This is a genomic window from Campylobacter sp. CNRCH_2014_0184h (assembly GCF_025772985.1).
Classification (GTDB): Bacteria; Campylobacterota; Campylobacteria; order Campylobacterales; family Campylobacteraceae; genus Campylobacter_D.
This window is the reverse complement of record NZ_JAKMTB010000006.1, coordinates 1-57,671: the sequence shown is the minus strand read 5'-3', so window position 1 is coordinate 57,671 and position 57,671 is coordinate 1. Positions and strand designations below refer to the sequence as shown.

Here is a 57,671-nt window from a genome sequence, read left to right as displayed (position 1 = left end):
AGTGTTTTAGTACAAAAATATCAAGATAATTTAAAAGGTATGTTAGATGAAAATGGCTTTACAAAGCAAGAATTTACTTTAAATGACTTTTTAAAAAATACCCCATATAATTTAGAAGCTAGCATAAGGGCTAGGGTTTTTGAAAAAGGCTCAAGATCGGTTGAAGCGCTTGTAAATTCACAAGTAATATTGCATGAGTATTTTGTAGGTATTAAGCGTTTAAAAAATCACTATTTAAGCTCGGGTTCTATTATCAATTTTGAAGCCATTGTGAGTGATTTAGATGAGAATTTGATAGCAAATAGGGAGATTAAATATACTATTTATGCAAATGATTATTCTTGGTGGTGGGATTATGATAATTATGATGATTTTTTAAAATCACTCAAAAAAGATAAAAACACACAAATCATTACTCAAGGAAGTATTTTAAGTAAGGATAAACCGGTTAAAATAGAATTTGATCCAAAAGAATATCATGGTGAAATGTTCATAGAGCTTGAAGATGTACAAAGTAAAACAAGCACAGGAGAGTTTTTTTATATTAGTAGTTTTGGTGCGCCAAGTAATGCTGATATAGTGAGTTCTTTAAAAATAAAAAGTGATAAAAAAGAATACAAGCCAAATGAAATAGCTTTTATAGAATTTGAAAGTGTTAAGGGTGCAAAAGCCATTGTTACTTTAAATGATAATGCAAAGGTTTTAAAACGCTTTGTGATAGATACGCATGAAGATATTACAAAGGTTGAAATTCCTATTCTTAAAGAATATATGCCAAATGTTTATGTGAGCGTGATTTTACTTCAAGATTATGATCAATACACTAACGATAGAGCCTTAAGACTTTTTGGTGTGGTGCCTTTAAATGTAGTAGATGAGCAAAGTAAAATCGAGCTTGATTTAAAAGTACCGGATAAAATCATGCCAAAACAAGATTTTGAAGTAGAAATTCAAAGTAAAAACAAGCAAAGTTATACTTATACTGTAGCTATTGTAGATGAGGGCTTGCTTGATGTGAATGCTTTTAAAACCCCAGATATTTGGGAATATTTTTATCAAAAAATTCGCTTTAATATGAGCATATATGATACCTATGATAAAATCATTGCTAAAAATATTTCTAATGCTTCTAAGGTATTAACTACGGGCGGTGATGTTTTCTTAGAAAGTAGAGCAAATAAAAGCAAAAATGATGAAAAAGCAAGACGCTTTAAACCTGTTGTATTGTTTCAAGAGCCAGTACAAAGTGATGAAAATGGTTATGCAAAATTAAAATTTAATATGCCATCATACTTAGGTTCGGTTAGAGTTATGGTAGTGGCAAACAACTTAGCAGGTTTTGGTAGTGCTTCTAAAGATATCCAAGTTAGCGCACCTGCTGTAATGCTTGAAACTTTGCCAAGGGCTTTAAGGCTTGATGATGAGTTTAAGCTTTTGGTGCAAGTATTTAAAGTAGATGATGATGTAAAAAATGCAAAACTTAAACTAAAAACAAAAAATTCACTCATAAATTTTGAAAACGATGAAATTTTAATTGACTTTGGTAATGAAAAAAGCAAAGATATTTATGTTAATGCAAAAGTAAATTCAAACAAGCTTGGAGTAGAAGAAATAGAGTTAAGTTTAAATGCAAAAGATTACACCTATACTCAAAATACTCAAATTGACATAAAAGCGCTAAATACCATTACTTATGAGGGTAAATCTTTTAAAATTCCTGCAAATACCTCTATGGAGTTTAAAATCACACAAGATTATATTAATCCAGTGGCGTTTTTAAGTGTGAGTTCTAAGCCTATTTTAAATATAAATCATAGATTAAAATACTTGCAAAATTATCCTTATGGATGTATAGAGCAAAGCACTTCAGCAGTTTTACCACAACTTTTTTTACAAAAACTTGATCAAGGAGCAAATGAGCAAAAAAATATTAACAATATCAATGCATTGTTAAGTAAATACGCAAATTTCCAAACTGCTAATGGTGGCTTTGCTTATTGGCAAGGACTTAAAGATTCTGATGCTTGGGGAAGTAATTATGCGGGTATGTTTATGATTTTGGCTAAAGAAAGAGGCTATTATGTGAGTGAGGGAATGTTTAAAGCATGGCTTGATTATCAAAAACGTTATGTTTTAAAAACTCAAATAAATAAAGAAATTAGAATAAATTCTTTATATCTTTTAGCTTTAGCTAAAGAGCCAAATTTAAGCATAATGAATGCCATTTATGAAGATAGTACTTATTTGCAAAGCCTAAATAATGTAAGTCTTTGGCAACTTAGTGCAGCTTATAAATTAGCAGGTTTTGATGAGGTAGCTTTAAATATAGCTAAAAATTTAAGCACAAAGCCTGATGAAAAAGCTAATTATACTCACACCTATGGATCTTTTCTAAGAGATGAAGCTATTATTGCAAATGCGTATAAAATAATCTATGGTAAAGATAATGATGAATTATTAGATGATATTAAAAAAACTTTAGAAAGCCAAGCTTGGCTTAGTACTCAAAGCACAGGTTATGCTTTATATGCTTTGGCAAATAGTTTTAGTGATGAAAACTCTAAAACTATCAATGCAAGAGTAAAAATTAATGGTGAGGATAAAAAGCTCAATACGAGTTTTTCTAAATTTGAGTTTAATCAAGGCAGCGCTTTGATAGAAGCTAAAGAAGATACTTATGTACATTTTGGAGTAGAGGGTATTAAAAAAGGTATTGCCGAGCCTTTTGCGCAGCGTATGTATATAGAAAGAAGTTTTTATGATGAAAATGGAAATGAAATAGATGAAAGTGCTATAAAAAGTTCTCAAATTTTTTATATGAAATTAAAAATATCAAATAAAAATTATCCAGGCGCTTCTAATATAGTTTTAACTCAAATTTTACCAAGTGGATGGGAGATAGTGCATGATCTTTTAGATGATGAAACTCCTGATTTTGTGAAAAATTCTTATTATGATTTTGTCGATATAAGAGATGATAAAATCATGTATTTCTTTCCTTTGTATTCTGATGAATCAAGAGAATTTTTTGTGAAATTAAGTGCTGTTACTCCGGGTGTTTATACTTTGAGTGGAGCTTATGCTGAAGCAATGTATGATAATGCTTATAAAGCTTTAAGTGAGAGTAAAAGAGTCAAAGTAGTGCAGTGAAAATCAAAATAAGCCTTGCAATATGCTTTTTAAGCCTATGTTTTTACATAGGCTTAGTTTATTTTAGTTTTGATAGCAAGGATTTATTTAAAGGCACTTATAGCAAGGTTTTACTTGATAAAAACAAAGAAATTCTTAGTGTATTTTTAGATGCTAATGAACAATGGCACTTAGAGAGTGATTTTATACCACAAAAATTAAAAAGTGCAGTTATTTTATATGAAGATAAAAATTTTTATTCTCATTATGGAGTAGATTTTTTAGCACTTATAAGAGCTTTTAAAAATAATCTTTTTTCAAGTAAAAGAAGTGGTGCAAGTACAATTTCTATGCAAACAATCAAACTTCTAGAGCAAAATAAACGTACATATTTTAATAAATTTAACGAAATCATCAAAGCTTTTGCTTTAGAAAGTGCTTATGAAAAAGATGAAATTCTAAAGCTTTATTTAAACAATGCCCCTTATGGAGGAAATTTAGTAGGTGTTGCAAGTGCGGGTTTGTTTTATTTTGAAAAAGATTTAAAAGATCTTACTTGGAGTGAAGCAGCCTTGCTTTCTGTGCTTCCTAATAATCCAGGTTTGATTAATCTTGAAAAAAACAAAGATAAGCTTTTAAAAAAACGCAATGTTTTGCTTGATAGGCTTTTTGAAAAGGGATATTTTTCTAAAGATATTTTAACTCTTGCAAAGGCTGAAAAACTTCCTAGTTTTAAAACAAGGAAAAACTTGGCTCCACATTTAGCGCGTAGACTTTTAACTGATAAAGAAAAAATTGTTTCTAGTATAGATAAAAAAATTCAAATCAAATTTGAAGAAAAAGCTAAGGAATATTCTTATAAATTAGAGCAAAAGGGTATAAAAAATTTAGCCATATTATTAGCAGATACCAAAACAAATAAAGTTTTAGCTTATGTAGGATCTAATGATTTTTATGATTTTGCAAGTTTTGGTCAAGTTGATGGGGTTATTGCAAAGCGTAGTGTGGGTTCAACCTTAAAACCTTTGCTTTTTGCTTTTGCTATAGATGAGGGGTTTATAGTGCCTGAATCTTTAATGCTTGATGTGCCTACATATTTTTCTAATTTTGCTCCGCAAAATGCAAATAAAAAATATCATGGCCTTATTAGCGCAAAAGAATCTTTGCAAAAATCACTTAATATCCCTTTTGTAAGCTTGCTTGCAGAATATGGGTATGAGAAGTTTTTTTATAAACTCAAAGATATTTTAGATTTTGAAGATGAAAATTTTAAAAAATACGGACTTTCTTTGATTTTAGGTACAAAAGAATTGAGTTTAGAAGATATGGTAAAAATTTATCTAGGGCTTGGAAATTATGGAAATTTTAAAGAGCTTTTGTATGAAGAAAATACATTTACTAAAAAAGATAAAAAACTTATTAGTGATGGAGCAAGCTTTTTAACCTTACAAACCTTAAAGGATTTAGATAGAGCAGGTTTAAGACAATATGATTTTAATACTATCATCTCTTGGAAAACAGGTACAAGTTATGGTAGAAAAGATGCCTGGGCTATAGGAACTTCTCCAAAATACACTTTAGGAGTATGGGTTGGAAATTTTAATGGCGAAGCAAATGCAAATTTATATGGTGTGAGTATAGCAGGAGAATTGTTTTTTGAGCTTTTAGCTTTACTTGAGGGAGTTAATTTAGAATTTGAAAAATCTAGTGATTTGGTTACTATAAAGATAGAAAATCAAACAGGGTATAGATATGATTATAAATTTGATTTTAAAGAGGTACTTTACCCACAAAGTGCAAATGTTTTAAGGACTTCGCCATTTTTAAAAGAAGTTTTTATGTATAAAAACAAAGAAGTTGATTCTTTAGATGAAAATTTCATCCATGCAAAGAAAAAGATTATATTAAATTTACCTTCTAATGCACAAGCGTTTTTTGCAAAAGAAAGGCAAAATTTGCAAAATTATAATCAAAATTTAAAAATTATTTATCCATTAAATAATCTTAATATCATTTTACCAAAAGATTTAAAAGGTTCACAAAAATTATTAATAAAGCTTACAAATCCTAGAAAAGAAAAGCTTTTTTGGTATTTAAATCAAGAGCTAATTTTCGAAGGTAAGGAAGAATCTTTGGCCTTAAATTTAAAAAAAGGTAAATATACTCTTAATATTATTAGCGAAAATGGACAAAGTGATTTTGTAACTTTTAATATATTTTAAATATAAATAGTAAAAAATACTAACTAAAAATCCATTACCCCCCCCCCTATTTTATAGTATTTTAAGCGATAAAAAATAAAAGTAATTATAATTCTTATAAAATAAATAAAAATAAAATAATTTTTTATATTTTTTTAATAAAAATTATTTATAATAACAAGAATATTTTACCACTTAATATCTAAGGAGAGAAAATGCGAAATTGGAGTCTTGGTGCAAAAATTGTCTTCGTGGCAATTATTACTGTTATTTTAATTTTGAGTGCTTTGTCTTTGCTTATTATTAACAGATCTACTGCTATTTTAAACACGCAGATAGAAAATACACTTACAGCTTCTGTACATCGCTATGGAAATCAAGCTGAAGCAAGTATCAAGTCTTTATTTGTAAGTGCTATTGGTACTCAAAGAACATTAAACAATCTTATTTCAGAAGGTGCTATAAACCCAAAAAGGATAGAAAATATTCTAGGGGAAGCTATTGATGCAAACCATGATGTATCTTATGGTTATTATTATTTGCAAGATGGTTCTGTATATAAAAATTTAGGTGTTGATACAAAATACTTTACAAATAATAATGAATTTATGGTTTTGATGAAAGATAATGACGCAAACAATGCTGGCGGTATGCAAACTATAGCAGCGAGTGAAGAAATAGCTTCAACACAAGCTATTAAAAATTTAATGGGTGGTGATAAGCTTTATTTTGGTGAACCAAGATGGTATAACATCCAAGGTAATAAATTTTTAGGACTTAATGTAGCTGCACCTATTGTAAATAAAGAAGGCAAGGCAATAGGTGTTGTTGGTATGCTTTATGATCTTAAACCTATTGCAGATTTTTTAAATGATCCATCAAGATCAATTTATCAAGGAGCAAGAAGGATTTTAATAGCAAGCAACGGTGTCATAGCTACACATCCAAATGCAGATTTTGTTACTAAGAAAATTACGGATGTTAATAAAAATGCAGCTCATGTGATAGAAGCTCAAAAAACTATCCATGCAGGAGCTATTGATTATATAGCAGATGATGGCAGTGAATATCATGGAGCTATAAGGGTGTTTGAAGTGTGGCCAAATACTGGAATTCATTGGGCTATGTTGGCTGTTGTGCCTAATGAATCTGTGTATGCACCAATCGTAGATCTTAGAAATATCATCTTGGTAAGTTCTGTTATAGCGGTTATTTTTATCGTGATTGCAATCAGTGTTTCTGTAAAAAGAATTGTTTCTGTTAGAGTACAAAGACTTCAAAGTCATTTAATGAAATTTTTTAGATACCTAAATCATGAGGTTGCAACAGTAGAAGTTTTAAAACCTAGATATAATGATGAAATAGGCAAAATGGCTGGTGTGATTAATGATAATGTTCAGTATATTCAAACTTGCTTAGAAAAAGATGACATTACTGTGCAAAATATTTTAGAAGTTTCTTGTGAAATAGAAAAAGGATATTTCACTCAAAGAATAGAGGCAAATCCTGTAAATCCAAAACTTGTAGAATTAAAAGAAGTGTTAAACAAAATGCTTGAGGATATGGAATTAAAAATAGGTAGGGATTTAAATGAAATAGAAAGAGTTTTTGCAAGTTTTAAAAATCTTGATTTTTCCGATAAGCTTGAAAATGCAGAAGGTGAGATAGAAAAATCACTTAATGCAGTAGGTGCAGAGATTAGAAAAATGCTTCAAGCTTCACTAAGTCAAGGTGAAATGCTTCAAACTAAAGCTGATGCTTTAAAAGAGAGTGTTTTAAAACTTAATGATGGTGCGCAAAAACAAGCCGATTCTTTACAAGAAAGTGCCGCTGCAGTTGAAGAGATGAGTGCTTCTATGAATGCAGTAGCAGCAAGAACTGAAGAGGTTATTAAGCAAAGTAGTGATATTAAAGATGTAACCGATGTTATTAGAGATATTGCAGATCAAATTAACCTACTTGCATTAAATGCAGCTATTGAAGCTGCACGTGCTGGTGAACATGGACGTGGCTTTGCTGTTGTTGCTGATGAAGTTAGAAATCTAGCCGAAAGAACTCAAAAGTCTTTAGGTGAGATTGAAGCTAATACTAATATCTTAGTTCAATCTATTAATGAAATGGGTGAGAGTATTAAGGAGCAAGCTTTAGGAATTTCACAAATTAATCAATCTGTTTCAGTAATTGATGGTTTAACTAAAGAAAACTCACAAATTGCTCATGCGACTAATTCTGTAGCTAATGAAGTTGATTCTATGTCAGCTGATATTGTAGCAGAGGTTAGAAGAAAGAAATTCTAAAAAACTACCCTTTAAAGGGTAGTTTAATTTATAAAATATTCTTGAATTTTATTTTTATCTTCAAAAGCCATACTTTGGAAAATTTTATCTTTAAAGCCTATTTTGTATTTTGTATTATTTTGAGTTTTAGCATAAGTTAGTGCTATGCTTAGAGCAAGTTCAAGATCTTGTGGATTGATATTTTCATCCACCAAAGAATAAGCACCTATTAAATCAAAAAGTTTTAATTCTTCGTATTTTTGAGTTTTTAATTCTTTTAAAAATTGATTTTCTAGCTCATTTCTACCTACTATCATTTTAGAGCCATTTGGAAGTCTTAAGTGGCGTCCGTATTTTAAAAGTTGAGCGTCATTAACTTGCATATTTTTATCAAATTTAATGAAATCTTTGATTTTATTAGAAAAGCTCTCAAGTGTAAGCAAACATCCACCGCCTGGACTTTCAAAATCTTCAAAACCAAATTTGGCAGCTAGTTCAAGTTGTCTTTTTCTGCTTCTTCCACTTATATTTTCTAACTTTTCTCTATCAACCCAACCTTCACGCTCAGGTTTGGTTAAAGGTAAATTTTTAGCACACATTGGACGCAAGATTAAATCTTCTTCATCAAGTGCTAGTTTTTTAACCTTGGCCATAGCATCATTTCTTTGGCTCATTGGGCGTTGACCAACTACTTCTCCTGTGATGATAAAACTTGCATTTTCATCTTTTAACATTGAAAGAGCAGTTTTAAACATAAAAGCATGACAATCTATACAAGGATTAAAATGCTTTCCATATCCATATTGAGGGTTAAATAAAACTTCTTGTAAATAAGCATTTCTTACATCTATCATTTCAAAACTAGCCCCTGCCATAGCAGCGCGTTTTGCCATGAGTTCGCTTTTGTCGCTTGTGCCACCAAAGCCTATGTTTATATTTAAAGCTTTTACTTCTATACCTTGAGAGCTTATGAGTTTTATAGCAAGCATAGAATCAAGCCCGCCACTAAAAAGTGCTAATGCTTTCATTTTTTCCTTTCGAAATTTTTGGCATATTGTAATGAATATTTTTTAATTTTTGTGCAAGTTTTTATTTAAAAAACTTCTTCTTCAAAGTTATAATGAATTGCTTTTTTATCTTTGATGTTTTTTTGTAGTCTATTTAAAAATAATTCCAAACTTTCCTCATCATCTAAAAAATGCACGCTTTTTAAAACTTCTATTAAATGGTTTAAAAAAACTTCATCATTTTGATAGCTTTTTTTGATTTTTTCTAAATTTTGATTGAGCAAATTATAAATTTGTTTTTTAAAGGCTTGTTTTAAATTTAAACTTTTTAATTTATTAAAATATGCAAGGTTGATCTTACAAATAGCATATAAAAATTCTTCTAAATTGCTTAAGTTTTTGATATTTTCAAATTCATAAAGCTCTCTTATACTAGGATCTTCAAAGTTTTTTTGCTCTAAAATAGCTTTAGTAATGTCTTGGTGTAAAAAATATTCTTTTGTACTTAAAAGCTTAAAAAGCCCTATGGTTTCATTATTTTCATATAAAAATTTCAAAAGCTCTAACTCGCTTATATTATTGATTTTACTTTGTTTGATGGGATTAATGAAGCTTATTTTTCTTGTATTTTTAGAAAGTTTAATATCATTAATATTTACACCCAAAAGATTTGCTACTAAGGTAGTGTAAGAATTTGCTACTAAAGGCTCAAGATTAAAAGTGTATTTTTGCGCCTCTTCTAAAGCCTTTTGTTTACTAAGTGCTGAGCTTAAATCACAACTTGCAATCAAACTTCTTATATAAAATTCTCCAAGCTCTATGCCTTTTTCTAAAATATTAAAAAGTAATTTTTCTTGATGGCTTGCTACAAGTTCAGCCGGATCTTTTCCACCTTCTATTAAGACTACTTTTCCATCAATTTTTGCTAAACTTAGCAAATGTGCTGAACGCACAGCAGCATTAAACCCTGCATTATCATTATCAAAACACAAAATCACCCTTGCTTCTAATCTTTTTATCAAGGGTATGTGATTTTCACCCAAAGCTGTTCCTAAAACTGCCACAGCATTTTTAAATCCTGCTTTATGAAAGGCTATAGCATCCATATAGCCCTCGCAAATTATCATTTCTTTTTGTTTATAAATGGCATCTTTTGCTAAATTGAGTGCATAAAAAACGCGTGATTTATCAAAAAGTTTGCTTTGGGGAGAATTAACATATTTTGCCATATTTGTTTCATCTAAAGTTCTACCACCAAAGCCTATAAGCAAATTTTTATGATCATAAATACTAAAAGTAATGCGGTTGATAAAACTTGCATAAGCGCCATTTTCATTTTGTTTTATCGCACCTACCTCTAAAGCTTCTTCTTGAGTGATTTGCTCATTTTGTAGCAGTCTTAGTGTTTCATTGGAACTTGGCGCAAAGCCTAGTTCAAAGGTTCTGATATCCTCATCATTTAAGCCTCTTTTATAAAGATAAGCTAAAGCTTCTTTGTTTTTAGCTAGGTTTTGTTTGTAAAAAGCATTAAGAGTAGGCAAGATATGAATGATGGATTTTTTATTATCTTGTTTTTGCGAGATATAAGTAAGTGAAAAATTACTCCATGAAGCAACTTTTTCCACCGCTTCAACGAAGTTTAATTTCTCATAATCCATTACAAATTTAAAAACATTACCCCCAGCCTTGCATGCAAAACAATGATAAAACCCTTTAATAGAATTAATATGCATACTAGGATTTTTATCATCATGAAAAGGACAAACGCAAACATAGCTTGAGCCTTGTTTTTTTACTTCAACATAATGAGCTATGATATCAACAATATCTGTTTTTTGTAAAAGTTGTTCTATACTTGCTTGTTCTATCATCTTTAAACCTTAAAGAAAATTATATAAGCATTTAGCTATAATTGTTATAAATTTGAAAATTAAGTTGTAAGGTTATGGATTTTTTCTTTGTAGAATACCGCGATCCTTTATTTGGTCTTATTGTTTTAACTGCTTTGGTTTTTATCATAGCTAGCTCACATTATATATGGCGTATTGTTGCAAGTAAAGACCAAAAAAGCAAACTTGATCGTTTTGTAAAAAAATTTGAAATTAATTCCACACACCAACAAATTTTAAAAAATGCCAATTTAAGCATAGAAAATTTAAATTTCTTAGCTCAAATTTTTACCAAAAGTGGTGAATTTGAAAAAGCTGTGGGGATTTATCTCATAGCTTTGCAAAAAGCAAATGAAGCAAGCCAAAAAGAATTTATCTTTTTTTCACTAGCACAAGTTTATCTAAAAGCAGGATTTTTAGAGCGTAGTGTAGAAGCTTTGTTAAATGCCTTAAAAATTAAAGCACGCAATAAAGAAAGCTTAAAACTTTTAAAAATTGTTTATTTAAAACTCAAAGATTATGACAAGGTTTTAGATGTTTTAGAGTGTTTGTTTGAGCTAGGAGAAAATATATATGCAGAAAAAGCCTTGATAAAAGCTTTAAAAATTCAAGCAAGTTCTAAAGAGCAAGAACAAAAACTAAAAGAAATTTTAGCTTTGAGTAAGGATAATGAGTATATTTTAAGACTTTGCTTTTTGCATTATAAAGATAAACTTACTCAAATGCCTCAATTTGAAAATGTCATTGATTTGCTTAATGAATGCAAAAGTCCGCTTAATCTTGAAGATGAAAAATACCATGAGTTTTTTTATGCAAAAAAATTAATCACAAAAGCTATTCCTATCAAAAATCATAAACTAAAAATTTTAAAAATTTTAAACGATAATAAGCTAAGTGCAAATCTTAGCTTTACTTATGTGTGTAATAATTGTAAAAATCAAAGTCCTTTGTTTTTTTATCATTGTCCATTTTGTTATGAATTTGGAAAATGCGAGATTTATTATGAGGTAAAAGCTTGAAAAATATTGAAATTTATACAGACGGCTCGTGTTTAAACAACCCTGGCTTTGGAGGGTGGGCTTATGTTTTAACTTATAAAAATCATCAAAAAGAACAAAGTGGGGCGTGTGAGAATACAACAAACAACCGTATGGAATTAATGGCTATTATAGAGGCTTTAAAAGCTTTAAAAGAACCATGTGAGGTAAAGTTATACACAGATTCAAATTTAATGGTACAAAGTATTAATGAATGGCTTGAAGGTTGGGTAAAAAAAGATTTTAAGGGTAAAAAAAATATTGATCTTTGGAAAGAGTATTTAAATGTAGCTAAAGATCATAAAATAACTGCTTTTTGGATCAAAGCACACAATGGCCATGAATTAAATGAGCGTTGTGATGAGCTAGCAAGAAATGCAGCCTTAAAGCTCCAAGAAGAAAGGTCAATAAATGCTTAAAAAACTCCAAGAAAGATTAAATTATCATTTTAAAAATGAGCAATTGCTTATCGAAGCTTTGACGCATAAAAGCTATAAAAAGCCTTATAATAACGAAAGATTAGAGTTTTTAGGTGATGCTGTGATGGATTTAGTGGTAGGGGAGTTTTTGTTTTTTAAATTTCAAAAAGACTCAGAAGGAAATCTTTCTAAACTTAGAGCAGCTTTGGTGAATGAAAAATCTTTTGCAACTTTAGCGCAAAAACTTGATCTTGGAGCATGTATTTTTATGTCTATCGCAGAAGAAAATAACGATGGACGCAATAAACCTTCCATACTTTCTGATGCTTTTGAAGCACTAATGGGGGCTTTGTATTTAGAAATAGGTTTTGAAAAAACTAAAAATATAGCATTAAACTTACTTAATGAAGTTTATCCGCATATTGACACACAAAGTTTGTTTAAAGACTATAAAACAAGATTACAAGAAATTACGCAGGCAAATATGGCAGGCACACCTGAGTATATTGTAGTAAAGGCTTTTGGGCCTGATCATAAAAAGCAATTTGAAATCGCAGTGAAAATTCAAGGCATAGAAGTAGCAAGATCTACAGCAGGTAGTAAAAAAGAAGCCCAACAACAATGTGCTAAAATCGCACTTGAGAAATTAGGAAAACTATGAATAGCTTTGGAGTAAGATTTAAATTTACAAGCTTTGGTGAATCCCATGGTCAAGCTATAGGTTGTATAATAGATGGTATGCCAGCAGGGGTGAAGTTTGATTTTGATTTTTTACAAGAAATGCTAGATAAAAGAAAACCTGGTCAAAATAAATTTAGTACCCCTAGAAAAGAAGAAGATAAAGCTCAAGTTTTAAGTGGGGTTTTTGAGGGTTATACAACAGGAACTCCTATAAGTGTTTTGGTGTATAATGAAAATACACGCTCAAAAGATTATGAAAAAGATGTATTTCGTCCTGCGCATGCTGATTTTACTTATTATCATAAATATGGCATTAGAGATTATAGAGGTGGTGGAAGAGCTAGTGCTAGAGAAAGTGTAGCAAGAGTAGCAGCAGGAGCTGTAGCACAAATGCTTTTAAAAGAATTTGATATAGAGATAATGAGTGGGGTTTTTGGAGTAGGAAGTATTGATAGCAAACTTAGTAATGATGAGTTTGATTTTGATTATGCTAAAAATAGTGAAGTTTATGCTTTAGATAAAAATTTAGAGCAAAGTTTTAAAGATGAAATTTTAAAAGCTAAAAAGGCAAAAAATAGCATAGGTGCTAGAGTTTTTACTAGAGTGAGAAACCCTATAAAAGGCTTGGGTGAGCCTTTGTATGATAAGCTTGATTCTAAACTTGCTCATGCAATTATGGGAGTTAATGCGGTTAAAGCTATAGAAATAGGAAGTGGCATTCAAAGTAGCTATATGTATGGAAGTCAAAATAATGATGAGCTAAAAGATGGGGTGTTTTTAAGCAATCATAGCGGTGGGATCTTAGGTGGAATTTCTAATGGGGATTTTATTGATATAAAAACATATTTTAAGCCAACTCCTTCTATATTTTTACCCCAACAAACGCAAAATATTCAAGGAGAAAATATTATACACGAGTTAAAAGGCAGACATGATCCTTGTGTGGGTATAAGGGGTAGTGTTGTGGTAAATGCTATGGTGGCAATTTGCATGGCTGATACTTTGCTTTTAAATGCAAGCTCAAATTTGCAAAATTTACAACGAGTTTATGTAAAAAATAAATAAAAATTTAATACTTATTTAGATATGATGATAAAATATCTTTAAAAAGGGAGAAATATGAAAAAAAATATTGTGTTTTTTGAAGTTAGAGGTGGTAGCGATAAAGGTGAAGATGGCCACAGAAAAGATACTATGCCTATGGTAAACGCCTTAAAAGAACAAGGTTGGAATGCTGAGGTTATCTTTTTTGAAGTTGAAAAGAAAGATGAAATTTATGAATATGTAAAAAACAATGCTGATGCTTATGTTTCTAGAATTAATCCTGGAAATTTAAAAGAAGAAAACGAGTATTTTGATATGCTTAGAAAACTTTGTGCAAATGGTGTTATAGGTATGCCTCATCCTGATGCGATGATAGGATATGGCGCTAAAGATGCGCTTACCAAGCTTAATAAAACGGCTTTAGTACCTGAAGATACTTATGCGTATTATGATATCAAAACTTTTAAAGAAAGTTTCCCAAAAACTTTAGCAAAGGGTGAGAGGGTTTTAAAACAAAATCGTGGTTCAACGGGTGAGGGAATTTGGCGTGTGAGATTGATAGATGAGTTGCCAGCAGGGGCTGTGAGCGTGCCATTAAATGCAAAAATCAAATGCACAGAAGCAAAAGATAATCACACAGAAGAAAGAGAACTTGGTGAGTTTATGGACTTTTGTGAGCAATACATTATAGGTGATAATGGTATGCTTGTAGATATGACTTTCTTACCGCGTATTAAAGAAGGTGAAATTAGAATTTTAATGCTTTATCATACTCCAATTTATGTAGTGCATAAAAAGCCTGCAGAAGGTGCTGATGCATTCTCTGCTACACTTTTTTCAGGTGCAAAATATAGATATGATGAGCCAAAAGATTGGCAAGAATTAGTAGATTGGTTTTTAGCAACATTGCCGGAAATTCGCTCAAAACTTGGAAATTACGATATTCCTTTGATTTGGACTGCTGATTTTATCTTAGATACAGATGAAAATGGTAAAGATAAATATGTTTTAGGTGAGATTAACTGCTCTTGTGTAGGATTTACCTCTCCTGCTGAATTTGTTGATCCTATTGCTAAAAAAGTAGCTCAAAATATCATTGATATTGTAAGTAAAAATTAACCCTTGTTTTAACAAGGGTTTTTTGAAAACTCATTTATGCTTTTAACTATACTTTATATTATCGGAATTACTGTTGATGCAATGACAGGAGCTATTGCTGCGGGAAGACATAAAATGGATCTTTTTGGAGTGATATTTATAGCTTTGGTAACAGCTATTGGCGGAGGTTCTATTAGAGATATTTTGCTTGATCATCATCCGCTAACTTGGATTAAAACTCCTGAGTATGTGATTTTAATTTGTGTTGCAGCTATGATTACAACAAAAATTGCCAAATATGTTATAAGGCTTGAAAAACTTTTTTTGATTTTAGATGCTATAGGTTTGGTTGTTTTTAGTGTTTTAGGTGCACAAATTGCAATACAAATGGGGTATGGTTTTATAGTGGCTGTGAGTTCAGCTGTAATTACTGGTGTATTTGGTGGGATATTAAGAGATATATTGTGTGCTAGGATACCACTTGTATTTCAAAAAGAAATTTATGCGGGTGTTGCTATATTAACAGGGGCTTTGTATTATATATTGTATATTTTGGGCGTAGATGAGTTATGGGTAATTCTTGCTTCATTGATTGTAGGAACCATAGCAAGACTTTTGGCTATATATTATGGTTTAAGTTTGCCTATATTTTCTTTTAAAGATGGAGAAAATAAAGAAAGTTAAAATTCTATCTTATAAATTCTTAAAGGATAAGCCTTATTATCCATAGTATTTTCATAAAATCTTACAAGCTTGTCAGTAGGTAAATTTATTTATATTTTTTACTTTTAGAATATTTATTTGATGTATTGATTATAAATTAAGCTTAGTTATGGAAAATTACTATTTTTAATATTTTTGTAATTAGAAGTTAAAAGTGGTGACCCATACGAGACTCGAACTCGTGTTACCGCCGTGAAAGGGCGATGTCCTAACCGCTAGACGAATGGGCCAAATATTAAATAAGAAATGAAATTATATCTTATTTAATTTAAAAAAAACTTAATTATTTTACAAAGCGCAGATAAAAATAGCCAAATACACCTGAAGCTAAGGAAGCTAGTAAAATAGCAAAATTATCCACAAAATTAAATATATCACTTACTTCATAGGCAAGGGCGTCTATAAAAAAGCTCATGGTAAAACCTATGCCTGTGAGTATACAAACTCCATAGAGTTGTTTAAAATTAGCATCTTTTGGTAGTTTTGCAAGTTTAAGTTTAATTGCCATATAAGCAAAGCCAAATACACCTAGTTGTTTTCCAACAAATAAGCCCAAGAAAATCCCTACACTTACACCGCTAAATAGCATATGAGCTTCAATTTTTGAAAGATCAACCCCTGCATTGGCAAAAGCAAAAAGTGGTAGTATTATAAAAGCTATCCAAAATTTTAAACCATGCTCGATTTCTTCTAATAAAGCATGGTTGTTTTTTGTATATACAGGTATAAATAAAGCTGTGATAATACCTGCTAAAGTTGCATGCACTCCACTTTTTAATACACTAAGCCAAAGTAATGCTCCAAGTATATAATAAAATGATTTTCTTTCATTACCCAAGCGATTAAGTAAAAATAGACCCACAATACAGCAAAAGGCAACAAAAAAGGCTAAAGTTGAAAGCTCTCCTGTATAAAAAATAGCAATGATTAAAATAGCTCCTACATCATCAAAAATCGCTAAAGATACTAAGAATATTTTTAAAGAACTTGGTATGCGTTGTTTTAGCATTGTAAGTATAACTAGAGCAAATGCAGTATCAGTTGCCGTTGGTATAGCCCAACCTTTTAAAACATAAGCATCGTTAAAATTGATAGCACAAAATATCAAAGCAGGCGCAACTATACCGCCTATAGCAGCCATTAAGGGTAGGGTAATATTACTAAGAGTTTTAAACTCTCCTTGAACAAATTCTTTTTTTAATTCAAGTCCTATGGCAAAGAAAAAGATTGCAATAAGACCATCATTAATCCACAATAAAGAAGGCTTAAAAAGTTCCCAAGCACCTACTTTTACACCCATTTCTACACTTAAAAAATCCATATAGTGTTGTCCATAAGGACTATTTTTAAGTAGCAAGGCAAAGATCGTTGCTAATAAAAGCAACAATCCTCCTAAAATTTCAAGTGATAAAAAGTTTTGGAAGCTTCTTAATTTCATTTTTTAAAACTATAAATAAGTTTTAAGTAAACATATCCAACTATAGCGCTTAATAATGAAGCTACTAAAATTGCAAGTTTGTCTGAATATGCAAAAATATCACTATTTTGATAAGCTAGGCCATCTATAAAAAAGCTCATAGTAAAACCTATACCTGTGAGTATACAAACCCCGTAAAGTTGTTTGAAATTAACATTTTGTGGAAGTTTTGCTAGCCCTAGTTTTATACTAATATATGAAAATAAAAATACTCCAATTTGTTTTCCTAAAAATAATCCTAAAATAATACCTAAGCTAACCGAAGAAAACATAAAACTTGGATCCATATCTTTTAAATCAACTCCCGCATTTGCAAAAGCAAAAATAGGTAAGATGAAATAACTTACCCAGGGTGCTAAATCATGTTCTATTTCTTTTAAGAAAGACTCACCGCTTTTTGTTTGAAGTGGTATAAATAAAGCAGTAATCACACCTGCCAAAGTTGCATGCACCCCACTTTTTAACATGCTTATCCAAAATACTATAGCTATGATGATATAAAAAGATTTTTTGGTAACGTGGAAATGATTTAGCAAATAAAGTGCTAAAATACACACCAAAGCAGCAATCATAGCAAAAACTGAAAGCTCACTTGTATAAAATAAAGCAATCACAATAATCGCGCCTAAATCATCAAAAATAGCTAAAGAAAGTAAGAATAATTTTAAAGAAGTAGGTACTCTTTTGCCTAAAAGCATTAAAATACCAACCGCAAAAGCTACATCAGTAGCCGTTGGTATAGCCCAACCTTGCAAAGCAAAAGGATCCTTATAGTTAAAAAACGCAAAAATCAAAGCAGGCACTATCATACCGCCAAGTGCAGCAAATACAGGTAAAGACATAGCCTTTATACTATTGAGTTGCCCTCTTGTTACTTCATATTTTAATTCAAGTCCTATGGCAAAGAAAAAGATTGCAATAAGTCCATCATTAATCCATAAAAGTAAAGGTTTGAAAATTTCTAAACTTCCAGCTTGAAAGCCAAAAGGAATATTTAAAAAGTTAGTATATTGATCCGTTAAAGAACTATTTTGTAAAATGAGTGCAAGTACGGTAAAAAATATTAGTAAAACACCAGGAAAAGTTTCACTTTTAACAAAGGTTTGAAGTCTTTGCATAAATAGCCTTTTTAAATTTTTATTAACGTGTTATTTTAACATAAAAAGGCTTGAAATTTAAAGTTTAAGCAGAAAAACTGCTTAAACAGGTATAACGCGTATATTTGGACTAAGTTCTTCTTGTAAGATATTTTCTATAGCATATAAGGTTGCACCACTCCCACTTGAACAGCCGCTACATGCTCCAAGATAACGTATATATATATCTATATTTTTATTGTCACTTTTTTGGATATCAATTACTTCTAAATCTCCACCATCACCATGTAGCATAGGACGCACATCGCTATCTAAAACAGCCTCTACTGCTTTTAGTTGTTTAACCATGGTCATATCATCAAAAGCAATATCTGTTTTACTTTGATCTTTTAGCTTTTCTCTTTCCATTTCAGCCCTAGTTTCAGCTAAAATATCTACAAGATAATAATCTTTTTTCTCATGTCCTCCAGGCTTAACACAAGATTTACAAAAAGCACCTGCTTTGGTAAATTGCGTTATTTCTTCTACTGTATGTAAATCATTTAGTTTAATTACTTCTTTAATGGTTCCAAGGCTTACTCTAGCACACTCACAAACTATGATTTGATCTTCAAAATCCTCAGGATTAACACCTTTATAATGCGCCGCAGCTTGTTTGATAACATCATAAGCCATAACTGAGCAGTGCATTTTTTGCGGTGGAACTGCAGGAGTTTCAGGGTTATCTCTCATAGCAAATTCAACATCTAAATTTGTAATTTTTACAGCCTCATCTACGGTTTTACCTATACAAAGATCAACCATAGTATCACTACTTGCTATTGCTGTACCACAGCCAAAACTTTTAAATTTAGCATCAATGATTTTATCAGTTTTTTCATCTACCAACCAATAAAGTCTAACTGCATCACCACAGCTTTCAGCTCCAAAATCTGCAACAATAAGTTTTGCATTTGCTTTTTGTGCATCTTCTTGTGTGAATTCGCCCATATGTTGAGGGTTATTCATTCTATCTTGTACTTTTTGAGAATACTCATCCCAAATTGATCCGCCAATTAAATTATTCTTTGCCATTTTTTATCCTTTAAATATTTTCAGGCTTATATGCATAAGTACTTGAGATTGCTCTAAGTCTTTGCGTTGCTTTTTTTATTTGCTCTGCTGCATAATCAATTTCATCTTCTGTGTTAAATCTTGATAAAGAAAGTCTTAGGGCAGTATGAGCTAAATCATTTTCAGCACCAATTGCCTCCATGATAGGATTGCTCTCAAGTGCTTCGCTAGCACAGGCTGAACCGGTGCTTGCTGCTATACCATTTTTGTTTAAATCCCAAAGCATAGCCTCGCCTTCTACGCCTTTAATGCTTGCTAAGATGGTATTAGGAACCCTTCTTGATCTATCTCCAACTACACTTGTATCAGGCATAGCTAAAATTAAATCTTCTAATTTATCTCTTAATCTTCTAATGTGTGAGTTTTCAAAATCAAGCATAGTATTTGCAATTCTTAAAGCTTCTGCCATTGCTATAATATATGGCACATTTAAAGTTCCACTTCTTCTACCACCCATATGCTCACCACCATGTAAAAGCGGAGTTAATTCTATATCTTTTTTAATATAAAGTCCACCTACACCTTTTGGACCATGGAATTTATGTGCAGAAAATGAAGCAAAATCAACCCCAGCTTTTGCAAAATTAACCTTGATTTTCCCAACAGCTTGAGTTGCATCAGTATGAAATAATGCTCCATATTCATGAGCAATTTGAGCCATTTCTTCTATAGGAAAAATCATACCAGTTTCATTATTTGCCCACATAATGCTTACTAGGGCAGTTTTATCTGAAATAGCTTCTTTTAGATCTTTTACACTAGAAACACCCTCATGATCAACGCCAAGTTCTATGACTTTTACTCCTAAAGATTTTAAAAACATAGCACTAGCTGCTACTGCAGGATGTTCTACACTAGAAATAATTACTTCATTTTTATCGCTATTTAAAATTCTATCAAAATACACACCTTTTAATACCCAGTTGATACTCTCTGTGGCACAGGAAGTGATAATGATGTCATCTAAATCGCTTGCCCCAAGTCCTGCATAAAGTTTATCCATAGCTTCTTTTAAAGCAGGGTGAGTTGCACTACCCCATTGATGAAGGCTGTTTGGATTACCATAATGTTCTTTTAAAAAAGGTTTCATAAGCTCATAAGCTTCTGGTGCAAGTTGTGTTGTTGCATTATTATCTAAATATACTTTCAAAATTACACTCCTTTAATTAGGATAATTTTTATCTTTTTTGTTAATATACACTAAAATGTTAAATTTAACATTAAACTAAATGGATTTAACTTGTGTAAAATTTTTTATTATTTTAGCACAAGTTAAGCCATTGCATTTAAATATGAGTGTAAAATTTTATTAATGCTTGCTTGTCTTTTGCGATTTTCTAAAAATTGGGTATCTAAAAGTTCTTTTTGAGTATTAATTTTTTCAAGATCGATATTAGAATCATTTTGATTAAACTCTTTTTTTAAAGCTTCAAAATCTTTGCTAATTTGCTCACTATAAAGACTATAAATAGAACTTGAATTAGCAAATTCTTGCATGTTGATACTGTGTTGATAGTTGATGTATTGTTGAAAGAAAACTGAAAGTTTATCTTCTGTGGTGTTGTTTTTATCTACTCCATTGATATATAAATATAAATCAAAACTCATTTTTTCTTTATTGCTTTCACTTAGATAATCTTGCATACTCATTTGACCTCTCATGAGTTTTTGAAAATTTACATTAGAAGACATATCTAACTCAATAGGAGTTAAAAAGAAATTAGCCTTTTGATTATTTTGTTCTTTTAAATCATGATAAATATAATTAAGCAATAATCCACTTTTAGAAACTTCGCCTTGTCGGTTTAGATAAGGTCTTATGATAGGATTACTAGCCGTGTTTTCAATGCTCGCATTGAATGCAAAGTCTCCTATTTTGTTATCAAGCATTAAGGTATTTAGATTTTTATTTGCTTCTTTTGCATTTTGTAAACTTTTGGCATTTTCATAAACTTTTAAAATTTTTCCTTCATAAGTATAGCTATAACCTTGATTTAATTCTGAAATTTGTGCTTTACTTAAAAAACTATTATCATTTTTTTGAAATTCATGATTGATGGTTTTTAGTGTATTATGATAAGTGTTTAAAAGTCTTGGTAAGTCTATTTTGTTATAGTTTAAATTTTCATCAAGCTTTATAAGTTGTTTTGAAATTTCTCTTATGCTTTTTATATTAATATCATAATCAAGAGGCAAAGCAGCCGTTTTATTAAGATCTTTTTCAAAAAAACCTTGCTCATTGATTCTAAAACCAAACTCGCTTGCATAGCTTACTTCATAATCTAAATTAGAACCTTTTATATCAAGTAAATCACTTTTAATATTGGTATTTTCTTTTTTTTCTTCCGCGTGTCCAGTCTTTGCAAAAGGATAATTTGCAAAATTCTGATACGGATTGACATTAGAATTTACAAACATAACTCTTCTCTTCAAAAATATTGCTTAGCCTTAAAAAAGCAAAAGCTATGCCAAAATTTTTGAATCGAAGAGAAAAATTAAGCGTAAATGTCAAGCAATCCTGAACTAGTGCTAGGAGTAGTAGTTGGAGCAGGGTTTGCATTTACGCCTTCAAGTACTTGCATTACTGCATTTTCATTGGCTTCTATGGTTTTTTTCATCATAGTAGTTGCAATGTTAAGCATTAAACTTGCTTGGTTGTTAGTAACTTCGCCCATAACATACTCCTTTTGTTTGGATTAGTAGTATTATCGGCAAAGTTTGGTTAATATTAAGCTATATTATAAATTTTTGATAAGTAGTGATTGTGAGTGTTTTCTTTTGCTTCAAGCATATCGATATAGTTTTTAAACTCATCCATATCTTTAAAAAGATTTTTCATGGTAGTGTTAATTTCGCTAGAAAAATTTTGAAGATTGCTTTGTGTTTTTAAATATCTTTCTATTTGATAAATTCTAGCGATTTCTCTTTCATACTCATCTTGAGTTATTCTTTTTGCACTAAATTCTGCATTTAGTATTTTTTTATCATTGATAATAAATGATTTTTTTTGATTGTTGATTTTAAATTCAACGATAAATTCTTCTTTTGAATTAATAATTTTTAAGTATTTTAATTTAGCTTTATTTTCTAATAAAAGATAGCTTATACACTCTAAAAACATATGTGTAAAAATTTCTCTTTCAAAGATATTTTGACAAATATCGGTGTATTTTAAACCCAAGCTTTGTTGATGATCTAAAAAAGCTATATTTGACATGATCCATCCTTTTTTCATGACTTTTTATCATGAAAAAGCAAAAATCATTCCAATTATTGTGTATCAATCATTTTTAGCATATTGATAGTATCTTCAAATTCAAAACTTTCTTCAGGATTTTGACTAAGAAATTGTTGCATAAAGTCTTTTTTAGCGATAGCCTGATCAAGTTCTTTATCAGTGCCTTTTTGATAAGCACCAATTCTAAGTAAAACCTCATTTTCTTTAAGCAAAGAATTTAAACGTTTAAATTTTCTAGCAGCTAGTTTGTGTTCATCACTAATAATATCACCCATAACCCTTGAGGCTGAATTTTGTATATTTATAGGTGGATAAATTCCAAAGTCAGTAAGTTCGCGACTAAGCACTATATGCCCATCAAGTATTGATCTGCTTTGATCAGCTATTGGATCACTCATATCATCTCCATCAACCAACACGGTAAAAAATGCTGTTATAGTGCCTTTACCTTCTTCTTTTCCTGCGCGCTCCATAAGCTGAGGTAAAAGACTTAAAACGCTTGGCGGATAGCCTTTTGTCGTAGGTGGTTCACCTAGAGCTAGGCCTATTTCTCTTTGAGCCATAGCAAAACGCGTTACACTATCCATGATAAATAACACATCTTTGCCTTGTTCTTTAAAATACTCTGCCACACTCATAGCGCAAAATGCTCCGTATTTTCTCATCAGCGCACTATCATCACTTGTTGCAACGATGATGACAGTATCATCAAGTTTACCACCAAGATTTTTTTGTATAAATTCAGGAATTTCTCTACCGCGCTCACCGATTAAAGCTATGACTTTAATCGGAGCTTTGGAATTTTTTACTATCATGCCCATAAGGGTTGATTTACCAACCCCACTTCCTGCAAAAATCCCAAGCTTTTGTCCTACCCCACAAGTTAAAAGCGCATCTATTGTTTTAACTCCTACTGGAAAGACTTCCTCTATCAAACCTCGTTTCATTGCATCAATAGGTGCACGCATAATAGGCATAAATTTACTTGCCTCAATAGGTCCTTTACCATCTTTTGGTCGCATAAAAGGATCAACTACTCTTCCTAAAAGTTCATCACTAACACCTATTTGCATACCTGCATCGTTAATAAAAGCACGATCACCTATTTTAAAACCTTCCACAAAACCAAAAGGACTTAAATAACTTAAATTCTCATCTACTTCTACTACCATAGCCATAGCTTCTTTACTCTCATCTTCACTAGAAACTATTTTAATAATATCACCTATGCTAGTTTTTAAGCCATTTATTTCTATACTAGTGCTTGAAATTTTAGTAATTTGTCCAAAAACACTGGCAAGATTTTGTGAAGCAATTTTGCTACGAAGTTTTTCTAAACCCATTAAAATCTAACCTGTTTTGCTGAGTTAATTAAGGTAAAAAATTCTTTTCTTGTTTTTTCACTTTTTAAAAAACTACCTCTTAATGCTGAAGTGCTAGTAGTAGAATTTGCCTTTTGTACCCCACGCATTTCAACACACATATGTCTTGCTTCAATAACCACCCCAACGCCTTTTGCACCTACATGTTCCATTAGTGCTTCTGCGATTTGCTCTGTGAGTTGTTCTTGAATTTGTAAGCGTCTTGCAAAAACTTCTACAAGGCGTGGAATTTTACTAAGTCCTACGACTTTTTTATCTGGTATATACGCAACATGCACGCGCCCAAAAAAAGGCAAAAGATGATGTTCGCAAAGACTGTAAAATTCTATATCTCTTACTAAAACCATTTCATTGTTTGAGCTTTCAAATAAGGCATCATTTAGTATTTGTTTTGGATCTTGTTTATAACCGCTATTTAAAAATTCAAAAGCCTTAAAAACTCTAGTAGGAGTTTTTAAAAGCCCTTCTCTTTGTGGATTTTCCCCAATAATCTCTAACATATTTTTTACTGATTGTTCAAATTTTTCTTGCATTTTTTCTCCATCAAAAATTAAAATTTTAACATATTTTTATTTTTATATAAAGTGATAAGGAAAATTTTGGTATATTATCAAAAAATTTTATTTAAAAAGGGAAAATATTATGGAAGTTACAGCAAAACTAATTGATTTTGCAAATGCAAATGCTACTGTGAAAATTGCTCAAGGAGCTATTAAAGCAGAAGTTGAAAAATTAGCTAAAAAAGCATCTAAAACTATGAAAATGGATGGTTTTAGAGCAGGAAAAGTTCCTGTTGCTGCTATACTTAAAAGATATGAAAAAGAGCTTACAAGAGATGCGGAGCAAGATCTTTTAAGAAATGCTGTAGATGGTGCTTTAAAAGAAGTTAAAAAAGAGGCTAAAGATTTAGTAGGTGAGCCATATTTTGAAAAATTTGATAGAAAAGATGGCGCTATTGAGGCTCAAATGGTATTATCTTTTAGACCAGAAGTAAAATTAGATGGATATGAAGAACTAATTCCAACTTATAATACACCAAAAGTAACTCAAAAAGAAATTGATGCAAAAAAAGAAGAATTATTAAAAAGATTTGCTACTCCTGAAGCGATTAAAGAAGCGAGAGCTTTAAAAGAAGGCGATTTTGCTAAATTTGATTTTGAAGGTTTTGTTGATGGTAAAGCTTTTGATGGTGGAAAAGCTCAAAATTATGTTTTAGAAATTGGTTCAAAACAATTCATACCAGGATTTGAAGAAGGTATGATTGGTTTAAAAGCAGGTGAGGAAAAAGATATTAATGTAACTTTTCCAAAAGAATATGGTGCAGCGCATTTAGCAGGAAAAGATGCGGTATTTAAAGTAAAAATTCATGAAATTCAAGAACTTAAATTACCTGAGTTAAATGAAGAGCTTTTAAAAAGCTTGTTACCTGAAGAAAAAGAACCAAGTGTTGAAAAATTAGATGCAAAATTAAAAGAACAACTAAAAAATGAAAAAATCTTTAAACTTATCAATGATGAGCTTAAAAATCAATTTGCAGAAGCTTTGGTAGCTAAGTTTGACTTTGTTTTACCAAGAAATATAGTAGAGCAAGAAACAGATATGCAATTTAGAAGCTCTTTGAGAACTTTAAGCGAAGAAGAATTAAAAGAATTTAAAGATGAGGCTAAATATAAAGAAAAAAGAGAAAGTTTTAAAGAAGATGCACAAAAAAGCGTAAAATTAACTTTCATTATAGACGAGCTAGCAAAACTTAGAAATATTACAGTAAGCGATCAAGAATTAATCCAAGCGATTTATTTTGAAGCTTATAGATATGGTTTTAACCCGCAAGAACATTTAGATAATTACAAAAAACAAGGTGCATTGCCTGCTATTAAAATGTCTTTAATCGAAGAAAAACTTTTTGCTGATATTTTCAAAAAAAATGACAAAAAGAAAACTGAAAAAGAAAGTGAAAAATAATGAGCTCATACATACCTTATGTGGTTGAAAAAACAAGCAGGGGCGAAAGAAGTTATGATATTTATTCAAGACTTTTAAAAGATAGAATTATCATGCTAAGTGGCGAGATCAATGATGATCTTGCTGCTTCTATTGTAGCTCAGCTTTTGTTTTTAGAGGCTGAAGATCCTCAAAAAGATATTTATCTTTATATTAACTCACCAGGTGGGGTTGTAACCAGTGGATTTAGTATTTATGATACGATGAATTATATTAAAGCTGATGTAAGTACTATTTGTATTGGTCAAGCTGCTTCAATGGGTGCATTTTTGCTTAGTTGTGGTGCTCCAGGGAAAAGATTTGCTCTGCCAAATTCAAGAATTATGATCCATCAGCCATTAGGTGGAGCAAGAGGGCAAGCAACTGATATAGAAATTCAAGCAAAAGAAATTCTAAGATTAAAAGCGATTTTAAATGATATTTTGGCTAAAAACACCAAACAAAAACTCTCTAAAATAGAAAAAGACACTGATAGAGACTTTTTTATGAGTGCTGTAGAAGCTAAAGAATATGGCTTAATCGATAAGGTTTTGGAAAAAAGTTTTAAATAAGGAAAAGCATAGCAATGTTAGATGATGATTTATTTGCTGATTTAAATTTAAGTAGTGATCCAACTCCAGCCAAAGAAGCTCCAAAAATTCAAAAAATTAGTGGAGGTGAATTTGAAAAATTTGCAAAGTCTATTTTGACTGAGCTTGTAAAAGATAATGTACCTCCAACACCAACTAATTATGGAGTTTATTTTCAAAAAATGCTTGAAGAACGTCCGGTAGCTTTTAAGAAAAAAGTTAGCGAGATTATGGAATTTGAGCAAAACGATGATGGTATCAAACGTGCAAATATAGAACAAGAAATCAAAAAAAGTTTTAGTTCTACTTCGGCATTATTGCAATACATTGCTATGATTTATAGACATCTTGAAACAGTTAAAGATATGTTAAGAAGACGTAATTCAGAACTTGCTATTAGCACAGGAAATTTAGCAGTATCTAATGTAATTCACGCTCTTGAAGCAGATCTTTCAAGATTTTCTAGTATTTTAGATAAATATTCAGATGAGATTAAAGAAAGTTTTGATGAGGTTAGACAAACTTATAAACATATAGAAGAGCAAAGTGATTTTGATTCTAAATTTGGAGTTTATAATAAAAAATATTTTTTAGAAAATTTAGAAAAAAGCATTGAAAGTAATGCAAAATATAATTATCATACTTCCTTAATATTTTTTAGAGTAAAAGAAGAAATTCTTGAGCAAACTTATACTCAAAAAGAAAAAAATGCTTTTTTAAAAGGTGTGTGTAGAATTTTTAGTAAAAATGTCTCTTCAAGCGATATAGTAGCCCATTGTGGAAACAATATTTTTGCTATGATGATTTCTCATACAAATTTAGAAAAAGCACAAGAAATATGTAATAAAATTTTAGAATCTTTAGAAAATTCAAATTTTTTCCTAGCAGATAAAGAAATAGAAGTAGATGTTGAAGTGGCTATAAGTGCTGTTAATCAAGATAGTAAGGGTGAAGAATTAATAGAAAAATGCATTGAAGCTTTAAAAGATTCAGGAAAAAATTTAGAACCCTTTATAATAGTGGAAAAAGAAAAATGATAAGAAAAATAATTACCTATCCTAATCCAAGATTATTTTTAGAGTCAAAAAAAGTAGAAAATTTTGATAAAGATTTACATATACTTTTAGATGATATGTATGAAACAATGATAGCTAATAAGGGCGTAGGCTTGGCTGCTATTCAAATTGATGTGCCAATTAGAGCTTTGCTTGTAGATATTGGTGATGAAGAAGGTGAGCAAAAAGAGGATAAGCAAACTCTTTTAGAAATTATTAATCCTATTATAACACCTTTGGATGATGAAAAAATTTCTTGCAATGAAGGTTGTTTAAGTATACCAGGTTTTTATGAAGATGTAATGCGTTATAAAAATATACAACTTGATTATCAAGATAGGTTTGGAAAGCCACAAAGTTTGCAAGCGCATGATTTTTTAGCAGTGGCTATTCAACATGAAGTTGATCATCTTGATGGGCATTTGTTTATAGAAAAACTTTCTTTTTTAAAACGCCAAAAATTTGATAAAGACTTTAAGAAAAAATCCAAAAAGAACAAATGAAAAAACTAAAATGTGCAAGTTTTTCTACAGAGCTTGATATTATCGATGTAGAATCAACTTTCACAAGAGGTTTGCCAGGTTTTAGTATAGTGGGTCTTGCAAATTCTACCATCAAAGAAAGCACAGAAAGAGTTAAGGCAACTTTACTAAGTCAAAATTTCAATTTCCCAGCTCAAAAAATCACTATCAATCTTAGTCCATCAGATATCCCTAAAAATGGCTCTCATTTTGATTTGGCTATTGCGATTTTGATTTTATTTCAAAAAGAAAATTTAGATGACTTTTTTGTTTTTGGAGAACTTGGTTTAGATGGTAGTATTAAAAGTACTGCTAGTTTATTTTCTATCTTGCTTTTTTTAAGTGCAAAAGTACAAAATGCCAAAGTAGTAGTACCAAAAGCTATTGCACAAAAAGCTTCGATGATACCCAACTTAACAATCTATGCTTTGGAAAATTTAGCTCAAGCTATGGATTTTTTTAAAGAAAAAAATTATGAGAATTATCATATAAATAATGCCCATCCTTTATTTGAAAATGCCATAGAAATTAATAATCAAAAATATATAAAAAATTCTATTTACCCTTATGATTTTAAAGAAGTTAAGGGTCAAGAAAATGCTAAATTTGCTTGTATAATAGCAGCTTTGGGTATGCATAATATTTTATTTGAAGGTAGTCCAGGTAGTGGTAAAAGTATGTGTGCTAAAAGACTTCCTTTCATCATGCCACCGCAAAGTTTGAAGGAAATTTTAGCTCAAAATGCCTATAAGTCATTAAATTCTTTAGACGATGATTTTAGTGCTAGTAGGGTTTTTAGAAGTCCTCATCATACAAGTACTAGGGCTAGTATTTTTGGTGGAGGAACCAAAAATGCCAAGATAGGAGAAATAGCGCTTGCAAATGGAGGGGTTTTGTTTTTTGATGAGTTTCCCCATTTTTCAAAACAAATCATAGAAAGTTTAAGAGAGCCGCTAGAGGATTTTAAAATTCTTATTTCAAGAGTTAATACCAAAGTAATTTATGAAACTAAATTTTTATTTGCTTGTGCGCAAAATCCCTGTCCTTGTGGAAATTTATTTTCTAAAAGTCTTGCATGTCGTTGCCAAGAGATGGAAATTAAAAAATATAAAAATAAAATTTCATCTCCTATTTTAGATAGAATTGATCTTTATGTAGCTATGGATGAGATTTCGCATGAAGATAAAACAAGTTTAAGCTCTAAACAGATGAGTGAAATGGTTTTTAAAGGATTTTTATTTCAAAAGCAAAGAAAACAAGAAGAATTTAATGCTAAATTAAATGATGAACAACTGAAGCAATTTTGTATTTTAGATTCTACTGCGAATGAAATTTTACAAAAGGCTATAAATTCATATAATCTTTCTCAAAGAGGGGTAAATAAAACCATAAAAGTAGCAAGAACTATTGCAGATTTAGAGCAAAGCGAGTTGATTTTAAAAACTCATATTTTAAAAGCATTAAGTTTTAGAATGAGAACTACATAGGAGAAAAAATGGATAACAAAAGCGTGGCGATCTTTATTGATGCAGAAAATATTCCTTCAAAATATGCAAAATCTATTTTTGATATCGCTTCTGATTATGGAGAAATTGTTATAAAACGAATTTATGGAGATTGGACACAAAAAAATATACAAAATTGGAAAGAACAAATCGCACAATATTCTATTATCGCTATGCAGCAATTTAATTTTATAGCTAATAAAAACTCAAGTGATATGTACTTAATCACTGAGATTATGAGTTTTTTTTATGAAAAAGATATTGATATTTTTGTCATTGTTTCAAGCGATAGTGATTATACTAGTTTAATCCAAAGGCTTAAAGAGGGTAAAAAGCAAGTTATAGGTATGGGTTTAAAACAAGCTGTAAAATCTTATGTGAATTCTTTTAGTGAATTTTTTTATTTAGATCAAGATGAATCTAAAGAAAAAATATTAAGCACTAAAGAATATATCAAAGATTTAATCAATATCACAGAAGCCTTAATAGAAGAAAAAGGTCGTGCTGAATATGCTCAAATTCGCACCAATATGAATAGAAAACACGCAAATTTTATCCCTCAAAATTTTGGTTTTAAAAATTTTAGAGCATTGGTAAAAGAGTTTTTACCACAAATGAAACAATTTAAAGAAGGTAATGAAAAAAATATTTATTTTCTTATTGAAAAAACAAAGGCTTAAAAATGGAAAATATCTTGATAGCCTTTTTAGCTATTGTAGTTTTAGCTTTTATATGGTATGCGTTTAAAAGTCAAAAAGAAAAAGCAAAATTAGAGTTTTTAAACCAAAGCAATATAGCCTTGCAAAATCAACTTGCTAATTTAGAGTTTGAAAAAACTACACTCATAGAAAAAAATTCCAAACTTTTAGATGAAAAAATATTATATTTGTCTAAAAATGAGGCTTTAGAAGCAAAATTAGCTCAAAAAGAACAAACCCAGCAAGAACTTTTAAATATACATTTAAAAGAGCGTGCGAATTTAAAAGAAGAATATACCCAAACTTTAATAAAACTAGAAGAAAAATACAAGCAAAGCTTAGTAGAATTAAAACAAGAATTAGAACAAAATTTACAAAAACAAAATGCTAATATTTTAAACCAAAACAAACTTATGCTTAATGAGGATACAAAAAAAATCTTAGAAGAAATTTTCTTGCCTGTGAAAAAAAGCGTTAAAGAATACAATGAAAGACTAAATTCAAATGAAGTTAGTCTTAAAACTCATATTGATAATATGTTTAAATTTAGTCAAAATATGACAGAAAATGCAGATAAGCTAGCTAAAATTTTAAAGGGTGATAAAAAAATTCGTGGTAATTTTGCAGAATTGCAACTAAAATCTGTTTTAGAAAATAGTGGTTTGGTAGAGGGCGTGCAGTATAAATTGCAAGAGAGATTTCAAGATGAGGGTAAAACCTATATTCCTGATGCGGTAGTATTTTTAGATAAACAAAAAAGTATAATCATAGATGCAAAATTTTCTTTGCCAAGTGATTTTGCTTTTGAAGATGTTAGTCAAAACACTTGCCTTGATTTAGCTTATAATCTAAAATCAAGGATTGATGAGTTAGCCAAAAAGCCTTATATGCAGTATGATAAACACACTTATGAGTTTGTTTTGCTTTTTATACCTTATCAAAATATCTTAGATTTGATTTTAAATGTAGATCTTGAAATTTATCAATACGCTTACAAAAAAAAGGTTTATTTAACCACACCAAACACTCTTTTTATGGCACTAAATACGATAAATATTTCATGGAAAAATATACAAAGTAATGAAAATATCCTAAAAGCTTTTGATGAGCTTGGCAAATTTCATGATAAATTTGCAGGTGTTTTAGATGATTTTGAAAAAATCAAAGAAAACATCAAAAGATTAAACACAAATGTAGATAATATGCAAACAAAGCTTACTCATGGAAGTGGAAATATCGCTTCAAGAGTGATAAAACTTAAAGAGCTAGGCGCTAAAACCCAAAAGCTTATAAAATGTGAGATGAGCGATGAAAGTAGTATTTAAAGATAATATTTCTTATGAAAAAGAGCTTATTGAAAAAGGTTTGGATGAGTTTTTAATGATGGAAAATGCAGGCATAGAACTTGCAAATTTGATTAAGAAAAAAAGTAAAAACATAAAAAATGCTAAAATTTTATTTTTGCTTGGTACTGGTGGAAATGGAGCTGATGGACTTGTGGCCATTAGACACTTAAAAAAAGCTTTTGCCTATGTTATGCCATATAAAAAAAATACAATGTTTATCAAGCAAGAGCAAATTTTAAAAAATGTAGGTTTTAATTTTTTAAAAAAAGAACCTAAATTTAAAGATTTTGACATTATAGTTGATTGTGTTTTTGGAAGTGGTTTAAATAAAGCTTTAGATGAAAATTTACAAAGAATTTTTAAAAAAATTACTAAAAGCAAAGCTTTAAAAATAGCTTGTGATATTCCTAGCGGGCTTGGACAAGAGCTATGTTTTAAGGCTGATTACACACTTTGTATGGGCGTTTTAAAAGAAATTTTGTTAGAAGATTTTGCAAAAGATTATGTTGGTAAAATAAAACTTGCCAATCTTGGTTTAAAGCTAAAAAACAAAAATTTACAAAATTTTTTACTAGAAAAAAAAGATTTAAGATGTATTGATAAAAAGGCCAACTCAAATAAAGGCGATTTTGGTCATGTTTATATTTTTGCCAATAAAAGCGCAGGTACTCTAGCTGGACTTGGTGCTTTAGAGTTTGGAGCGGGGCTTGTATCTTTAGTGGCCAAAGAAAGCTTTTCGCCTTTGATTATGCTAAAAGATGATATTGAAGGTAAAATAAATGCAGCTGCTATAGGCATGGGGCTTGATGATTTAAGTATTTTAAAAGACGAAAGATTAAAAAACATTCCTTTAGTCTTAGATGCAAATTGCTTTCAAAGTGAAAATTTGCTTTCATATCTTAATAGAGAAGATGTTGTTTTAACCCCTCATCCTAAAGAGTTTTCTATGCTTTTAAAACTTTGTTTTAATGAGGATGTAAGTGTAGAAGAAATTCAAAACAAACGCTTTTTTTGTGCAAGAAAATTTAGTTCTAAATTCCAATGTGCTTTGGTGTTAAAAGGGGCTAATCCCATCATCGTTCAAAAAGAAAAACTTTTTGTAGTAAACTGTGGCAATGAGGCTTTGGCAAAAGGTGGAAGTGGGGATGTGCTAAGTGGCATGATAGCAGCTTTACTTGGAGCTAAATTTAATGCTTTAGAAGCTGCTAAAAATGCAGTATTAGCTCATGCTTTAGTAGCTAAAAATTATAAGAAAAATAAAATTAGTTTTGATGCTTTAAAATTAATAAAGGGGTTAAAATGCTTATAAAACTAGCAGTTTTATTTAGTGGTAATGGAAGTAATTTGGAAAATATTTTAGAAAAATTACATAAAAAAACTTTTGGTAAAAATACCTTTGAAGTGGTTTTGTGCGTATGCAATAAAAAAGAAGCTTATGGCATACAAAGAGCTTTAAAATATGGTCTTGAAACTAAAATCATAGAACATGAAAAATTTACTTCAAGAGAAGAATTTGACGCAGAATTAGTAAAAATTATAAAAGAAAGTCAAGTAGATTTGACTATCCTAGCAGGATTTATGCGAATTTTAAGTCCTGTTTTTACTCAAAATATAAAAGCTATTAATCTTCATCCTTCTTTGCTTCCTTTATTCAAAGGTGCTCATGCTATCAAAGAAAGCTATGAAAGTGATATGAAAGTAGCAGGCATTAGTGTGCATTGGGTTAATGAAGAGCTTGATGGTGGTAAAATCATTGCACAAAAGGCGTTTGAAAAAGCTAAGCTAAGCTTTGAAGAGTTTGAAGATAAAATTCACCAGCTCGAACATACACTTTTGCCTGAAGCCATTGTAAAAATTTTTGAAAATGATTAATTTTTCATCATTATAATTACGCTTTTGTTTAAGGAAAGTAAATGTTTGAATGGATTTTTAGTGTAGATGCTTGGGTGGTATTGCTTACTCTTACAGCTTTGGAGATTGTACTAGGTATTGATAATATCATTTTTCTAGCGATTTTAGTTTCTAAATTACCACCAGAACATAGAGATAAGGGTAGAATTCTAGGTCTTGCTTTTGCGATGATTACTAGAATTTTATTGTTATTGTCTTTATTTTGGGTGATGAAACTTGTCACACCTTTATTTAGTATATTAGGCAATGAAATTTCAGGTAGGGATTTAGTGCTTTTACTTGGAGGGCTGTTTTTAATAGTTAAGTCTATTAAGGAAATTAAAGAAAGTATAATGCACCAAGAGGAAAGTCAAAGTAATATAAAAATTAGTAATAAGCTTTGGGTTGTAGTTGCTGAAATAGCTGTGATAGACATAGTATTTTCTCTTGATAGTGTTATTACTGCTGTGGGCATTGCTCAAGATATAGAGATTATGATTATTGCTGTTATTGTTGCAGTTTTAGTTATGCTTTTTGCTTCTAAACCAATTGCAGATTTTGTGGAAAAATATCCAAGTATTAAAATCTTAGCTTTGGTATTTTTAGTAATGATAGGCTTTGTTTTAGTATGTGAAAGTTTTGATATCCATATAGATAAAGCATATATTTATACAGCTATGGCTTTTTCTTTGATAGTAGAAATTTTAAACATCATTTCACAAAACAAACAAACAAACAAATAATTCTTAAAATATTTAGCATTTTTTATGCTAAATATTTTTTTATCTTGACTTTTAATATTTTTTTATGTAGAATAACGCTTTATTTTTGTACATCGGGGTGTAGCGCAGTCTGGTTAGCGCACTTGGTTTGGGACCAAGGGGCCGAAGGTTCGAATCCTTTCACCCCGACCATTTTTATAAATGGTGAGTGTAGCTCAGTCGGTTAGAGCATCAGATTGTGGTCCTGAGGGTCGTGGGTTCGATTCCCATCACTCACCCCATCAGCGCTCGTAGCTCAACTGGATAGAGCAACAGACTTCGGATCTGTAGGTTATGGGTTCGATTCCTATCGGGCGCACCATAAGCCTATTGTTACTTTTATTTTTATGCGCTCATAGCTCAGCTGGATAGAGCAACGGCCTTCTAAGCCGTAGGTCAGAGGTTCGAATCCTCTTGAGCGTACCACTTTTGCGGATGTGGTGAAATTGGCAGACACGCCAGACTTAGGATCTGGTGCAGCAATGCGTGAAGGTTCAAGTCCTTTCATCCGCACCACCATGCTTTGAAGCTACTTTCTAAAATTTTTAAAAAACTCAGGGAGCGGTTTTGGTAGCGGTTTTTTTCTCAAAAATTAATTTTTAATACTCCATATTAAAATAATATAATTTATCATTATAATCTAAAAAAGAAATTGACTTTTATAAAAATATTTAAAAAAAGAATAAAATAAAAAATACATTTTACTTTTTTATATTCAATTGCTAATTCATTCTCTATTTCTTTTTTTTATTAAAAGAAGACAGTATAAACTAAATACATTATAATTTATTTATTTTATTCATAAGGCTTTAAAATTAGTTAAACCATTAAAACATATGAAATTTTATAATTATTAGCATTGGTAAAATAATGGTTTCTCGGCTTTTTCGGTTTTTTGCTTTTAGGATTAAGCAAATATTATTTTATATACATCTTAATCTTTTTATCAAAAATATAAAAAAATTATTTTAATTTAAAATTATTATAAAATTATATCACTTAGTATTTTTAAAGCTGGAGCTGCGATCCTTTTTATATTTTATTAAATTATAAGGAGGTGATCATGATTGATATTAAAATAAAAATTAATCTGATTTTATCTTTTTTATTTTTTATACAAATGAAATCTATTTTAGTTGGATCGCTAGCTTAAAAATACTCTCATTTTTTCTTAAAATATATCTTCATTTTATTAAAGTTATAAAAAAATATCCAAAAAAATACAAGTTAATTTTTTCAAAAAATCTTACCTTTTTTTGTTTTGATAAAAAGTTTAGTAAAATGGAAATTTTAAGCTGTATTTTAAAGCTTTCTTTTTGGAGTTTTATAGGTTAAAATTTATCAAAAATAGCCCATTTTAAAACAATCACTACTCCATGCTAAGCAGATATACCATTTTCGTTACCTTTAATGTAAAAAAGTATATATTTCGTATAAAATACTCTAATTTTTAAAATAATCACTACACCATGCTAAGCAGATATGTCGTTTTCGTTACCTTTAGCCTAAAAAGTATATATTTCGTATATTTTGATAAATTTTTGGTGTATTTTTTATAGATTTTTATAAAATTTGTCATTTTTGTTAAAAATAATCGTTTTTGCAATACATTACTTCGTAAGTATTAGATTATATGTTTTCGTTACCTTTAGTGTTTTTTTGAGATTTTTTTGAGATTTGCTGTGTTTTTTTAAAAAATAAAAATGTTATGATTTTGTAATTTTTGTATGATAAAATATTATAAATTTTTGTTAAAAAAGGCAAGTTATTCTGTGTTTAAAAATATATTTTTCAAAAAAACTGTATCTGCTGATAATCCTAAAGATGAGATAAAACTAGATGAAACTCCTTCGCAAAACAAAAGTGATAGATTAGAAAAAATAATTCACACTTGGGTAGTAAATTGCACTAAATATTCTTTAAAAAATCCTTATGATACAAGACGCATTAACAGAAAAAATGGCTGTATCAAATTTGTCTTAAGAGTCTTTAAAGAAGCTAAAAATGAAGGTGCTTTAATTGGCATTAGCTCTTCACTTTATGATAAATATAAAAATCTCTATAAATCAAAACTTGCTAGAGTAAAGCAATCAAGTAAAATAAAAAGCTTACAAGAAAAATATCCTGATTTAGATATTATCAATGCTTATAAATATGCCATATTAAGTAATAAATGTGCTTTATTAAATGAAGATGTTAAAGACTTTGAAAATATTATAAAGATTTTATTGCAATTAAATACCACTAAAAACAAACAAAAACAAGCCTAAAATCAAAAATCTACTATAAAGTAATATCAACCTAGCATTAAATAATTAAAATCGATTTATGAGCTTGTTTTGTTAGGTTATGTTAAGGAAGTGGTGTTTAGTTATTATTTGTGTAATTTTGGCAAGCTCGAACGGATTTTACTTGCCGTGACGATCGCGTATTATAGCAATTTTATTTTTAAAAATCTACATCAAGTTTTATTGGTCTTCTGACTATGAATGTTTGAATTTTGTAAGCTTTGTAAGCTTTTTGCGAAAACTTAAATTTAAATAGTACTTTGATTAAAATAATCTAATTTTAAGAATTTAACAAAAAACTGTATAAAGCAATGAAAAGATTTTATTTTTAAAGCTAGTGATTATTTTCTATTAGTAGCTTTCTTAATACACTATTTTGTGAATTTATATATTCTAAAACAACACTTTTTTTTATTTTATTTTCATCTAAATCTAAAAAATCTAAATAAGCTTGAAATAAATTATTATTTAAATCATCATCAAATTTATGACTTGCAACCATATTCATAGAAAAATGATTAAAAAATTTCCTACAAAAATTGTTATTATTTTTAAATAGCTGTACTAATTCTTCTTTTTTAAAAAAATTATATTGCTTGATCGCTTCGGGATAAAAACTACTTTCTATATTCTCATAGCTATTAATAAAAGCATTAATACTTTCATACTTGCTTATTTTATATTTTTCTTTGGTATCTTCATAACAACGCTTCCATTTTTCATCTTTTAATAATTTTAAAAAATCTTTATCTGATTTATAATCATCGCGAAAATCAAATTCTAATTCTTCCATAACAAGAGCTTCTATATAGTGCTGATTGATTTTTTCTTCTATGTTGCTTAATTTTTTCTTTGTAATTTGTGTGTAAGTTGAAAGTAAGTTTTGATAAAAACCATAAGGATAGTGTGTCATTCCATTTTTTGAATAAAAATCTATTTTTAGGAGTGAATTTTCAATATCTTTTACAAATTGTTTATCACTTAAATTACCTACCAAATATTCTATCTTGCAGTTTTGAAGTTTATAATAAAGATCAATTTTTAAAGTTTGATAAAAATCGCGTCTTAGTTGGTATTTTTCTTCTTTACTTAAATAAAACATATTTTTTAGGTATTTTTCGTAAAGATGGTAGCTTGAAGATAAATCATTTTCTTCTATTTTAATAGAAAGATATTTTTTAGTTTTAGATATTAATGATTTATAACTTAATTTTAGAGCATCTGAAAATGTTTTTTTATTTTCATACTTGCAAAACAATAAAAAACAATGCTTGTTAAAATAATCTATATGCTCTAACACATGATATAGCAATCTTAGATTTCCATTGCATTGTTCTTTATATCTTTCGAAAATAATATTTTCAATAATATTTCTTATCTCATCTGTAATTTTAGTATATTTATTTATTCTATCTTTTATGATTGCCTTTGCTATTTCATCATTGTTTTTTATCGTTATTTCACAATCAATAACCTTTTCTTTGTATATTTGATACCAGTTTTTACTATTATATTGTTTGGTTTGTTCTTCTTTAGCTTTTTGATACCAACTATTAAAATCTTGTTCAGTCTCTTCTTCTTTATTATTTTCAGTCAAATTATCATCTTGTTCTTTTAGTTCTTTCTCGTGAAAAATCACAACAACATTACATTCTTTTTCTTCTTTAAGTAAATTTACAAGTCCTAAAATTTCTTTCAAAGAAAGATTATCAGTTCTTCTTTCTATGTTATCAAAACACACAATAACTTTTTTAAAATCTTCTTTTTTTAAAAATGAGAAAATAGCATCAGGGTTAATGTTAATTGTTCCGGCAGATTTTATTTTTGCAATTTTGGTTGCAATTTGTGAAAAAGTATTCATTATTTTATTGTAGTTTCCATGAATTTTAAAAACTATTTCTTCTAATATCTGCTTATAACTTTCTTTGCCAAAAAGATCTATATAAACAATCTTTTTATCTGCATTTATTTCAGAAAGTTTATTTTCAACTTGTTTCCATAAATAAGTTTTACCTATGCCCCAAGACCCATTTATAGCTAAACATTTTTTAGAGTTGCTATCTAAAAAATTTGCAATATTATCAATCTTATTCATTGTGTATTCCTATAAAATATTATTTATATAATTTTACAAAAATATTTTTTAAATATTAAATTAAAATCAAAATTCATATTTACATATCTTTTAACAGTGTTTAATAGTTTTTGGATATTTTAAGTATTAAAAAAGTTAAAAAGTTTTTTTACAAGTCTCAAAAGTATTTAATCTTTGGATTTTTGCTAAAATTATATTATTTTTATAAAAATTTAAAATATATGAAAATTATAAAATTTCTGATTTTTTATGATATGTGTAATCCATGCTAATTATATTTGTTTTTAAGCACAATGTTATATAATAAACTATAAATAATTAAAAAGGAAATAAATGCTAAAAGATAAATTATTGCAGGATTTAGAAGAATATTTTGAAACTTTAGGACAAGTTAGAAATTTAGCACAAAATTACGATGAGAAATTATTTGATTATCTTTTAGAAGAAAGTAAACATAAAGAAGAATTTAAAAGTAGATTTTTTATTTTCAGCAAAAAAACTTTGGTTTTTAAGCTTAATGATTTTTTAAATTTTTTAGATCTTAGAAGCTTAGGTGGTAGTTTTACAAGCTATGCTAACAAAATAGGACTTGCAAATAAAACAAAATCTCTTTTAAAAACAAATAACGAAGTGGTGTTAAATTTTGCTTTTAAAGATGGTGTTATAAAAGGTGGACAAAGCAAAGATGATGAAACTCAAAATGAAATATTTTTCAATGAAATACTAGCTCGTGATGAAATAGATGCTTTATTTGCTCCAAAAGCACTTCAAAATTTCGAAATTATTGGCGATAATAATTTAGAAAAAACGATGAAAGAAGAGCCGAATTTACTTATAAAAGGCAATAATCTTTTAGCACTTCATTCTCTTAAGAAAAAATATCGCAGCAAGGTAAAACTAATCTACATTGACCCACCTTATAATACTGGCAACGATAGTTTTAATTATAATGATAAATTTAATCATTCTACTTGGCTTACTTTTATGAAAAATCGTTTAGAAATCGCTAGAGAATTTTTAAGTGATGATGGAAGTATATATATCAATATCGATTACAATGAAGTACATTATTTAAAGGTATTAATGGATGAAATTTTTGGTAGAGATAATTTTGTTACGCAAATAATATGGAGAATGGGATTTGTAAGTGGATATAAAACTATTGCTAATAAATATATTAGAAATTATGATTGTATTTTATTTTATTCTAAACAAGAAAATAACTATTTATTTAATAAAAGATATATACAGAATAAAGATTTTGCACCTATATTAAATAAAGGTGAAATTAATAATATTTTTAAAAATTTTAAGTTTGATATGAATTTACAAGAAAGTTTTTATAATTACGTAAATCATGAAATGAGAAATGATAAATATGCTATTGAAGATACATGGAACTGTAATAAATGGGATAAATTAAATTCACTTGCAATAGATAATTCTACTTCAAGATTAGAAGAAACCGTGATTTACTATAATGACAATTTTAAAGGACAAAAACCCGAAGCATTATTACAAAGAATTATAGAAGCAAGCACAAACGAAAACGACATAGTAATGGACTTTTTTGCAGGAAGTGGCACCACTTTAGCCGTTGCTCATAAAATGAAACGAAAATGGATAGGCATAGAACAAATGGATTATATAGAAACCATCACAAAAGAAAGACTCAAAAAAGTAATAGAAGGTGAACAAGGTGGTATCAGCAAAGCAGTAAATTGGCAAGGTGGTGGAAATTTTGTTTATGCTGAGCTTATGCCACTTAATGCAATTTATAAAGAAAAAATACAAAATTTAAATGATGAAAAAGAGCTAGATGGTATTTATCAAGAGTTAAAAACTAAAGCTTTTTTAGATTATAGAGTAGATATAAATGAAATTTTAAAAGATAAAGAATTTGAAAATTTAGACTTAGAAAGCAAAAAAGAAATTTTAAAACTTGTTTTAGATTCTAATATGGATTATGTTTTATATGGTGATATAAAAGATGAAGATTATGCTATATCTAAAGAAACAATAAAACTTAATGAAATACTTTATGGTGATGAAAATGTTTAATAAAAAATTACATGAGCTTTTACAGGATGAATTTGGAAAAAGAGGTATAGAACAAATAGAAATTCCTTTTTATGTAAAAGAGAATTTATCAAAAGAATTAAGAATTTATCAAGAAAAAGCTCTAAAGTATTATTATGCAAATTTTGATAGCATAAAACAAAGACATTTAATGTTTAACATGGCAACAGGAAGTGGAAAAACACTTATAATGGCTGCTTTAATGTTAGATTGTTATAAAAAAGGATATAGAAATTTTATCTTTTTTGTAAATTCTACTTCGATTTTAGAAAAAACAAAAGCAAATTTTGCCAACAAATACTCAAGTAAATATCTTTTTAAAGAAAATATAAATATAGATTCTAAAAATATAGAAATTAACATTATCAATAATCTTTTTGAAAGTAAAGATAATTGTATAAATATATATTTTACCACCATACAAGCCTTGTTTTCTCTTTTTAAAAATGAAAGGGAAAATTCTTTAAGTTTTGAAGATTTAAAAGATAAAAAGCTTGTATTTTTAGCTGATGAAGCTCATCATTTAAATAGTGATACTAAAAATGAAAATGAACTTAAAGAAGGTTGGGAAGCTATTATAAAAAGAGCTTATGAAAGTAATAATGAAAATTTATTATTTGAATTTAGTGCTACTATTCCGCAAGAATTCAATGTTTTGGAAAAATATCAAGATAAAATCATTTATGAATACACCTTAAGAGAATTTTGTAAAGATGGATATTCTAAGCGTATATTTTTAGTGAAATATGATAATGATAGTTTAGAACATAGATTTTTAGGAGCTGTGCTTTGTAGTCTTTATAGAGAGTTGTTGGCTCAAAAATATAACATTGTTTTAAAACCTGTTGTTTTATTTAAGAGTGAATCTATAAAAGAATCTATGCAAAATCAAGAAAAATTTATAGATTTTATAGATAATTTAGAAAGCTTGCATATAGAAGATTTTTATAAAAATATAAACAAAGAAAGTGATCTTTTAAACAAAAGCTTAGAGTTTTTTAAAAGAGAATATCAAAATACTTATGCAAAAACTATTGTAAATTTTTTGAAAAATAATTTTAAAACGCTTTATATGTTAAACACAAATGATGATAAAGATCTAGAAAAAAATCAAATTTTACTTAATAGCTTAGAGGAAAAAGACAATCAAATAAGAGTTATTTTTTGCGTTGATAAACTTAATGAAGGATGGGATGTTTTAAATCTTTTTGATATAGTTAGACTTGGAAATAAAAAGGCAAGTAAAACAATAACCACGAAGGAAGCACAACTTATAGGAAGAGGTGCTAGATATTATCCTTTCAAAAGCGATTTATTTGATTTTGATGATGAGCTTAAATTTAAAAGAAAGTATGATAGTGATCTTGAAAATGAGTTAAATGCTTTAGAGAAATTAACTTATCATACTAGAAATGATGTTGAGTTTATTAAGCAACTCAATGAAAGTATGAATAAAGAAGGATTATTATTTGAGGAGGAAAAAACACGCATAGATTTAATAGTCAATGAAAAAATAAAAGAGATTATTAAAAATAACAAAATATATTACGCTAATAATAAAAGAATCAAAAAACGTGATTTGAAAAATTTTTACATTACAAGAATAGAGATGGAGCAAAAAATAAAAGGTTTGCAAATTCCTTATTTTTCAAATTCTATAAAAGAAAGTGAGGAGAAATTTGAAGAAATCAAAGAAGAATATGATCTTCAAAAACCATCTGCTCTTAATCATATAGATAGCATATACTTTTTAAAGGCGATGAATATATTAGGACTTGATTTTAATAAAATCAATGAAAATTTTGCTTTTAAAAGTAAAAAAGATTTTATAGAAAATTGTTTGAAAGATATAGTTGTTTGTTTTTCAAAACGACAAGAGTTTAATCAAATAAACAATCTTGAAATAGCCAAATATATTTTAGAAAATTTTAAATCGCTAAAGCAAGGCATAAAGCAAGAATACGAAGTAAGTGAGTTTATAACTCATGAATTTAATATAGGTAATAAGGTAGTATTTAAAAATAAAGAGAATTTTGAGGAAATGAATTTTGAGTGGCTTTATCACAAAACTTTTTGTTTTGACAGTAAATTAGAAAAAGATTTTTTAATTTTCATAGAAGAATACAAAGATGAAATTGATAATGTTTTTTCCGACTGGTTTGTTATAAGAAATGAAGGATTTGAAGAATTTAAAATTTATGACAATAGAAAAGATGAAGTAACTTATGCTATGGGATTTGAACCTGATTTTATTTTCTTTGGTAAGAAAAATAAAGATGATGATAATTTTTTAAGTATACAATGTTTTATAGAAACAAAAGGGGAGCATTTAGCAATAGCAAAAGATACTTGGAAGGAAGAATTTTTAGAGGCTTTAAAGGGAAAAATAATTACCACTAAAGATGGCAAGAAATTAACCCTTCAATCCTTGCCGTTTTTTATAAACAAAGATTTAAAGATGAATGATAAATTTGTTAGTAGTTTTGATGAATTTTTGAATACATAAAGTCACTGTTTTTAAAATTTAAACATTAGAATTTTTATTCTATTGTTTAAATTTGCTTGTTTTAATTTTTCCGAGATAATTTGAAATAGATCTTACAACTTATAATTATATTGTACCAAGGAAATCATGAGTGTGATTTTATTTATCGTTAGTTAGAAAGAGTATAAAATCAACAGTGTTTTCTTAGAATAGTATTGTCTTTTTGTAATTTTTACTTTAATGATATAGCTATTAGACAATATAATAGTGTTTAAAACAATATTATAAAAACTCTACTTCTTTTTTTATATTGTGATTATATACAGATTAATCAATAATATCTGAAATTGGTTTTTTTAGCTAAAACAATTTAAATATTTATGAGTAAGTTTTTTTGTCTTTTTTTACAATTTTGGTTTAATTTATATAATTGATCTTCCTCAAATCCATCATTTATTCCTGCTTTGGCAAGTTCTAACTGTTCTTTGTGAAATTCTTCATCATCTTTAAAAGCTTCAAAACTTTTTATCCATAAGGCTTTTCTCTGCTTTATATATTCTTCGTTTTTAAACATATCTATCCTTTTGTTTTATTATTTAATTTTACTTATTTTAATTTTTCTAAGATAATTTCAAAAGTAGTTTTGTTTGCACCCATTAAAAATCCTAAGCTAATAATATAAAGAATATATCAAAAATAGACTTTATAACTTATAAATAATTTTTTTTGTAAACATATTATTTAAACTATTCTTAGTAGAAATTTGTAGATTTCGCAAATACCAAAAATATCAACAAAGCAACTATGGATATAACACAAAGTTGATAAAAGCTAGATCTTTGGAAATATTATAATTAAAAAAATAATATTGTATTTTTAAAATTGATTAGATAATATATTAATTTAATAATTTTTATAACAAAAAAAGGAAATAAAATGGGACAATATATTGTATTAGCCTTTGCAATAGCAGTTGCCATATTTGTGACATTTTATGACTTTGATAAAGATAAAAAAATCGATAATAATAAAAAATAATTGATTTTGATATTTTATTATTGGAAGCATGTTTATATCTTTTAGCTTTTATTTTTTATTACTAGATAATATATAAAATAAAAATTTTAAAAAGTATTATTTATAAAAATACCTGTAAAAGCAATCTTAAGATTCACGGAATCTATTGGCGTAGGATTATTTGTAAATAGTCTTTATGGTTTGCAAATGAGCGATAGTTGCACTATCATCGATCTTTCTTAAAGATTGATCTTTTTTTGAAAGAAAATAAGAGAGAATGGATGGTTATAATATAGCTATTTTAATCGGTGCTATCACTCTTATTTTTGGCACATTGGTTTTAGTAGCTCATTATTTTAACGATAAATACATTAATGAAAGAAAAAGCTAGTCTTTAGCTTTTAACACACCCTATAAGTTGGGAGCAATAAAACAGAAATAAAATATTACCTTAGTGTTGTAACTAAATATGATCTAGATCCTTTCTTACGCCAAGTATTTTTTGTTCCTCATAGGGCAAAAGTTACAAAAAATGGTAAAGATGTGTGGGTTGAAAAAATAGAACCTTTAGTGGGTAGAGATGGCTTTTTGGCTATTGCTCACAAAAGCGGAAAATTTGGTGGTATTCGTTCTTATAGTGAGATTAAAAACTATCCAAAATTAGTGAATAATCAATGGCAATACACTCAAGATTTGGTTGCAATTTGTGAGGTTTATAGAACTGATACAAATAAGCCTTTTATAGTTGAAGTTGCATATAGTGAATATGCGCAAAAAACATTGAAAATGCCTACAATCTAGTATAAAATAAATAACCTATCACAAATTGTGTTATAATAACAAAAGATTAAATATGCAAGGAAATATTATGGCTCAGCAAAAAGAGTATATACTTAATGAAAGTTTTAAAGCTTTATTAGAAAGTATTTTTTCTAATCCTGAACAATCACAAAAATTAATTAAAGCTTTTGAAGAACTTGTTAATGGTAGAGCAGCTACTCCAAGATTGGATTTTGAAAATCTTAAAAATCAAACTACAGAAGAAATAAGATAAGAGCTTGTAAGTAAAGATTTATTTCAATCAGAGATTAAAAGATTGGAAAGTTTAATTTATTCTGAAGTTGCAAGACTAGAAGGAATTATTAACACCAAAATAGCTGAAGTTAAAACTGAATTCTCAGAACAAATTTCTAGCGCTAAGCAAAAAGCACTTTATTGGCTTTTAGGCACTGCAGTAGCAACTACAGTAACTATACTTTCAAGCATTTGGGCTATGATGAATTTTATGCTAGAAAGCTTAAAATAAAAATTACTTAAAGTTTTTACTATATCTTGTTGAAATACAATTTTATAGTTAGGATAACATAGTTATCCTATGAATTTAAGCAATGTTTTTCATATAATCATAAATTAAAGCTGTTCGACTAATAATAAAATTCTCAAAATCATCATTTAACAAATATTCAACCATATCTTTTGTTATAAAATGTGTTTCTAAATCTTTAAAAAATTGTTCTTGTTGATTATCTTGTATTTTTTTATTTAGCAACTCTTTTATATATGTGCTTGGATTTTTATTATTGATTTTATTATTAGATTCTTTTGTAATAAGTGCTATATTATTAATTATATTATCATTAGATGAGATAAATTTTTAGATATCTCTTTTCCTATATTAGAATTTATAGGAAAAATATGATGTTCTTCTAAAAATTCACTAAACTTCTTAAAAACCGTTTGCCTTATCACTCTTGATCTTCTGGCTTAAAACCTATTATTTTTGCCATTATACCCCTATAGCTTTCAAAACTATTCATTGCTTGCATATTGCTAACTCTAAGAAGTCTAACTTTGTGATCTTGTTTGTAAAAAACTTTAAAAACACAACCACTTTCTTTGTGTTTTACCATATCATCTAAACCACATTTTTCTATAAACTCATAATCTTTAGCAAAAACTTCATTTTCTACATCAAATAAATCTTGAGAATAACCATTAGGATTAGCTGGATCATAAGTATAAGAACTAACTACACATTCTCTCATAGCTTTTTGTATTTCTTCTTGGGATAATTTTTCCATAGTGTTTTCCTTTTTTTATTATTTAATTTTACTAAGCAATTACAATATTTTAATTAAAATTTGATAAGGTGCACTTCTTTGGACTTTTTTCATAAGAATCTATAATATTACCACTCAAATTGATGATTACTTATCTTTTTATTCTTTAATCTGTATAAAAAATTCTAATTACATTTTATAATCTAATTATAATATAAATATTTTATAAAAATAGATAAATATTTAAGACTTTACATTATTTAAAGTTATAATTATCTAAGTATTTATTACAATAAACAATAATAAAATATAATAGACTAGAAATAAGTTACTTTTTAAGAAACAACTTATTATAAATTTATATTTTTTGCATAAATCTATAATAAAATAAGGTTGAAATTTGAAATGGAATATTACCGCTAAAGATTTGGAGAATTTTTGTAATACAAATCCTAGAAGAGCTCAAGAACTACTACCAAATCTTACTTATAGACTAATTAAGGCAAGTGTAGAATTAGAACAATTTTATCTTCCCAAAGGAAACAGTATTAGCAACCCTGGATATGATGGATTTATAAAAACCAAAGATCGTCATAGAATAATCCCCATTGGAAAATCTATTTGGGAATTTGGTACAGATCAAAAGATTGGCTCAAAAGCAGAAAAAGACTATAAAAAACGGCTACATAATTCAGACCCAGATATTACTTTTATATTTGGCACTTTTAGAGCATGGACAAAAAAAGATATTTTTTGTAAAAAATATACAGATGAACATAAATGGAAAGAAGTTAAAGCACTAAATTCTGTTGACTATGAATCTTGGCTAGAAGACTATCCAAGTATTGCTCTACATTTAGCACAAGAAATCGGTAAGTTACCACCACAAAACATTAAACTTATTTCAGCAAGGTTAGAAGATTGGAGAAAGCAAACACAAGTCGAACTAAAAGATGAGTTGGTTTTGTGTAATAGAGAAAACGAACAATTTGCATTTATAAATTCTCTTAAAAATAAAAATGGGCTTATAAATATTATTACGCCTGTAGAATCAGAGGGATTAATTTTTTCTTTAAGTATAATAGAAAAAAATACCGATTATACAGATAGAACCCTAATTATTCAATCACAAGATGTTTGGGATAACATTGTGGAAGTTTATAACGGATTGATTTTATTTTATGAGGGATTTGAGCCAAATAATATTGGATATGCCACAAGCAAACATCTTGTAGTTCGCATTTCAAGAAATAACAAAGAAATAACAAAAGAACACAATGATATATATCTTACCAAGCAAGATAAAACACAAGTTTTAGAAAAAATGGGATTTTCAATATTGGAGGCAAATAAAATTAATAAAGATACTTTTGGAAATCTCGATTTTATAGCCATACATCCAAAATTAAAACCCATTGACAACAATATCCTGATTAAACTTGAAAAAATAATAAAAAATGATTTACACTCATATCTTCCCTTATTTTTAGCTGGTTCTTGGGATACTTCGTACAAAGGAGATGTGAATTTTTTAGAAGCAATTTCTGAAAAAAAATATATAGATTTAAAAAAACATATTGAAAATATAAAAAATACTAATCTCTTGGAAATAGCAGGTTTACACTATCATAAAATTCTTTTGAAAAAATTAATCATAAATTATTTTTATAATTACACAATTGATGATTTATTTCTAGAAAATATAAAAAATGTTTTTTTGGAAAAAGATAAAACATTCAAAGAAAAACAAGCGTTTATTTCCAATTTTACTTTTACACATTCACGTTTTTTACGAAAAGAACTTGCTGATACTTTGGTTATTCTTGCCGTGGATAATCCAAATAATCAACATAAAATAGATAAAACAATAGAAGATATTATTGATAAAAATAATATAGTAGAGTCTATTTTTAACTTAAAAGATGTTTTAGGTTTATTAGCAGAAGCTAGTCCAAGAGGAATTATTAACCAATTTAAACTTTTGGTAAAAAATAAAAAAGAGCGAGAATTATTAAAGCGGTTTTTTGAAAAAGATACTTTTTTGTTTGATGATTCGCAATATCTTTTTTACACACTTAAAATTATTGCTTGGGATCATAATTATTTTACAGAAGTTGTAAAAGTGCTATTTGAATTAGAAAAAAATGATTTTTGCAAGAAAGAATGCTTAATCACACTTCAAACTTTATTTGCCGGATGGATTCATAATACCAATACTCCGCATAATAAAAGAATTGCTTTGCTAGAAAATTTTTATACAAACAATAGTGAAGTTATATGGAATATACTTTGTGGAATCCTGCCGTCGAACTATGAAGTACAAATAGGACATTCATATCCTAAACACCGTAATTGGCACAATGGATTTGAATTTAATTCCAAAAATATTTCAAATGAATATTCAGAATACATAGAAGCAGCAACTCAACTTATATTGAAAAATACCAATAATCTTGAAAAAAGTTTTTATTGCATATCCATATTAACAAAAATTAACACTAAATATCAATCGGATTTTGTGGATAAATTAGAAACCTTTTTAAAAAATGCGAATAACAAAAAGAAATTTGAAATCAAACAGAAAATTACTGAGCAAATTGAAAATATTAAAAATTATAATTGGCCGGTATCCCGTGAGTGTACAACTAAAATGCAAAAGCTTGTGGAAAGTATTTGTTTTAACAATCCACTTTATGAAAATCTACATCTTTTTCAATATCATGGAAAAGAGAATTCAGAGCACTTGCACACTCAACGTTTACAAGCAATAAAAAATATATGTCAGCAAGCAGGGGTAAGATATATATTTATTTTAATTAGAGAATCAAGTTCTATAGTATGTGGAAAAATTGGTGAAATTATATATGAAATTAATTATTTGAAATTTGAGTCTACAATGTTTAAATGGCTTGTTTCTAATACAAAAAATAAACAATTATGCGCAAGAGGCTTCTTTTTACGTAATATTGATAAGATTTTACAAGACAATATTAAACTAAAATCTATCACAGCACAACAAAGAATAGAGTTATTTAAAATTAGCAAACCCGACAATACAAAATTAAAAATTTTAAAAGAACAAAATCTCGATGAACAAAAACATTATTGGGAAAATTTTACTATATATGTTGAACAAGATTCTAATTTAATTTCCTCAATTTTTTATACATTATTATCTTTTAATATGCCAGAAAAGGCTTTGTTATTTTTAGGAGTCTCATTATCAATATGGATTTCTTTTGATAAAATAAAAATCAACATAGAAGATATAACTAATGCAATGTTGCAAGTTGATCCAAAAAAATGTAATGGAGATGAAGAAAGATATTACTATGGAGAAATAATCAAAAAATTACAAGAAGTAGATTTAAACCTATTTATTATGTTTAACATAGAATGGAAATTTTTACAGCTAAGAAATTTTAATTGCATATTTTCTTTAAGATATATGCTTCAAAATCCACACTCATTTATCGATTTGATTTTTCCAAATAATAATGATATGCAAAAACTTGATAGCAAATCAAAAAAAGCTTACGGGGAAAATCTCTTTTATTTTTTAAAATTTTTTTCTTTTTTAAATCCAATAACAAATCAGCCTATATTGAATACAGATGAAATGAAAAAATGGATTGAAGAGGTAATTAACTATGCCACCAAAACACAACCAGATGATAAGATTTTATATTTGAAATATATTATAGGAGATTTACTTTGGCAATTTATTAACAGTCACGAAGCCACTTCGTTATCATCAAAAATTCTGAAAATTATTGATGAGTATCTTGAGGATTCTCAAATTAAAGATGGATTTATTCAAGAAGGATTGGGACTTCCGAAAATAACATGTGAAAAAATAGACGAAAGAGGTGAAAAAGAAAAACAAGAAGCAGAAAAGTATAATAAATATGCAATATTTTTTCGTGATAATTTTTTTATCAATCTTTTCGAATGTTTCTTGAAAAAGTCTAATCAATGCACAAGAAAAGCCATTTTTGAAGATGAATATAAAAAAATTATACAGCTTGCATAAAAATTAATCTATCCTTTATTGTTTTTTATATAATCTATCTATGCAATTATTTTTTTCTTATTATTCAAATAGAATTAGTAGCTTTTATCAAGAAAGTTTTCGATAGATTAATTTTGTACAAGTTTATTGAATTTATATAAATTTACGAATTTTAGAATATTTTTTTAGTTTTTTACAATTTTGATTAGATTATGAGTTGATAGGTTGAACTATTCTAGCTATAAGCATTAGTATATATAATCCATTTTTTTCCTATATCAAACTCCCCTTGATTTGTTAATTCACAAGCAGTCATTGCAATAATTTTATTTTTATAAGCTTTATCTATTGTTCGTTTTTCACTATCTTCTAATTCTTCAAGCATTCTCCAAACAGCAAAATCAATAACCTTAAACCAACTATTATTTTTAATTTCTTTTGCTTTGTAAAAATTAAGCATTTTTTTTAGCAACAATTACAGCGTACCAAGAAATAATTTTATAATAATCAATATCCAAAAGTCTTTGTTTATGAGTTTCTAAATACTTGTATACATTGCTGCCTATAATCACTAGGAATCGATACACCCTTTTTTTTGCACAAACATTATGAAATTCAAGCATCATACCAGCAATAGCTTTTTGTTATATTCAGTATTCGCCACTTCTTTAATTTTACTAATATTATCAGCCATTTAAAATGCTCTCAATGTTTTTTTCAATATCACTAAAATCTTCTTCTTCTATTTTTTTCAAAATTTTCTCTTGTCTTTCTAGTGATTTTTTATCTTGATCAAACAACCCAACAAAATAATCAAGCGTAACCTTATTGTAATGATTATCAGTGTAACCTTCATTGATTCTGTCATTACCATTAAAAACTTTATCAAAGGCATTATCCACTTCTCTTTTTATTTCGAAACGATTTTCTATGATTACTCCTTTGGTATTTTAAAAAGTTTTACTATGGAGTATTTTTAAATAGCCTAATTCTTCCATCATATATTTTTCAAACCCTTCAATATCTAACTATTATGATATAAATAATTTAATGTATAGTTGAGAAATTTATTTTTAAAATATTTTATAAAAGAACCAATAAACTATATAAAGAGTATATACTATAAAATTGCAAAACTATTAATATTAACTACTTTTTATTTGTTATTATTTTTTTCTTGCTTTTGCCATAAAAACTGAGAAGCTACAACTCCAATTGAAGTAACAAATCCTACAAAACTTAACCAAGGATATTTAAGATACGCGAGGGCAAAACCAAATATAAATCCTATTAAAATTATTATAAAAGCAAATATCTGTCCTTTTTTTACATATTTAATTTGCTCTGGAGCTAGATTTCTCATAACTTCTTGATTTTTACTATCTTCATTAATTAGTTTTCTTTCAATATCTATAATATGATCTGTTTGTTTTTCCATTAAAGCAATACATTTTTCTTGCATTTCTTTTGATAGTCTAGGCAAACAATCAAAAGAAGAATTAACATTAATGAAAGTATTATTTTGCTGATTAAGAGTAATATTATTTTTGTTTTGTGATTTTTTTGATTTCGGTTTTATATTGTTCATTGCTACCTTTTCTTAATTCTTCTGACTTTTTGTAAAAATTATCCACCATTGTCTTTCTATCTTTTAATGATATAGCATTAAGAATATCTGCATTAAACATATTTGTAAAGCCAAATAAAAAAGCATTTATGTTTGACATTTGCCTTACCCCTTTCTTGCTATAAAATAGCACTAACTCACAACAAGTAAATTATGTTATTTGTTATACACAATTTTTTATAAATGTTTTAACAATTGTCAAGTAAAAATCAGGATTTAACTTACCAATATTAATTTTAAAGTTAAAATTAACAAATTAAATTATAAAACAGAATAAATACTAATATATCAATATTTAATGCTTATAAAAAAGACTTTATAAAGGACTTTTGTGGGATATATAAAGCACCTTTAGGGGCGAAATAAAGCACTTTTTTGATATATTTTAAGCAAAAAATAACAAAAAAAGAAAAAATGGACTTTATAAAGGACATTTAGGAGATATATAAAGGACTTTTATGTGTAAAAATACGCTTAAAAAGCACTTGAAATAAACTTTATAAAGGACAAAAATGTAAAATATAAAAACCCTTGCAAAATACTATAAAATAGGCATTTAAAAGCATTAAAAAACTTGATTTTTATTGTGAATTTTGGTATAATTTTATTAATATAGGTATTTTATTTATAAGCAAAAATGAAATACTAAAACTCTTATATGGCTTCTCTACTAACACAAATATATGCAAAGTCTTTATCGGGATAAGCTTTTCTTACACTTCCATCATAGGGTCCATTGGATATAAAAGAAAAGGAACATAATCAGTAAGTTTCATTTTACTTCTTTTGTTAATAATATCAGAATTTGCTGTATCTATAAATTTTTCTTTATCAAGGTTACTTCTTGGTTTTAAACCATTTCTAATCATACTTTCTAAATTTTCTAATGGTGTTAGATGATATAAAAGCTTCCCATCTTTAATATTTACTCTTTTAATTTTTTCCGGTATATTATTCACATTTAACCTTTTAACCCTCCTTATTTTCTGATATTGTATCCAAAAGATATAAAAAAGAAATGCAAAATTTCATTTTAGTAGATTACTCATTCTATATTATTTATCATAAACACTAAATAATAACCAAACAATAATCGCCAGATAATTCAAAAATTATTTTATATTTTAATTTATTTAATTAATATAGATAATAAAATAGTAAGCTCAATAAGCACTCAATTATATTAACATGTATATTCTTTGTTATACAAAATATAAATTAATAGAAACTATAAGTATCAATTTTTACTACTACTGCAAATTTTATAATATCTTATATATTATATTTTAACCAAATTTCTATTGATGATATTCAACTCTTCTTCAATAATTTTTAACACTTTTTCCTTTAAATCATTAAATAAAATTTGAATTTCTAAATCATCTAAATTACTCAATACCCAAGACACAAGTCTATCCATATCATCTTTTTTAAGTGCTAATAAATGCTTTATTTCTATTTTTTTAGGCAAGGTAAAATCTGATATTATGTCTATAAAATCTTGTTTATTTTTTGGAGTGTTTTCTATTTTATTAATATACAAAATAAAATAATATAGAAGAACTAACATTCTTTCTCCATTTCCATTCCAAGCTTCTGAAAATTTCTGAATAAAAGTTTTTCCTTTTACTGTCCTAACAAGAGAAGTTATTTTTTTAATTCTTAAATTTTTTAAAATTTCTTGCATAGATTCTTCATAGCCTAGCTCCAAACACAATCTATTGATATGTTTTTTGCATTCATTTTCTTTATAATCTTGCGCTCCAAATATTAATTCATCTGAACTAAATCCAAATTTCTTACACAATATTTCAATAATATCTATACTAGGTTTTGAGGCATTTGTTTCCCAAAGACTAATGGTTGATTGTTGTACATTTAAAATTTCAGCTAAGTCTTTTTGCGTAATATTATTTTCTTTTCTAAGAGATTTTAGATTTTCTCCAAACATCAGCACTCCTTTTAAATATTACAAAATTATAACATAAAAATTAAAAAATAATGTATAATATCAAAAAAAAATATAAGGATAAAAATGGAATTTGAAAAATATATTGTAAAATCAATAGATTTTCAAACTTTAAATCCTCAGGAATGGTTTATCAAAAATTTAATACCCAAGCGTTCTTTGGGTGTTCTATATGGCTCTAGTGGTTCTGGAAAAACACTAATAGCCATTTATTTAATAAAAAATATATTAAAAGATCATAATATTAAAATTTCATATATCAATGCGGACATGGATCTTTTAAATTTAAAAAATTATGGTATTGATGAATTAAAGAATAATTTTAAAGAAAAATTCGAATGCTTAAATATAGTTGGATGTGACAATAAATATCAAATCTATAAGGATTATCTAGAAAGTTTTTCAAAAACTAACTTGAATAATATTTTTATAGTCGATTCTTTTAACTCTATTTATCCAAAAATAGGTAATTTGCTAAATTTAAATGTTCTATATAAAATAGAACAAAAACTTAGAAGCAGAGGAGCTACATTTTTATTTATACATCATACAAACAAAAAGGGAATTTTTGGCGATTCTCAACAAATAGTAGATTATGCTGATTATACTTTTCAATGTTTTTCAAATTTAGAAAAAAAATCTATTTTATTGGTACCAAAGAAATCAAGCAGATATGAATCATTAAAAGACAAAGCTTTTCTCTTTGATGGATTAAAAATTATTGGAACAACAGAAGTCGAAGAGATGATATTGAGTGAATTTGAAAGTAAATTTATTGATTTGGTTTTTGAAATTTTAAAAATAGGAACTATAAAACAAAATGAACTAATAGATATTGTTTATAGAGATAGAAGAACCCGTTTTGGAAAAAATAGAATTAGAATTCTATTACAAAAGCATGCTAAAAATCCTAATGGAAAATGGTGTATGAAACAAGAACCTTGTGACAATAATTCTATTTATTACTATCTTAGAAAAAATAAAAATGAGGAAAAATAATGGATATGGATAATATAGTAATTTGCAAAGCTAGTGATCTTGAAGATATTTTTAAAAAGATTTTAAAAGAAAATGAATTAATCAAGAATAAAACTGATGAAAATTTAAATGTACAACAGGCTTCAAATTATTTAAAAATAAGCACTTCAAAACTTTACAAGGATTGTAATTTAGGAAAAGTTCCTTTTTGTAAAATTGGTAAAAAACTTGTTTTTAAAAAAGATGATCTTGATGAATATTTAAAACTTAATAGCTCTAAAAATAGTTTAAAATTTTAATCACACTTAACTAAAAAACCGAAAAACCTAAAAAACCATTGTAAATTAGTGTTTTTCAGTTTTAAAATTACTAAAAATAGCATTTAGAGTATTATTAATAGTTTCATTTTTAATATTTGCATATCTTTTTGTAACTCCTATGCTTGAATGTCCTAATGCTTCTCCAATAGCTTCTAAAGATATACCCATATTAATACCTATATATCCTATTAAATGTCTTAAGTCATGTAATCTAATAGGAGTTTTTAATTTTTGATTTATTTTATCCCAATGCCATCTTATATCTTTATAGGGGTTTCCATCTTCTTTAATAAAAATATATCCTTTATTTTTTACTCCAATGCTTTTTAAAGCTTCTATTTGTAAAGAACTTAATGGAAATTGTAAGTTTTTCCTTGATTTGTTTTGGCTTGAAGGTAAAAAATAAATTTTATTAGCAAAGTCAATATTGTCCCATTTTAATGTAAGAACTTCACTTTTTCTTCTTCCATGTAAAAGAAATATAAACATAGCTCTTATCATTAAATTTTCATAATTTATAATAGCTTTATAAAGAGCATTTCTATCCTCATCATCAATAGTAAAATATCTTTTGTTATCAAATTTTTGTATCTCTATTTCTCTTGCTATATTTTTTTCTATATAATCATTTTTAATAGCAAATTCAAATACTGGAGAAAGTATATCTTTTATTGTTTTTGTTGTTCTTGGAGATTTGCCTTGATCAATCATTTTATTGACAATATTTTGCATATCTTTTAATTTGACTTGTTTTATTTTGATGTTTCCTATAACATCTTTTATATGTGCATTATATGAAAATATGGTTACCTCGTAATGTTTTTTAGAAATAGTATTTTTTCGCATACTAATCCATTCTTCAAACACTTCATTTAGTTTAGGTTCTTTAACTTTAAATTTCTTTGCAAATTTTCCATTAATTCTTTGCAAGGCAATTAACTCACAATTCTTTTTAAGGGTCTGGGTGTTATTTAAAATAGGAAATATCTCATAGCTTGATTTTTTTCCTTCATAATATCTTATAGCTAATTCGTATGGTATAGTTAATCTTCTTTGTAATTCTACTAAGCTAATTTCTTTTATATCCTCTAATTTCTTATCTTTGTCTATAAAATATATACCCTTATATTCTTTTATTTTTACTAGATTTTTCAAGATATTCCTTTTTTGCTTTTAATTTACGCAGAAAATTTTATTATTTTTTACATAATATAAAATTAAAAATATACTAAAAATAGTATCTCAAATGGATTTTAGTGGTAGCGGTTTTGGTAGCGGTTTTTTTCTCAAAATGGTATAAAATAATACTATTTTTAAGATAAACTTAAACAATAAAACACCTATTTTTCAATACTTTGATAAAAAATGATAACAAAACGCATTAGGCTTAGGATCTGGTGCAGCAATGCGTGAAGGTTCAAGTCCTTTCATCCGCACCACTAATTTAAAATTCTTTTAAGTATTTAGGTTTAGCGATTCATCTTAATCATATTTATAACAATAAATTAAATTTATAATACTACAAAATTAGGAAGATACTATTGCAAATATATATCAAGTTAAAATTATTGAAAATTTTTGCAAGGATAAATTTAAAGAAGATACAAGAACAAAAGATTTTTTTCATACCTTTTTGGCTCAAAATTTAGAAATTTACACCAATATAGAAGATCAAAAGTATGCCAAAGATACAATATTAATATATAAAATTTTTGATATATGTATTATATGTATAAAAGATGGAGTCTCGGTAAGTCAAGAGTATTGTCAATTTAAAAAAGGTGTGATAGATCATATAGTTGTATATACCGATGAAAATATGAATGATGGTAAAATATCGCAACTATTAAGAGGTAGTTCTACATTAAAAATAGATAAATCAAATTGTTATGATAATCCAGATATTAAAGTTGTGTTTTCAGAAAAAGGCTTTTTATTTCAGGCTAGATTTAATAATTGTGAAAGTAAATTTAATGATACAATGACTATGTTTGCGCTTTCTTTGGCTTATCGTGAGAAAATGGAGTATTATTTGAATTTAACTTCAAGTATTATAGATGAAGAAAATTATCATGATGTTATTGATATTAAAAAAGATTTTTATGTTTTTAATCTAAAGTATTTTTTTAGTAATCCAGTGCACTATAACTACCAACAAAAACATGCAATATGGAAAATTATATTTCAATATTACGATATTTTAGAACAACATCAAGAGCTTAAAATCCAGATAGAAAATCTTGTTGATATTTTGCATATTGAACAAAATCAAGAGGAAGATAAAAAGGAAAAAATAAAAGAGAATAAAAGAAAAAAATCGAAATGATTTTTTTAATTATCGGTGGTTTTGTTACTTTAGCTTCGTTGGTCAGTGCATACAAAGACGCTATGGAATTATTTGGTTAAAATCATATATTATTTTGGCAAAACAAGCGTTTTAACTTTATAGTTAAATATGTTTTATGCAAAAATTAAAAGCCTTACTAAAATTTTTGGAGTTTTTTATCCTCTTACATCTTCTATTCTATATTATTCTACATTCCTTCTGTTATTTCCCTAAAATAACTTTCCCACATCTACAATC

The 57,671-nt window shown here is 27.8% G+C and carries 50 protein-coding genes, 7 tRNA genes and 2 pseudogenes (1 of these 59 running past the window's edge); 36 read left to right on the top strand and 23 right to left on the bottom strand.

The annotated features are described in order from the left end of the window. The 4 genes and pseudogenes from L8X36_RS06480 to L8X36_RS08125 form a co-directional block, all read left to right on the top strand. On the top strand, positions 1–3,150 hold the 3' portion of the coding sequence (locus L8X36_RS06480; RefSeq protein ID WP_263683125.1) for an MG2 domain-containing protein. 2,136 nt of this gene lie to the left of the window's left edge; the window shows 3,150 of its 5,286 coding nt (coding positions 2,137–5,286); the start codon falls outside the window, past its left edge; it ends in the stop codon at positions 3,148–3,150. Beyond that, the gene (gene pbpC, locus L8X36_RS06475; RefSeq protein WP_263683124.1) at positions 3,147–5,351 is read left to right on the top strand and encodes a penicillin-binding protein 1C; all 2,205 of its coding nucleotides are present in this window, start codon (positions 3,147–3,149) and stop codon (positions 5,349–5,351) included. The genes L8X36_RS06480 and pbpC overlap by 4 nt, the downstream gene beginning before the upstream one ends. Before the next feature lie 194 nt (positions 5,352–5,545). Then, a pseudogene (locus tag L8X36_RS08130) lies at positions 5,546–6,178 on the top strand (PDC sensor domain-containing protein); the annotation flags it as partial. 1,068 nt (positions 6,179–7,246) lie between these two features. Then, positions 7,247–7,627, top strand: a pseudogene (locus L8X36_RS08125) (methyl-accepting chemotaxis protein); the annotation flags it as partial. A gap of 23 nt (positions 7,628–7,650) precedes the next feature. Here L8X36_RS08125 and L8X36_RS06465 read toward each other — a convergent pair. After that, a complete protein-coding gene (locus L8X36_RS06465; protein WP_214135261.1) occupies positions 7,651–8,634 on the bottom strand; it encodes an MnmA/TRMU family protein in 984 nt (327 codons plus the stop codon). A gap of 65 nt (positions 8,635–8,699) precedes the next feature. Then, the gene (dnaG, locus tag L8X36_RS06460) at positions 8,700–10,484 is read right to left on the bottom strand and encodes a DNA primase (RefSeq protein WP_263683122.1); all 1,785 of its coding nucleotides are present in this window, start codon (positions 10,482–10,484) and stop codon (positions 8,700–8,702) included. Positions 10,485–10,558: 74 nt separating this feature from the next. On the opposite strand from dnaG, the gene L8X36_RS06455 reads away from it, so the two are divergent. The 6 genes from L8X36_RS06455 to L8X36_RS06430 are packed head-to-tail and all read left to right on the top strand — an operon-like array spanning position 10,559 to position 15,465. Next, positions 10,559–11,521 carry a hypothetical protein gene (locus tag L8X36_RS06455; protein ID WP_263683121.1) on the top strand — a complete coding sequence of 321 codons (963 nt, stop codon included), beginning with the start codon at positions 10,559–10,561 and terminating at the stop codon, positions 11,519–11,521. Further along, positions 11,518–11,958, top strand: coding sequence for a ribonuclease HI (rnhA, locus tag L8X36_RS06450; protein ID WP_039668930.1), 441 nt, complete (start codon positions 11,518–11,520; stop codon positions 11,956–11,958). Before L8X36_RS06455 ends, rnhA begins: the two co-directional genes overlap by 4 nt. Beyond that, positions 11,951–12,619: a ribonuclease III gene (gene rnc, locus L8X36_RS06445; protein WP_039619409.1), complete on the top strand. Its 669-nt coding sequence runs from the start codon at positions 11,951–11,953 to the stop codon at positions 12,617–12,619. The genes rnhA and rnc overlap by 8 nt, the downstream gene beginning before the upstream one ends. Continuing rightward, on the top strand, positions 12,616–13,704 hold the full coding sequence (gene aroC / locus L8X36_RS06440) for a chorismate synthase (RefSeq protein WP_263683120.1): 1,089 nt from the start codon (positions 12,616–12,618) through the stop codon (positions 13,702–13,704). The genes rnc and aroC overlap by 4 nt, the downstream gene beginning before the upstream one ends. Positions 13,705–13,758: 54 nt before the next feature. Next, a complete protein-coding gene (locus tag L8X36_RS06435; protein ID WP_263683119.1) occupies positions 13,759–14,802 on the top strand; it encodes a Cj0069 family protein in 1,044 nt (347 codons plus the stop codon). A 36-nt stretch (positions 14,803–14,838) separates the two neighbouring features. Then, positions 14,839–15,465, top strand: a complete 627-nt coding sequence (locus L8X36_RS06430; protein WP_039629140.1) for a trimeric intracellular cation channel family protein — start codon at positions 14,839–14,841, stop codon at positions 15,463–15,465. Between the two features lie 194 nt (positions 15,466–15,659). Here the strand turns inward: L8X36_RS06430 and L8X36_RS06425 are convergent. The 10 genes from L8X36_RS06425 to folE all read right to left on the bottom strand — a co-directional run bounded on the left by L8X36_RS06425 (position 15,660) and on the right by folE (position 24,344). Then, positions 15,660–15,734 (bottom strand) — tRNA-Glu (locus L8X36_RS06425). A 53-nt stretch (positions 15,735–15,787) separates the two neighbouring features. Then, a complete protein-coding gene (nhaA, locus tag L8X36_RS06420) occupies positions 15,788–16,942 on the bottom strand; it encodes a Na+/H+ antiporter NhaA (protein ID WP_263683118.1) in 1,155 nt (384 codons plus the stop codon). Continuing rightward, a complete protein-coding gene (nhaA, locus tag L8X36_RS06415; RefSeq protein ID WP_263679575.1) occupies positions 16,939–18,099 on the bottom strand; it encodes a Na+/H+ antiporter NhaA in 1,161 nt (386 codons plus the stop codon). Before nhaA (L8X36_RS06415) ends, nhaA (L8X36_RS06420) begins: the two co-directional genes overlap by 4 nt. A gap of 81 nt (positions 18,100–18,180) precedes the next feature. Further along, a complete protein-coding gene (locus tag L8X36_RS06410; RefSeq protein ID WP_087685319.1) occupies positions 18,181–19,152 on the bottom strand; it encodes an iron-sulfur cluster assembly scaffold protein in 972 nt (323 codons plus the stop codon). Between the two features lie 10 nt (positions 19,153–19,162). Continuing rightward, positions 19,163–20,341 carry a NifS family cysteine desulfurase gene (locus L8X36_RS06405; RefSeq protein WP_263664073.1) on the bottom strand — a complete coding sequence of 393 codons (1,179 nt, stop codon included), beginning with the start codon at positions 20,339–20,341 and terminating at the stop codon, positions 19,163–19,165. Positions 20,342–20,463: 122 nt separating this feature from the next. Beyond that, positions 20,464–21,609, bottom strand: coding sequence for a hypothetical protein (locus tag L8X36_RS06400; protein ID WP_263683141.1), 1,146 nt, complete (start codon positions 21,607–21,609; stop codon positions 20,464–20,466). 77 nt (positions 21,610–21,686) lie between these two features. Next, on the bottom strand, positions 21,687–21,866 hold the full coding sequence (locus L8X36_RS06395) for a putative motility protein (protein ID WP_039619394.1): 180 nt from the start codon (positions 21,864–21,866) through the stop codon (positions 21,687–21,689). A 53-nt stretch (positions 21,867–21,919) separates the two neighbouring features. Beyond that, positions 21,920–22,408 (bottom strand): hypothetical protein, encoded by a 489-nt coding sequence (locus L8X36_RS06390; RefSeq protein WP_263664075.1) that lies wholly within the window; start codon positions 22,406–22,408, stop codon positions 21,920–21,922. Positions 22,409–22,461: 53 nt separating this feature from the next. Further along, complete coding sequence (gene fliI, locus L8X36_RS06385; protein ID WP_039668920.1) at positions 22,462–23,772, bottom strand: flagellar protein export ATPase FliI; 1,311 nt, start codon at positions 23,770–23,772, stop codon at positions 22,462–22,464. Beyond that, positions 23,772–24,344 (bottom strand): GTP cyclohydrolase I FolE, encoded by a 573-nt coding sequence (folE, locus tag L8X36_RS06380; protein WP_012662169.1) that lies wholly within the window; start codon positions 24,342–24,344, stop codon positions 23,772–23,774. The genes fliI and folE overlap by 1 nt, the downstream gene beginning before the upstream one ends. A gap of 109 nt (positions 24,345–24,453) precedes the next feature. Between folE and tig the strand changes: the two genes are divergently transcribed. From tig to L8X36_RS06300, 16 genes are all read left to right on the top strand, one after another. After that, complete coding sequence (gene tig / locus L8X36_RS06375; protein ID WP_263683117.1) at positions 24,454–25,773, top strand: trigger factor; 1,320 nt, start codon at positions 24,454–24,456, stop codon at positions 25,771–25,773. Beyond that, the gene (gene clpP, locus L8X36_RS06370) at positions 25,773–26,363 is read left to right on the top strand and encodes an ATP-dependent Clp endopeptidase proteolytic subunit ClpP (protein WP_087699173.1); all 591 of its coding nucleotides are present in this window, start codon (positions 25,773–25,775) and stop codon (positions 26,361–26,363) included. Before tig ends, clpP begins: the two co-directional genes overlap by 1 nt. 14 nt (positions 26,364–26,377) lie before the next feature. Beyond that, positions 26,378–27,418, top strand: a complete 1,041-nt coding sequence (locus L8X36_RS06365) for a GGDEF domain-containing protein (protein ID WP_263683115.1) — start codon at positions 26,378–26,380, stop codon at positions 27,416–27,418. After that, complete coding sequence (gene def, locus L8X36_RS06360) at positions 27,415–27,939, top strand: peptide deformylase (RefSeq protein WP_263683113.1); 525 nt, start codon at positions 27,415–27,417, stop codon at positions 27,937–27,939. The genes L8X36_RS06365 and def overlap by 4 nt, the downstream gene beginning before the upstream one ends. After that, positions 27,936–29,444, top strand: coding sequence for a YifB family Mg chelatase-like AAA ATPase (locus tag L8X36_RS06355; RefSeq protein WP_263683111.1), 1,509 nt, complete (start codon positions 27,936–27,938; stop codon positions 29,442–29,444). The genes def and L8X36_RS06355 overlap by 4 nt, the downstream gene beginning before the upstream one ends. A gap of 8 nt (positions 29,445–29,452) precedes the next feature. Next, positions 29,453–30,142: an NYN domain-containing protein gene (locus L8X36_RS06350; protein WP_039619378.1), complete on the top strand. Its 690-nt coding sequence runs from the start codon at positions 29,453–29,455 to the stop codon at positions 30,140–30,142. 2 nt (positions 30,143–30,144) lie between these two features. Then, positions 30,145–31,485, top strand: coding sequence for a DNA recombination protein RmuC (gene rmuC / locus L8X36_RS06345; protein ID WP_263683109.1), 1,341 nt, complete (start codon positions 30,145–30,147; stop codon positions 31,483–31,485). Beyond that, entirely contained in the window at positions 31,469–32,815 is a 1,347-nt protein-coding gene (locus L8X36_RS06340; RefSeq protein ID WP_263683107.1) for an NAD(P)H-hydrate dehydratase, read from the top strand. The genes rmuC and L8X36_RS06340 overlap by 17 nt, the downstream gene beginning before the upstream one ends. Beyond that, positions 32,806–33,378, top strand: a complete 573-nt coding sequence (purN, locus tag L8X36_RS06335) for a phosphoribosylglycinamide formyltransferase (RefSeq protein WP_263683105.1) — start codon at positions 32,806–32,808, stop codon at positions 33,376–33,378. Before L8X36_RS06340 ends, purN begins: the two co-directional genes overlap by 10 nt. A 41-nt stretch (positions 33,379–33,419) precedes the next feature. After that, positions 33,420–34,139, top strand: coding sequence for a TerC family protein (locus L8X36_RS06330; RefSeq protein ID WP_263683103.1), 720 nt, complete (start codon positions 33,420–33,422; stop codon positions 34,137–34,139). 93 nt (positions 34,140–34,232) lie between these two features. Continuing rightward, positions 34,233–34,310, top strand: a tRNA-Pro gene (locus L8X36_RS06325). Between the two features lie 12 nt (positions 34,311–34,322). Continuing rightward, positions 34,323–34,399 (top strand) — tRNA-His (locus tag L8X36_RS06320). 3 nt (positions 34,400–34,402) lie between these two features. Beyond that, a tRNA-Arg gene (locus L8X36_RS06315) sits at positions 34,403–34,479 on the top strand. Between the two features lie 27 nt (positions 34,480–34,506). After that, a tRNA-Arg gene (locus tag L8X36_RS06310) sits at positions 34,507–34,583 on the top strand. A 5-nt stretch (positions 34,584–34,588) separates the two neighbouring features. After that, positions 34,589–34,673, top strand: a tRNA-Leu gene (locus L8X36_RS06305). A gap of 1,256 nt (positions 34,674–35,929) precedes the next feature. After that, on the top strand, positions 35,930–36,427 hold the full coding sequence (locus L8X36_RS06300) for a hypothetical protein (protein WP_263683101.1): 498 nt from the start codon (positions 35,930–35,932) through the stop codon (positions 36,425–36,427). A 352-nt stretch (positions 36,428–36,779) separates the two neighbouring features. Here L8X36_RS06300 and L8X36_RS06295 read toward each other — a convergent pair whose 3' ends face one another. Then, positions 36,780–38,540: a KAP family NTPase gene (locus L8X36_RS06295; protein WP_263683099.1), complete on the bottom strand. Its 1,761-nt coding sequence runs from the start codon at positions 38,538–38,540 to the stop codon at positions 36,780–36,782. Positions 38,541–38,873: 333 nt separating this feature from the next. Between L8X36_RS06295 and L8X36_RS06290 the strand changes: the two genes are divergently transcribed. Both L8X36_RS06290 and L8X36_RS06285 read left to right on the top strand, forming a co-directional pair. Beyond that, positions 38,874–40,601, top strand: a complete 1,728-nt coding sequence (locus L8X36_RS06290; RefSeq protein WP_263683097.1) for a site-specific DNA-methyltransferase — start codon at positions 38,874–38,876, stop codon at positions 40,599–40,601. Continuing rightward, complete coding sequence (locus L8X36_RS06285) at positions 40,594–43,125, top strand: DEAD/DEAH box helicase family protein (protein WP_263683096.1); 2,532 nt, start codon at positions 40,594–40,596, stop codon at positions 43,123–43,125. The genes L8X36_RS06290 and L8X36_RS06285 overlap by 8 nt, the downstream gene beginning before the upstream one ends. A gap of 349 nt (positions 43,126–43,474) precedes the next feature. On the opposite strand, the gene L8X36_RS06280 is transcribed toward L8X36_RS06285, so the two are convergent. Beyond that, positions 43,475–43,678, bottom strand: a complete 204-nt coding sequence (locus tag L8X36_RS06280) for a hypothetical protein (protein WP_263683094.1) — start codon at positions 43,676–43,678, stop codon at positions 43,475–43,477. Between the two features lie 881 nt (positions 43,679–44,559). Here L8X36_RS06280 and L8X36_RS06275 point away from each other — a divergent pair. From L8X36_RS06275 to L8X36_RS06265, 3 genes are all read left to right on the top strand, one after another. After that, positions 44,560–44,922: a recombinase RecT gene (locus L8X36_RS06275; RefSeq protein WP_263683140.1), complete on the top strand. Its 363-nt coding sequence runs from the start codon at positions 44,560–44,562 to the stop codon at positions 44,920–44,922. Between the two features lie 67 nt (positions 44,923–44,989). After that, a complete protein-coding gene (locus L8X36_RS06270; RefSeq protein ID WP_263674125.1) occupies positions 44,990–45,175 on the top strand; it encodes a hypothetical protein in 186 nt (61 codons plus the stop codon). A gap of 42 nt (positions 45,176–45,217) precedes the next feature. After that, a complete protein-coding gene (locus L8X36_RS06265; protein WP_263683091.1) occupies positions 45,218–45,427 on the top strand; it encodes a hypothetical protein in 210 nt (69 codons plus the stop codon). A 75-nt stretch (positions 45,428–45,502) separates the two neighbouring features. Here L8X36_RS06265 and L8X36_RS06260 read toward each other — a convergent pair whose 3' ends face one another. Next, entirely contained in the window at positions 45,503–45,670 is a 168-nt protein-coding gene (locus L8X36_RS06260; RefSeq protein WP_263683089.1) for a hypothetical protein, read from the bottom strand. Positions 45,671–45,866: 196 nt separating this feature from the next. After that, positions 45,867–46,202, bottom strand: a complete 336-nt coding sequence (locus L8X36_RS06255; protein ID WP_039628369.1) for a hypothetical protein — start codon at positions 46,200–46,202, stop codon at positions 45,867–45,869. Positions 46,203–46,581: 379 nt separating this feature from the next. Between L8X36_RS06255 and L8X36_RS06250 the strand changes: the two genes are divergently transcribed. Beyond that, entirely contained in the window at positions 46,582–50,214 is a 3,633-nt protein-coding gene (locus tag L8X36_RS06250; RefSeq protein WP_263683087.1) for a hypothetical protein, read from the top strand. 214 nt (positions 50,215–50,428) lie between these two features. Here L8X36_RS06250 and L8X36_RS06245 read toward each other — a convergent pair whose 3' ends face one another. From L8X36_RS06245 to L8X36_RS06220, 6 genes are all read right to left on the bottom strand, one after another. Next, complete coding sequence (locus L8X36_RS06245; RefSeq protein WP_263683086.1) at positions 50,429–50,653, bottom strand: hypothetical protein; 225 nt, start codon at positions 50,651–50,653, stop codon at positions 50,429–50,431. A gap of 226 nt (positions 50,654–50,879) precedes the next feature. Beyond that, a complete protein-coding gene (locus L8X36_RS06240; RefSeq protein ID WP_263683084.1) occupies positions 50,880–51,095 on the bottom strand; it encodes a hypothetical protein in 216 nt (71 codons plus the stop codon). A gap of 254 nt (positions 51,096–51,349) precedes the next feature. Beyond that, positions 51,350–51,781 (bottom strand): hypothetical protein, encoded by a 432-nt coding sequence (locus tag L8X36_RS06235; RefSeq protein ID WP_263667829.1) that lies wholly within the window; start codon positions 51,779–51,781, stop codon positions 51,350–51,352. Beyond that, positions 51,735–51,920 (bottom strand): hypothetical protein, encoded by a 186-nt coding sequence (locus tag L8X36_RS06230; RefSeq protein ID WP_263683082.1) that lies wholly within the window; start codon positions 51,918–51,920, stop codon positions 51,735–51,737. The genes L8X36_RS06235 and L8X36_RS06230 overlap by 47 nt, the downstream gene beginning before the upstream one ends. A gap of 613 nt (positions 51,921–52,533) precedes the next feature. Then, a complete protein-coding gene (locus L8X36_RS06225) occupies positions 52,534–52,779 on the bottom strand; it encodes a DUF4433 domain-containing protein (protein ID WP_263683080.1) in 246 nt (81 codons plus the stop codon). Positions 52,780–53,099: 320 nt separating this feature from the next. Then, complete coding sequence (locus L8X36_RS06220; protein WP_220568124.1) at positions 53,100–53,771, bottom strand: helix-turn-helix domain-containing protein; 672 nt, start codon at positions 53,769–53,771, stop codon at positions 53,100–53,102. Positions 53,772–53,855: 84 nt separating this feature from the next. On the opposite strand from L8X36_RS06220, the gene L8X36_RS06215 reads away from it, so the two are divergent. Together L8X36_RS06215 and L8X36_RS06210 are read left to right on the top strand one after the other, a co-directional pair. Next, the gene (locus L8X36_RS06215; RefSeq protein ID WP_263662151.1) at positions 53,856–54,788 is read left to right on the top strand and encodes an AAA family ATPase; all 933 of its coding nucleotides are present in this window, start codon (positions 53,856–53,858) and stop codon (positions 54,786–54,788) included. After that, a complete protein-coding gene (locus L8X36_RS06210) occupies positions 54,788–55,066 on the top strand; it encodes a helix-turn-helix domain-containing protein (protein ID WP_167333027.1) in 279 nt (92 codons plus the stop codon). The genes L8X36_RS06215 and L8X36_RS06210 overlap by 1 nt, the downstream gene beginning before the upstream one ends. A gap of 45 nt (positions 55,067–55,111) precedes the next feature. On the opposite strand, the gene L8X36_RS06205 is transcribed toward L8X36_RS06210, so the two are convergent. Continuing rightward, positions 55,112–56,242, bottom strand: coding sequence for a tyrosine-type recombinase/integrase (locus L8X36_RS06205; RefSeq protein WP_263683078.1), 1,131 nt, complete (start codon positions 56,240–56,242; stop codon positions 55,112–55,114). Between the two features lie 107 nt (positions 56,243–56,349). On the opposite strand from L8X36_RS06205, the gene L8X36_RS06200 reads away from it, so the two are divergent. Further along, positions 56,350–56,526 (top strand) — tRNA-Leu (locus L8X36_RS06200). A gap of 194 nt (positions 56,527–56,720) precedes the next feature. Then, complete coding sequence (locus L8X36_RS06195; RefSeq protein ID WP_263683076.1) at positions 56,721–57,413, top strand: hypothetical protein; 693 nt, start codon at positions 56,721–56,723, stop codon at positions 57,411–57,413. Positions 57,414–57,671: the final 258 nt, after the last annotated feature.

Coding starts and splice junctions, on each gene's coding strand:
- L8X36_RS06290 (WP_263683097.1), top strand. CDS start 38,874: ATGCTAAAAGATAAATTATTGCAGGATTTAGAAGAATATTTTGAAACT.
- L8X36_RS06220 (WP_220568124.1), bottom strand. CDS start 53,771: ATGTTTGGAGAAAATCTAAAATCTCTTAGAAAAGAAAATAATATTACG.
- L8X36_RS06235 (WP_263667829.1), bottom strand. CDS start 51,781: ATGAACAATATAAAACCGAAATCAAAAAAATCACAAAACAAAAATAAT.
- folE (WP_012662169.1), bottom strand. CDS start 24,344: ATGCAAGAAAAATTTGAACAATCAGTAAAAAATATGTTAGAGATTATT.
- def (WP_263683113.1), top strand. CDS start 27,415: ATGATAAGAAAAATAATTACCTATCCTAATCCAAGATTATTTTTAGAG.
- L8X36_RS06230 (WP_263683082.1), bottom strand. CDS start 51,920: ATGTCAAACATAAATGCTTTTTTATTTGGCTTTACAAATATGTTTAAT.
- clpP (WP_087699173.1), top strand. CDS start 25,773: ATGAGCTCATACATACCTTATGTGGTTGAAAAAACAAGCAGGGGCGAA.
- L8X36_RS06255 (WP_039628369.1), bottom strand. CDS start 46,202: ATGGAAAAATTATCCCAAGAAGAAATACAAAAAGCTATGAGAGAATGT.
- L8X36_RS06465 (WP_214135261.1), bottom strand. CDS start 8,634: ATGAAAGCATTAGCACTTTTTAGTGGCGGGCTTGATTCTATGCTTGCT.
- L8X36_RS06285 (WP_263683096.1), top strand. CDS start 40,594: ATGTTTAATAAAAAATTACATGAGCTTTTACAGGATGAATTTGGAAAA.
- L8X36_RS06390 (WP_263664075.1), bottom strand. CDS start 22,408: ATGTCAAATATAGCTTTTTTAGATCATCAACAAAGCTTGGGTTTAAAA.
- nhaA (WP_263679575.1), bottom strand. CDS start 18,099: ATGCAAAGACTTCAAACCTTTGTTAAAAGTGAAACTTTTCCTGGTGTT.
- dnaG (WP_263683122.1), bottom strand. CDS start 10,484: ATGATAGAACAAGCAAGTATAGAACAACTTTTACAAAAAACAGATATT.
- L8X36_RS06395 (WP_039619394.1), bottom strand. CDS start 21,866: ATGGGCGAAGTTACTAACAACCAAGCAAGTTTAATGCTTAACATTGCA.
- L8X36_RS06410 (WP_087685319.1), bottom strand. CDS start 19,152: ATGGCAAAGAATAATTTAATTGGCGGATCAATTTGGGATGAGTATTCT.
- L8X36_RS06245 (WP_263683086.1), bottom strand. CDS start 50,653: ATGCTTAATTTTTACAAAGCAAAAGAAATTAAAAATAATAGTTGGTTT.
- nhaA (WP_263683118.1), bottom strand. CDS start 16,942: ATGAAATTAAGAAGCTTCCAAAACTTTTTATCACTTGAAATTTTAGGA.
- L8X36_RS06270 (WP_263674125.1), top strand. CDS start 44,990: ATGGCTCAGCAAAAAGAGTATATACTTAATGAAAGTTTTAAAGCTTTA.
- L8X36_RS06350 (WP_039619378.1), top strand. CDS start 29,453: ATGGATAACAAAAGCGTGGCGATCTTTATTGATGCAGAAAATATTCCT.
- L8X36_RS06400 (WP_263683141.1), bottom strand. CDS start 21,609: ATGTTTGTAAATTCTAATGTCAATCCGTATCAGAATTTTGCAAATTAT.
- L8X36_RS06365 (WP_263683115.1), top strand. CDS start 26,378: ATGTTAGATGATGATTTATTTGCTGATTTAAATTTAAGTAGTGATCCA.
- aroC (WP_263683120.1), top strand. CDS start 12,616: ATGAATAGCTTTGGAGTAAGATTTAAATTTACAAGCTTTGGTGAATCC.
- L8X36_RS06210 (WP_167333027.1), top strand. CDS start 54,788: ATGGATATGGATAATATAGTAATTTGCAAAGCTAGTGATCTTGAAGAT.
- L8X36_RS06340 (WP_263683107.1), top strand. CDS start 31,469: ATGAAAGTAGTATTTAAAGATAATATTTCTTATGAAAAAGAGCTTATT.
- L8X36_RS06435 (WP_263683119.1), top strand. CDS start 13,759: ATGAAAAAAAATATTGTGTTTTTTGAAGTTAGAGGTGGTAGCGATAAA.
- rmuC (WP_263683109.1), top strand. CDS start 30,145: ATGGAAAATATCTTGATAGCCTTTTTAGCTATTGTAGTTTTAGCTTTT.
- tig (WP_263683117.1), top strand. CDS start 24,454: ATGGAAGTTACAGCAAAACTAATTGATTTTGCAAATGCAAATGCTACT.
- purN (WP_263683105.1), top strand. CDS start 32,806: ATGCTTATAAAACTAGCAGTTTTATTTAGTGGTAATGGAAGTAATTTG.
- L8X36_RS06430 (WP_039629140.1), top strand. CDS start 14,839: ATGCTTTTAACTATACTTTATATTATCGGAATTACTGTTGATGCAATG.
- fliI (WP_039668920.1), bottom strand. CDS start 23,772: ATGGGTTTAGAAAAACTTCGTAGCAAAATTGCTTCACAAAATCTTGCC.
- L8X36_RS06295 (WP_263683099.1), bottom strand. CDS start 38,540: ATGAATAAGATTGATAATATTGCAAATTTTTTAGATAGCAACTCTAAA.
- L8X36_RS06330 (WP_263683103.1), top strand. CDS start 33,420: ATGTTTGAATGGATTTTTAGTGTAGATGCTTGGGTGGTATTGCTTACT.
- L8X36_RS06355 (WP_263683111.1), top strand. CDS start 27,936: ATGAAAAAACTAAAATGTGCAAGTTTTTCTACAGAGCTTGATATTATC.
- rnc (WP_039619409.1), top strand. CDS start 11,951: ATGCTTAAAAAACTCCAAGAAAGATTAAATTATCATTTTAAAAATGAG.
- L8X36_RS06215 (WP_263662151.1), top strand. CDS start 53,856: ATGGAATTTGAAAAATATATTGTAAAATCAATAGATTTTCAAACTTTA.
- L8X36_RS06280 (WP_263683094.1), bottom strand. CDS start 43,678: ATGTTTAAAAACGAAGAATATATAAAGCAGAGAAAAGCCTTATGGATA.
- L8X36_RS06455 (WP_263683121.1), top strand. CDS start 10,559: ATGGATTTTTTCTTTGTAGAATACCGCGATCCTTTATTTGGTCTTATT.